Below are 56,276 nucleotides of genomic sequence, written 5' to 3'. Positions count from 1 at the left end.
ACGCGGTAGGCGTGCCTGTCGTCCTGCTGTTTGGGCCATGTTGTCACCACGAACAACGCCCGCTGGGTGAGACGTTGTTGATTGGCAATGATGACAATATCAGCTCATATGTGTTTGAGACTCGGTATTATTTTGATAAATCCCGAGAAGAGTTGTTCCGCCTCTCTGAGCAGGATGCGATCAATCTCTATCAGTTTATTGCCTCAAAGAATCAATCTAAAAATATTCTCATTTAAGGTTTTTATGGGCACGCTGACTAAACAGATTTACCGTTATACCCATAAGCGCAACATGCGTCACAATGAGAATCTTTGGCCCCATGTAAAAATTCGTCGTGCCGCATCAGGTGAAATCACAGCATTAAACTATCGCCATCATTCCATCCCACTGACGCGTTTATCTGAGTTGCATAATCAGTTTTCCGGAAGCCTGTTATTGACGGCGACAGGACCGTCAGTGAAAGATATTGATTTTAGCCAGCGTCCTGATGACATTACTACAGCAGGGGTAAATGGGGCATGGAATCTTAAATACTCGCTTGATTTCAAACTCTACTTTATTGTCGACATGACGTTTATCGATCATCACACTCAGATGATAAAAGAAATCTGTGCTTCAGAAGAGATTACCCTCTTTACGACAGTGATGGGGGTCATCAAGCTTATCGATGAATTCGGCCATGAAAACATTCAATGCAAGTTAGCCATTATTGAAGACATTTGTTATCAAACTTATAAGCCATCGGTAAAAAGAAACCACATCAATCATCATTTTTCAAATAGGGCAGATGTTGTTTTTTCAACCACGCATCCTGAAATTGCTTTCAGCACGGATATCTGCAAAGGCGTTTTTGATGCAGGCACGGTTGTTTATTGGGCGCTTCAGGTTATTGGTTACCTTGGTTTCACAAAAATTTATATCGCGGGCTTAGACCTAAACAATCTTTCTGCACCTCGATTCTACGAGAACGAAGGGAGCAAACGCCCTTCTTATCTGCATGACAAACTCAATGTAGTCGTTTTCCCGGCATTAAAATTAGCAAGCGAAGTATTAGCAAAGAAAGGCATCTCCATCATTAATCTTTCACCGCTGAGCTCCGTCCCCGAAAGCACTTTCCCCAAACAGGGTTTTTAATGATGTCATTGGTTAAATGGAAAAACATCTATTTATCATTCTTTATTTTCTTCATCCTGATGAGCACGATTTTTTGCGGTGTTTCCAGGGTTAATATTTCATTTCATGTCGCATTATCATTATTCCTGCTGACTCTGATTTTTTCTGCTCAGGCTCGTAATCAGTTTTTGCAGGACAAAACATATCTGTATGCTTTAGTAACCGTGGCGGCGTTTGTTATCTACTATTCGCTCTCCAATTTATGGTCCACTTCCCCCCATCTAAGTTCCTCGTTAACACACTCTTTTTATTTGCTGGTGTTAATGGCGCTTTACCGACAGGCTGAACTTGCGGGTTATAAAAAATATGTCATTACAGCCGCCTGGCTTGGCACTATTATTCTGGCGGTTCTCACTCTAGCCCTTGTTGATAAGAGCCATATCTTCCATTCGCGCCTCCGGGATGGCTTCCCCTGGTCACCTGACAATGTCATTGATCTTGGGGGCTATATGGCATTAGGTATTCTCTTCAGCGTACTGTTGGTGCGTGAGTTCAAATCGCTGTGGTTCCTGGTCCCCATCCCGCTGCTGTTACTTTGTCTGATATTGACTCAAAGTCGCGGCCCATTAATGGCACTTGTTGCCGCCAGTGTCGTGACTGCCGTTCTGCGCCCAAAATGGAATATCAAATTATTAGCAGCAATCTTATTGCTCATCATTGCGGCAGTGGGTTTGCTTTATGTTAGTGGATTTCTCGATACCTTTATCAACCGCATTGATTCCTCCTATCAGCAAAGCTTTATTCGCTTTGGGATTTGGGAGCATGCCTATGATGTTGCAATGCAAAAACCGATTTTCGGTTGGGGTTTCGAAAAGGAATTAGCGTTCGTTAACAGTATTGGGCAACACGTAACAACAACCCACAGTCTGTATTTTGCCGCATTGCTTAAAGGCGGTATCGTTGGATTCATCTTGTTTGTCTCGGTCATTGGACTGGCGCTTTGGCGGTGCAAAGAACATTTTGTACGCAACCAAAAAGCCGAAGTGGCAATTTGGCTGTTCTCACTCATTTTCTATGTAACCCAAGGGATGTTTATTATTAGTAACCCACGTGAGTATTGGGTTCTTTTCTGGTTACCGCTAATCATCGCCATGAGCACGCCAGTCTCCAAATCCGCGCAGCGATAAAGCAAAAACGCCGGTCACCCGGCGTTTTTTTTCACCTGATAAAACTCAGCCAACGTCATTCCCTGGGTTCGTTGTGCCAGCCAGGCGAAGAGCTTCTCGAGGTCCTGATACAACCCTTCAATCGCGGCCTCATCTTTAAAGGTCGGGCTGCCGCCGGGCATAAACTCGGATGAGTGGAGCATAAATTCGACATAGTCGTTGCCTTGAGCCAGGCATTTCTCCGCAACGTTGATCATCTCATCGGCATTCCCGCCAGCAGGACGTAACCAGTTAACGGAGGGAGAGCGGTATTTGCCGCGCAGGCGGTCGTAACCTTGCTTCACGCTATTCAGCCAGCCCGGATGTTTGTACTGAATACTCATTGGGACTTCCAGCAAGGGGCTGTTGCCTGGCCGATGAATTTCATTCTCATCGATAAAATAGGCATTTTCCGGGAAGTACTGATAATCCGTTCCGCCTGTACCCTGCGGTGCGCCTTTGGCGTTACGCCAGTTCACGCGCGGCGTTACTGAGCAATCGACCTGGTAGCCTAGCTCAATCAGCAATTTTGCATAACGGCTGTCGAACGCCCAGCGTCCGGCACGATGGCTGAGCATTTTAGTCTGGAAGGTGCTCTCCAGAAGCTCAGTCATGAACAGCACTTTTTCGCGTAAAACAGAATCCGGATATTCAATCAGATAGGGTTGCCAGCGCCAGTCATCACCGGTCAGGTCATGTTCAGGCGGACTGTTCCAGGCATGCAAATGCATGCCGACTTCCCCTTGCCCGCGCGCAATCACATCTTTAGCAAAGTCGATGTAAACCGGGTCAACCGCCATCTCGTAGTTCGTTAACCAGACCGGCTTGAAACCATATTTTTCACACAGAGTCTGGAAGCGCGGCAGGTATCGGGCGTTTTCCGTTTTAATTTCCCGATGGTTTTGCCAAAGGTTATCGCCTTCAGTATCGATGGTGATGATAAATGCTGGTTTCGTCATGGTTATCCCAGAGTCGATGAGGGTTAGGGCTATGTTACGCACTCTCCTCTCACCGAGTAAACAGTTGCCAGGAAAAACCTGACATTGCCGAGAAATGATGCAAGTCCTCATCATGTCTATTAGAATTGCAGGCAATACGACCCCAATAAGATGATGATGAATAACTCACTCAACGCACCCGGTTTACGCATTCTTTTGATCAAATTACGTCATCATGGCGACATGCTTCTGACTACCCCGGTGATCCACTCCCTGCGCCAGCGCTGGCCCGATGCGCAAATCGACGTTCTGTTATATGAAGAAACCCGGGATATGCTGGCCGCGCATCCTGACATTCATCAAATTTACGGCATCGATCGCAAGTGGAAAAAACTGGGCACACGCGGACACCTGCAAAAAGAGTGGCAGTTGCTGACGACGTTGCGTGACCAGCGTTATCAACTGGTTCTCAATCTTGCCGATCAGTGGCGAAGTGCCATCATCACGCGTTTTACCGGCGCGCCCGTGCGCATTGGGTTTGATTTTAATAAGCGCCGCGGCTGGTTTTGGCGTCACTGCCATACGGAACTTGCCTCCGTGAACGGGCATAAACAGATGCATACCGTTGAGCAAAATATCTCGATTCTTGCCCCGCTGGGTATTGCGCCGGTCAGTTCAGTCGCGATGAGCTATAGCCCGGAAGACTGGCAAGCCGTCTCAGATAAGCTGGCTGAAAAGGGCGTGCCAGAAAAGTTTATCGTTGTGCAGCCCACCTCTCGCTGGTTTTTCAAGTGCTGGGATGAAAGCAAAATGGCGCAAACCATCTCAGCACTGCAGCAAGAGGGCCACACGATTGTACTGACCTCCGGCCCGGACAAAAAAGAGCTGGCGATGGTCGACACCATTCTCGCCGCCTGCCCTCAGGAGCGTGTGGTGTCGTTAGCCGGACAATTAACGCTTCGTCAGTTAGGCGCATTGATAGGCCACGCCGCGCTGTTTATTGGCGTGGATTCTGTGCCTATGCATATGGCTGCGGCTTTGCAAACCCCGTGTGTCGCGCTTTTTGGCCCATCAAAACTCACGTTCTGGAGCCCATGGCAGGTGAACGGTGAAGTGATTTGGGCCGGGGAGTATGGCCCACTGCCTGACCCAGATGCGGTCGACACGAAGACCAAAGAACGCTATCTGGACGCTATCCCGGTTGAGCGCGTCGTTGCTGCTGCAAGGAATTGCCTGTCATGAAGAAACATCGCCTGGCCATCGTGCGCCAAAAATACCGTCCTGACGGCGGTGCCGAACGTTTTGTTTCTCGTGCCCTGAGCGCGCTTAGCAATCAGGATTTAGAGCTGAATGTCATCACTCGCCAGTGGCAAGGCGAAAAGCAGGATGACTGGCACATCCATATTTGCGATCCGCAGAAATGGGGGCGCATTAGCCGCGAACGCGGTTTCGCTCATGCAGCGCGTAGGCTCTGGCAAGCAGAGCAGTTTGATATCGTGCAAAGCCATGAGCGAATTCCTGGCTGCGATATTTATCGTGCAGGCGATGGTGTTCATCGCCGCTGGTTACTGCAACGCCAACGCATTCTGCCCGGCTGGCGTGGTCACATGCTGATGCTCGATCGCTATCACCGCTACGTAATGGGCGCTGAAAAGGCCATGTATCAGGCGCCGGAACTTAAAGCTGTGATTTGTAATGCGGAAATGGTGAAGCAAGAAATCATCGAAGATTTCGCCGTCGACGCAAAAAAAGTCCACGTGATTTATAATTCCATTGATTCCAGCCGCTTCGTTCCAGCAGAAAGCATGCAAAAATTCGTGCTGCGTGAGCAACTGGGCATTCCGGCGAATGCCGTGGTGTTCTGTTTTGTGGGATCAGGATTTGAACGTAAGGGGCTGGCGGCTGCGATTAAAGCCATTGCAGGCACCGACCGTTACCTGCTTGTCGTGGGTCAGGACAAGGCAGAAAAGCAGTATCATGCGTTGGCGCGCTCAGAAGGTTGCGCCGATCGCGTTCGTTTTTGTGGTATGCAAAAAGAAACATTGCCGTTCTATCAGGCGGCTGACGGCTTATTATTGCCAACCCTGTACGACCCGTTTCCCAATGTCATTCTGGAAGCGATGGCCTGCGGGTTGCCCGTCATTACCTCACACACCTGCGGTGGGGCTGAATTTATAGCGCAAGGAACCAACGGTTTTGTCTGCGATGCACTCGACATCTCACGCCTGCGAGAGGCGGTGATGGCAATACCGGCACAGGAAGACGATAACAGAATGGGCATGGCTGCTCGCCATAAAGTCATGGATGCAACACCGGAGCGGCTCTCAAGCCAGCTCATTACGCTTTATCAAACTTTATTGGATTAATGATGCGCATCCTTATGATTATTGATGGTTTACCCGGCGGGGGCGCCGAAAAAACGGTGCTGACGCTCTCGCGTGGGCTCGTGGAAATGGGTCATCAGGTATCCCTGTTCTCCTTGCGCAAAGTGTGTGACTACGCCATCCCGGAAGGCATCGATTATCAGGTTGTGCAGGACACTTGCAAAAAGCCCTGGCGAAAACTTACGGAGCTGTGTCGCCGAGCTCATTTACTGGACGAAGCCATTATAAAAGCGCAGGAAAAAGGGAACTTCGATATTGTGTTTTCCCACCTGCATAAAACGGATCGCATCGTTGCCCGTACACGCGCGATCAGCCGCGATAAAATCTGGTACTGCGTTCACGGCATGTTCTCGTTTTCTTACCTGCGCAATCGCCGTGCCCCATCACGCTGGTTTAAGCGGGCCAAAATTCGCCGGGTTTATGAAAATTCACAGGTTGTGGCGGTGTCTAATGCCGTGCTTCATGATCTGACCCAAAATCTGCGCATCACCCTCAGCCGGGATGCAGTTATCCATAACCCTTTTGATATCGCGAATATTCAGCAGCTTGCCACTGAGCCTTTCGAGCTGGAAGGTCAGGAGTACATTATTCATGTTGGCCGCTTCCATGAACACAAGCGCCATGATCGCCTGCTGCGCGCCTTCGCCAAAAGTGGAATTCCTGACCAACTGGTGATGATGGGTAATGGCAGTCAAAAACACATTGATCAGCTGAAAGCATTGGCAAAGACATTAGGCATTGCCGACAGAACGCAGTTCCGCAGCTTCGTACCGAATCCTTATCCGTGGATCAAAAACGCCAAACAACTGGTGTTAAGCTCTGATTGCGAAGGATTTGGCAACGTACTGGTTGAAGCGATTATTTGCCAGACGCCAGCAGTGAGTACACGCTGCCCAGGCGGACCGTCTGAAATTCTCACTGGCGAACTTGCTCGTGGTCTGAGTGAAATGAATGACGATGGGCTGGCAAATACCATGCAGGACATCTGGCAACATCCACCGGCTATCGACAACACCACCATTTCTGCCTACGGCATTGAGGCAATCTGCCGTCAATATATTGCGCTTGCGGGCACTAAACAGTAATCAGGTATTGTATGCAACACCCGACATCACCACTGCTTAGCGTGGTTGTCGCCGTCTACAACGGCGAAAAATTTTTAGATCAGTTCTTCTCCTGCCTCGTGGCGCAAAATATCGAGAGCATGGAAGTGATCATCGTCAATGACGGCTCCACCGACAGCTCACTGCAGATAGTGGAAAAGTGGCGTCAGCAGCTGCCGCAGATGCAGGTGCTCGAGCAGGAAAATCAGGGCGTTTCCGTAGCCCGCAACACTGGCCTGGCCGTTGCCACCGGCCAGTACTTGTCCTTCCCGGATATCGACGATTTCTTCAAACCGGGGATGTATCAGCATTTGCTGGATCTGGCACTCAAAAGCCAGCTTGATGTCGTGACCTGCAACGGGAACTACGTGTGGGAAAATGACAAAAAGCCGACCCGTCCTATTTTCCCACCGGATAAATTGCAGTCCACCGGTGTGCTGAGTGGCCCGGCGTGGTTGAAACAAGCTCTGGATTCACGCAAGTTTCTGCATGTGACCTGGCTGAATCTGTATCGCCATGATTTCATTCGCCAGCACAATTTCCACTTCGAGCCGGGCCTTCGTCATCAGGACATTCCCTGGACAACAGAAGTGCTGCTGGCTGCAGAACGAGTGCAGTACACCAGCGAACAGTACTACGATTACTACATCCACTCGGCTTCCGTCTCCCATACGCCGGATACCGACGAGACGCTCATCCGTTCTGCTCGTCACTACATGAAAATTCTGGAGATGCTGGATGCCATCAATCAGCGCTATCCAGAACAGGTGAAAAGCATCGCGGCTTGCCACTGGCAGATAGCGAAAGAAGGTCTGGGGATCATTCATACATTCGACAATATGAAAGATCCGCGTAAAAAGGCGATGATCGTGCGGGAATTCTTCGATCGCGGCATCTGGAAACTGATCTGGAAGAGTGCAAAAAGCCCGCGCCTGCGCTGGCGTTTAGGTCGTCGCTACTTCCGTTTGAAACGTTATCTGAGCGATTGAACGTCCAGATTGCCAAAGGGATAGCTTTAAGCCCGCTAAATGCTTAGAATTTGCCCGCCGAAGACAATAAAAACGGATAACACGCTTGGAATTTCTGTATACCATTTTGCTCTACCTGATTCAGCCACTGGTCTGGCTGCGGCTGCTGTTACGCAGCCGTAAAGCGCCTGCGTACCGTAAACGCTGGGCAGAACGCTACGGCTTCTGCAAAGGCAAGGTAGTGCCGGATGGCATACTGTTGCATTCCGTGTCCGTCGGCGAAACGCTGGCGGCTATCCCGCTGGTGCGTGCTCTGCGCCATCGCTATCCTTCGCTGCCCATCACCGTGACCACAATGACGCCAACGGGCTCAGAACGTGCGATGTCTGCCTTCGGGAAAGACGTTCAGCATGTGTATCTGCCTTACGATCTGCCAGGCGCGATGAACCGCTTCTTCAACACCGTGCGGCCAAAGCTGGTTATCGTGATGGAAACAGAGCTGTGGCCAAACATGGTGACGGCACTGCACAAGCGCCAGATTCCGCTGGTTATTGCTAATGCTCGTTTGTCTGAACGCTCCGCGAAAGGGTACGGCAAACTCGGTAATTTCATGCGTCGCCTGCTGAGCCGCATCACCTTAATAGCGGCTCAGAACGAAGAAGACGGCAACCGCTTCCTTTCTCTCGGCCTCAAACGCAATCAGCTTGCCATTACCGGCAGCCTCAAATTTGATATCTCCGTGACGCCAGAACTGGCGGCACGAGCCATTACGCTACGCCGTCAATGGGCCCCACGTCGTCAGGTGTGGATTGCGACCAGCACCCACGATGGCGAAGAAAAAATTATCCTCGATGCCCATCAAAAGCTGCTGGAAACTTTCCCTGACCTGCTGCTGATTCTGGTGCCGCGCCATCCAGAGCGCTTTGCCGATGCGCGTGAACTGGTGCAAAAAGCCGGAATGACATTCACCCTGCGCAGCACCGGAGAGATCCCTTCACCCACGACTCAGGTCGTCATTGGCGACACGATGGGTGAACTGATGCTGCTCTACGGCATTGCTGACCTGGCATTCGTTGGCGGAAGCCTGGTCGAGCGCGGCGGTCATAATCCGCTGGAGCCTGCGGCTCACGCCATTCCAGTGCTGATGGGGCCGCATATTTTCAATTTCAAAGACATCTGCGCCAAACTGCAGCAAGCGGAAGGGCTGATCACCGTGACGGATACCGATTCGCTGGTGAAAGAAGTCTCCACGCTGCTCACCGACGAAGATTATCGTCTGTGGTATGGCCGTCACGCTGTCGAAGTTCTTCATCAAAACCAGGGCGCACTCGTCCGTCTGCTAGAGTTACTGCAACCCTATCTGCCGCAGCGGAGTCATTAATGCCAACGCGCCTGTCGGTAGTCATGATCGCCAAAAATGCCGCTGAGCTGCTGCCAGAATGTCTGGCGTCAGTGCGCTGGGCTGACGAGATTATCGTTCTGGATTCCGGCAGCAGTGATAACACGGTAGAACTGGCTCGCAGCCTGGGCGCGCAAGTCCATGTGAACAACGACTGGCAAGGCTACGGCGTTCAACGCCAGCGTGCGCAAGCCCTGGCGACCGGCGATTATATTCTGATGATCGATACCGATGAGCGAGTCACACCTGAGTTAGAACACTCTTTGCGTCAGGTGCTCGCAGCGCCACAAGCAGGAGCGGTCTACAGCATCGCACGTCGCAACTATTTCCTCGGTCGTTTTATGCGCCATAGCGGCTGGTATCCTGACAGAGTCTTGCGCCTCTACGAACGTGAACGTTGGCAATACAATGGCAACCTGGTCCATGAATCCCTTGAGTGCCGCGATGCCACTATCATCGAACTTAAAGGCGACCTACGCCATCTGACGTGCCGCGATTTTGCTGACTTCCAGCAAAAACAGCTCGCCTACGCGACGGCCTGGGCTCAGGAACGTTATCAGAAGGGCAAAAAGGCGTCATTGGCGGGCATTTTCGGCCACACGCTCGGCGCATTCGTTAAAACGTTGCTGATACGTGGTGGCGTGCTGGATGGCGCACAGGGCTGGCTTCTGGCCGTGGTTAACGCACAATATACGTTTAACAAGTACACCGAGCTGTGGGCGCTAAACCGCGGCTTTAGCAAGAAGGCGTGAGTCATGAGCACAAAAGCCATCTATCCCGGCACATTTGATCCCATCACCAACGGTCACATTGATATCGTCACCCGCGCGAGCGCGATGTTCGATAAAGTGCTGCTGGCGATTGCCGCAAGCCCGAGCAAAAAGCCAATGTTCGATTTGGATGAACGAGTGGCCCTGGCTCAGCAGGCTATCTCACATATCCCGAATGTTGAAGTCGTGGGTTTCAGTGACCTGATGGCCAATTTTGCCCGCGCACAGCAGGCCAATATTTTGATTCGTGGCCTGCGCGCGGTCGCGGATTTTGAATACGAGATGCAGTTGGCGCACATGAACCGCCACCTGATGCCAGAACTGGAAAGCGTGTTTCTGATGCCGTCAAAAGAGTGGTCATTCATTTCATCCTCGCTGGTGAAAGAAGTGGCTCGCCACGACGGTGATGTGGCCCACTTCCTTCCCCCTGCCGTTCATCAGGCGCTGATGGATAAGCTGAAACCTTAACTGATTGCCCGGCGGCGGCTGACGCCTGGCCGGGCCTACGCGCTACTTCTGACAGCGGCGGCAGTAAAACGTCGCCCGTTGCGCGTGTTTCTTCGCAATGATCGGTGCCCCGCACACTCGACATGGCTCGTCTTTGCGGCCATACACCTGCAGCTCCTGCGCGAAATAGCCCGGTTTACCATCACTTTGCAGAAAGTCTTTCAGCGTCGTTCCACCTTGCTCAATAGAGCGCAGCAAAACCGCCTTAATCACACGCACCAGGAGTTCGCACTCTTGGGGCGAAAGCGATGACGCCAGGCGATCGGGGTGGATCCCGGCGGCAAAGAGCGATTCACTGGCGTAAATGTTGCCTACTCCCACCACCAGTTTGTTATCCATCAGCCAGGGCTTGATGGGGGTTTTCTTCTTCGCGCATTTTTCACGGAAGTAATCAGCGTTAAACGCCTCGCTGAGAGGCTCAGGCCCAAGATGTGCCAGCACGCTGTGCCCTTCAAGCTCTTTGGTCCACAGCCACGCACCGAAGCGGCGTGGATCGGTATAACGCAGCACCTTGCCATTGCTCATCACCAAATCGACATGGTCATGTTTTTCGGCCGGACGCTCCTCAGGCAAAATGCGCAAACTCCCGGACATGCCCAGATGAATGATTATCCAGCCATCCGGCAGTTCAAGAAGCAGATATTTGGCACGTCGCTGGACGCTGAGCACAGGTTTATCGCTGAGGCTGTGAATTTCAGCCGAGACTGGCCAGCGCAGACGGCCGTTACGAACAATAGCGTGCAGGATGGTTTCACCGACCAGATGTGGCTCAATGCCACGGCGGCTGGTTTCAACCTCGGGTAATTCAGGCATGACGTCTCCGAAAACCGTTCAGGATGCTCTCTATTATGGGGACGCGCAGAAAACAAAAAACCCCGCAAGAGCGGGGTTTTCGTACAAGGAGACTAAAATTATTTAATTTTAGCTTCTTTGTAAAGTACGTGCTGACGGACAACTGGATCGAACTTTTTCAGTTCCAGTTTTTCCGGCTTAGTACGCTTGTTCTTCGTGGTGGTGTAGAAGTGACCAGTACCAGCAGAAGAAACCAGCTTGATTTTCTCACGAATACCTTTAGCCATGATTTAATTCCTCTTAGTACTTAGTACTTTTCGCCACGGGCACGCAGTTCGGACAGAACTGTATCGATGCCTTTCTTGTCAATAACACGCATACCTTTAGCAGATACACGCAGGGTGACAAAGCGCTTCTCGCTCTCAACCCAGAAACGGTGAGAGTGCAGGTTCGGCAGGAAACGGCGCTTGGTCGCGTTCAGTGCGTGGGAACGGTTGTTACCGGTCACCGGACGCTTGCCAGTTACTTGGCAGACTCGGGACATGTCTATTCTCCAAAAATCAAATTAGCTCGAGCTTCGTATAGGGTATTGGCGCCTCGTCAGGCTGCTACAGCCCGGTTTGACGGTTCTTAGTGAACTCGTGCAGCCAGGCCCAAATGCCAAACCCGAGATTCTCAAAGGTGGCGTAGTATACGCTGACTCCGCGGTGTGCTCAAGTCCCGAACAGACAAAGATCCCAATGGATCGCTAAATCCAGCCCTGTTCAGCGAAGGAAATGATCTCTCCTTGCCCAACAACCATGTGGTCGAGAACACGTATATCCATGAAGTTGCAGCACTTTACCACTCTCTCGGTAATGATTCTATCTGCTTTACTCGGCGTCGCACTTCCGGAAGGATGATTGTGCGCCAGGATCAGCGCGGCGGCGTTATTTTTAATGGCCTCACGGACGATTTCTCTTGGGTGAACCTCCACGTGATTGAGGGTTCCCGTGAACATCCGGCTGTGCCTGATCACCCGATTTTGGCTGTCCATGAAGATCACCATAAAGATCTCACGCTCCTCCCAGGCCAGTTGGCTACGTAAGAAATCCCTTGTCGCATCCGGGCTGCGCAAGGGGTCTTCCAGCAGTAGCAGTTGCATGCTGAAGAAACGCCGGGCCAGTTCCGCAATCCCTTTAAGCTGCGCATATTTCGCAATGCCAATGCCCTCGGTGTCGAGCAGGGCATCCTCAGGCGCCGACAACAACCCATGCAACGAACCAAAGCGGCCGAGCAAATACTTCGCAAAGGCCAGCACGTCTCGACGCTGATTACCGGTGCGCAGAAACAGCGCCAACAGCTCGGTATCCGTTAGTGATTCAATGCCATCCACCTGCATTTTCTCGCGCGGCAGAATCGGCTCGTCCGTTTCCATAGACCTTCTCCTTCTGGACTTCGCCCATTCTGTCATGCGCTTTTGGGCCCTGGCGACAGGGAGATGTTATCTCTGCGTAACGCCTCGCAGACTGATTTTCCTTTGCAGCACGAGTGCAGAATGATTGTGATAAAATGGCAGGATTCCGATGTCCTCCACAGGAAAGAATCATGATGAGCCTGGCCGGTAAAAAAATCGTTCTCGGTGTCAGCGGTGGTATCGCTGCCTATAAAACCCCTGAACTGGTTCGCCGTTTGCGCGAGCGTGGTGCTGATGTTCGCGTCGCCATGACGGACGCAGCAAAAGCGTTCATTACCCCTTTGAGCCTGCAAGCCGTGTCAGGTTATCCGGTGTCTGACAGCCTGCTTGATCCCGCTGCTGAAGCCGCCATGGGCCATATTGAGCTGGGTAAATGGGCCGATTTGGTGATTCTGGCACCCGCAACCGCCGACCTCATTGCCCGCGTTGCCGCCGGTATGGCAAACGATCTGGTTTCAACGATTTGCCTGGCAACAGCCGCACCGATTGCAGTCGTGCCTGCAATGAATCAGCAGATGTATCGAGCCGCCGCGACCCAGCACAACCTTGAAACGCTGGCATCACGTGGGCTTCTGCTTTGGGGCCCGGACAGCGGTAGCCAGGCGTGTGGAGACATTGGCCCAGGGCGAATGCTCGACCCACTGACCATTGTGGACATGGCAGCGGCACATTTTGCGCCTGTCAAAGATCTGCAACATCTCAATATCATGATAACCGCTGGCCCGACTCGCGAGCCGTTGGACCCGGTGCGTTACATCACCAATCACAGCTCGGGCAAAATGGGTTTTGCGATTGCGGCAGCGGCAGCCAAACGGGGCGCAAACGTCACGCTGGTCAGCGGCCCTGTCTCTTTGCCAACACCACCGTTTGTACAACGCGTTGATGTGACGACCGCGCTGGAGATGGAAACTGCCGTTCAGGCCAACGCCACAAAGCAGCATATTTTCATCGGCTGCGCGGCGGTGGCGGATTACAGAGCACAGGCCATTGCAGATGAGAAAATCAAAAAGCAAGGCGATGAATTAACACTGAAAATGGTCAAAAACCCGGATATCGTTGCAGGTGTTGCCGCTCTGAAAAGCGCTCGTCCTTATGTCGTAGGGTTTGCCGCAGAAACGAATAATGTGGAAGAATACGCACGGCAAAAACGTGCCCGCAAAAACCTTGATCTGATATGTGCTAACGACGTATCACAAGATAATCAAGGATTTAACAGCGATAATAATGCGCTGCACCTCTTTTGGCAGGATGGCGACAAAGTCTTACCACTTGCACGAAAGGAACTCCTGGGCCAACTACTACTGGACGAGATCGTTACCCGTTATGATGAAAAAAATCGACGTTAAGATTCTGGACCCGCGCGTGGGTGAGCAATTTCCGTTGCCAACCTACGCCACCTCTGGCTCTGCCGGACTTGACCTGCGAGCCTGTCTGGATGACGCCGTAGAACTGGCTCCCGGTGAAACCACCTTGCTGCCAACAGGCCTTGCTATTCATATCGCTGACTCGTCCCTGGCTGCCGTTATCCTGCCTCGTTCTGGTTTGGGCCATAAACACGGCGTGGTGCTCGGCAACCTGGTTGGTCTTATCGATTCTGATTATCAGGGTCAGTTGATGGTTTCTGTTTGGAACCGTGGGCAGAAGAGCTTTACTATCGAGCCGGGCGAACGCATTGCTCAAATGGTGTTTGTTCCTGTCGTGCAGGCGGAATTTAATCTGGTGGAAGAATTTGACGCCACCGACCGTGGCGAAGGCGGCTTCGGCCATTCAGGACGTAAATAAGCGTCCTGACGCAGCATCCAGCAGCGAAATAATGCAATAACACCAACGCAAGCAATGGCTTGCGGTCGCGGTATGGATGCGCGCCTGACAAGTGTTAATTTTCAGGGGTATTTTACAACATGGCAGAAAAACAAACCGCGAAAAGGAATCGTCGCGAAGAAATACTTCAATCTCTGGCACTTATGCTTGAATCCAGCGATGGCAGTCAGCGAATCACCACCGCGAAACTGGCGGCGTCAGTGGGCGTGTCTGAAGCCGCACTGTACCGTCATTTCCCAAGCAAAACTCGCATGTTCGACAGCCTCATCGAGTTTATTGAAGACAGTCTGATTACCCGTATTAATCTAATCCTGAAAGATGAAAAAGATACCGGTGCGCGTCTGCGTTTGATTGTTTTGCTGATTCTCGGCTTTGGCGAGCGAAATCCAGGCCTCACCCGCATTCTGACAGGCCATGCGCTGATGTTTGAACAGGACAGGCTTCAGGGTCGCATCAACCAGCTTTTCGAGCGTATTGAAGCGCAAATCCGTCAGGTACTGCGCGAAAAGAAGATGCGTGAAGGCGAAGGCTACAGCGTGGATGAGTCTTTGCTGGCAAGCCAGTTGCTGTCGTTCTGTGAAGGGATGTTGTCCCGCTTCGTGCGTAGTGAGTTTAAGTACCGTCCAACCGATGATTTTGATGCGCGTTGGCCTTTGGTATACGCTCAACTGCAGTAAGAAAAACCGGGCAAACATGCCCGGTTTTTTGTTTTATACGCCAAACTCTTCGCGATAAGCACGAACTGCCGCCAGGCTATCCGCCATTTCAGGCTTCTCTTCCAGGTACGCAATCAGGTCTTTCAGGGTGATGATAGAAATCACCTCACAGCCGTAATCGCGCTCCACTTCCTGAATCGCAGAAATTTCACCACGGCCGCGTTCTTGACGGTCAAGCGAGATAAGTACCCCCGCAAGCGTTGCTCCGTTAGCCTGGATAATCTCCATAGATTCACGGATAGCGGTCCCGGCGGTAATCACATCATCCACCAGCATCACACGCCCTTCGAGCGCGCTGCCCACCAGGTTGCCACCTTCACCATGGTCTTTGGCTTCTTTGCGGTTGAAGCAGTACGGCACATCGCGCTCGTGATGCTCAGCCAGCGCTACTGCGGTGGTGGTGGCAATCGGGATCCCTTTGTAGGCCGGGCCAAACAGCAGATCAAAATCAATCCCCGAATCCACCAGAGCTTCGGCATAGAAGCGGCCTAACAGTGCCAAATCGCGCCCGGTATTAAACAGCCCGGCATTAAAGAAATAGGGGCTTTTGCGCCCGGATTTCAGCGTAAACTCGCCGAACTTCAGTACCTGCTTGTTAAGCGCAAATTCAATAAACTGGCGCTGATAGGGTTTCATGGATTCGCTCCTCATCTTACTTTCTGTGCTTTTCTTTGGACAAAAAAAAGGGCGACCACGTCGCCCTTAAAATCAGTTTTCTAACGCCGCTTTCTGCGTCGTTACAATGGATTCGATTCCCCCTCGGGCCAACGCCAGCAAGGTAAGAAGCTCTTCGTGGGTGAATGGCTCACCCTCAGCAGTGCCCTGCACTTCGATGATGCGACCGTCTTCGGTCATCACCACGTTCATGTCTGTTTCCGCGGCGGAGTCTTCAACGTACTCCAGATCGCACAGCGCTTCGCCGTTGACGATGCCCACGGAAACCGCAGCCACCATGCCTTTCATTGGGTTGGTTTTGAGTTTGCCCGCGGCAACCAGATTGTTCAGCGCATCGGCCAGTGCAACACAGGCACCGGTGATAGAAGCGGTACGGGTGCCGCCATCTGCCTGAATCACGTCGCAATCAAGCGTGATGGTAAACTCGCCCAGAGTCTTGAGATCGACCGCTGCACGCAGTGCACGAGCAATCAGACGCTGGATTTCCATGGTGCGGCCACCCTGCTTACCTTTTGCCGCTTCACGAGCGTTACGGGTATGCGTGGAACGTGGCAGCATGCCGTATTCGGCGGTGATCCAGCCCTGGCCCTGGCCTTTCAGAAAGCGCGGTACGCCTTCATCAATGGACGCGGTGCAGAGGACTTTAGTATCACCGAATTCGACCAGCACAGAGCCTTCAGCGTGTTTGGTGTAGTTACGGGTCAGGGTTACGGGACGCACCTGATGAGCGCTACGGCCTGCTGGACGCATGATAAATCTCCGGCTTTAAACGAATGTGGCTGCGCATTATACGGATTAAACGCGCTTATTCCTATCATGAGAAAGCCCCGCTAGCTATAATCCCCCCATCTCTCCTTTAAAAACAGGAACGTCTATGATCCGCAGTATGACCGCCTACGCCCGCCGTGAAATTAAGGGCTCCTGGGGCAGCGCCGCCTGGGAACTGCGCTCGGTAAACCAGCGTTATCTCGAAACCTACTTCCGCATGCCGGAACAATTTCGAAGCCTGGAGCCGGTGGTGCGTGAACGCATCCGCTCACGCCTGACTCGCGGCAAAGTAGAATGTACGCTGCGTTTTGAACAGGACCCAAGCGCTCAGGGTGAACTCATCCTGAATGAAAACCTGGCGCGCCAGTTAGTCAACGCGGCTAACTGGGTGAAGATGCAAAGTGACGAAGGCGAAATTAACCCGGTCGATATTCTCCGCTGGCCGGGCGTCATGGCGGCCCAGGAACAAGATCTGGACGCTATCACGGCTGAAATCCTGACGGCCCTCGATGGCGCGCTGGATGATTTCATTCTGGCCCGTGAAACCGAAGGCAAAGCGCTGAAATCCCTGATTGAGCAACGCCTGGACGGCGTGAGCGCTGAAGTGACGAAAGTCCGCGCACATATGCCGGAAATCCTTCAGTGGCAGCGCGAGCGTCTTGTCGCGAAGCTCGAAGAAGCCCAGGTTCAGCTGGAGAACAACCGTCTTGAGCAAGAGCTGGTGATGATGGCCCAGCGTATCGATGTTGCTGAAGAGCTTGATCGCCTCGAAGCCCATGTAAAAGAGACCTGGAACATCCTGAATAAGAAAGAAGCCGTTGGCCGTCGTCTCGACTTCATGATGCAGGAGTTCAACCGTGAGTCGAACACTCTCGGGTCGAAATCCATCAATGCTGAAGTCACCGCCTCCGCCATCGAGCTGAAAGTGCTGATTGAGCAGATGCGCGAGCAAATCCAGAATATCGAGTAATCGCCTAAGGCCCGTTTTAACGGGCCTTGAGACTGATGACAAACCTCTAACGAATACCGTTTTGTCATGGGTCGCAGAACAAAAAATAAGGAAAATCAATTCATTGATTTTCGGCTGATAACCACAAAGAAGGAAAAACCACGCTTTTTCCTTCTTTGTCAGCAATCTGAAGGCCCTTTTTAACGGGCCTTTTTCTTTTACGATAATGCCAACAACTGCTCGGCGGTGATAAGCCCCATCTTTTCCAGCTGTATAGCTACAGCTCTGATTGAACGTTCAAACTTCACGCTCAATACTTCGATGGTTTCGTCCGCCTTAAAGCGTTCTTCAAGCAAGCCTTTCTCTAACTCTGTCCACGGAAAATAAGATTTTGCCGGGCGGCCTTCGGCGATGTTCTTCTGCTGGCGTTCTTCCGCCGTCAGCTTGCCCTTTTTCTGCTTTTCAGGCTCGTCTGCCATTTCGTCAGAAAGTGTGAATAACAATCGAATTGCATCAGGCTGATTCACTATTGATGCAGCACTCATAAACTCGCCCGTCTCCGGATTGACCCCGTTCGCCAGCGCTTTTAACATTGCAGAAATGTTCATCGTCTCCCGCTCCTTCAACTTTTGATAAACGTAATAATTTTTCTAATCGATAAATAAACTCGCCTAATCATCCAGCGCCAACTAATAAGCAATTGTTGATTAGAAAAACTAATCCTTTTTGCTTTGCCTTAGAAATTTTCAATCGTGATCTATCGCACAAATCGCTACTCTCCCGCCATCATCGACGGGGGCGAACATGCTGCTACACATTCTTTATCTGATTGGGATCACCGCGGAAGCGATGACGGGCGCATTGGCCGCCGGTCGACGTCGCATGGATACCTTTGGTGTCATCATCATCGCGACAGCCACTGCACTTGGCGGCGGGTCCGTACGCGACATTCTGCTCGGGCACTACCCACTCGGTTGGGTGAGGCATCCTGAGTATGTGATCATCGTTGCTACCGCCGCCGTGTTAACCACTATTGTGGCCCCGGTAATGCCACACCTGCGCCGCCTGTTTCTGGTCCTTGATGCGTTGGGCCTCGTGGTGTTCTCTATCATTGGCGCTCAAATCGCTCTCGATATGGGTGAAGGCCCGGTGATCGCTTCTATTGCCGCTGTCGTGACCGGCGTATTTGGCGGCGTTCTGCGTGATATGTTCTGTAAGCGCATCCCTTTGGTCTTCCAGAAAGAGCTGTATGCAGGTGTCTCCTTTGCGTCTGCCGTGCTTTATATTGCCCTTCAGCACTATGTCAGCAGCCACGATGTGGTGGTGATCGCCACACTGCTGTTCGGCTTTACCCTGCGCCTGTTGGCACTTCGCCTGAAACTCGGCCTGCCCGTTTTTCACTACAAGCACAGCGCTCACTGAGGCTTAAAACCCGCAATCCCTTGCTCACCTAACCAAAGCGCAAGCGATTTCACCTGCGGTTCTGCCAGCCAGCGCACCATCTGGCTGGCTTTTTGCGTGCCAATCCATGAGATTTTTTTCCATTCAGACTCCTGTAATTCCACCAGTTGCTGCCAGCTTCGGCCCTCAATATTCAGCAAGGCCTTTTGGTTAAGTGGGATCCCCATCGCCAGAAGCCATTTTGAAAACGGCTGCTGCCGGGTCAGATTGAACTGATGCCAAAGCTGCCGGGCACGATGAGGGGAAACGCCAGGCGTCTGCTCTAACTGCGCTTCACTCAACGTCAGCCACGAGAAAAGATGCTCAAAATGGTGTGTTTCGCTGAGTTGCCGCCATAACACGCCACCCACGCTATCCACGGCCAGCTGCTTCCCGGCCCAAATCATCCTCGCCAGAAACTGCGGCTGGCACTCATCAGATACCCAGTAGCATGTCGATGAGGTCAGTGAGGAAAGCGGCGGGCTCGGCTTGTGCCGCTCAGTGGCTCGCCAGGCAACACCATCGATTCTGGGTATCCCCTGCCCCGCCAGGCTGATGTTCAGGCGATCGCCGGCCACAATATCCAGTTCATTCCAACGTCTGAGCGAACCCACGTTGACTCGCTGAACCTGCTTATCATCAAGCTGGACGGCTTCAAGCAAAGCCACCACCGAGACCTTTCCCGTTCGCCCAACGTTGAATTCGATAGCTTTTACCTCGGCAATTTGCGTCACAGGCGCATATTTCCAGGCCGCTACCCAACTCCCTTCGCCAGGAAGCCATAACCGGCCAGGCGGTTCTTTTGCCGAACGCACCACGACACCATCAGTGACAAAAGGCAGAGGCGTAGAAAACCAGGCTTGACGCTGAGCCTCTACCTCTGAAACCCGCTTCACCGGCCGTGAATACTCCAGGACATAGGGAAACCCAGCTTCATTGAGCAACATCAGGCGCTCTGACATCTGTGCGGGCCCATCTGGCCAGGCCCAGACAAAAACGGAGAGATCGTTAAGCAGAGCACTGTTGGTCTTGCTCAACAAAGCCCCGGCCACTTTTGCCCTGGCGTTCAGTCCCCCCATCGCTTGCTGAATATGGCCTTCACGACGCAGAAACAGCTCTCCCTGCAAAACGCTGTTTGCCAGTTCACCGCGCACAATTTTAGGCACTAACGGCATCTGTTTTACTTTTGCCGTCCAGTCTTCCCCTGCCAGCCCGTTACCGCGGCTGACGGCCTGAAGCAACTTTCCGTTGCGATAAACAAGCGTGACCGCTACGCCGTCAACTTTTGGCTGAACCCAGAGATCAGTTTTGTCAGCCATCCATTGCGCCATTGATATCGGGTCTTTCAGCTTACGCACGCCAGTGTGCGCCACGGAATGAGCCGTACTCCCCTTCAGACGCGGTAATGCAGGTTCTTCTGACACGGTGCCGAAACAGCCTTGCCACTGCCTTAATTGAGCACTGAGCTGATCATACTGGTCATCACTCACGTCACTTCTCCCTAATTGCCAGTAGGCGGCATCCCATTGTGATAATTGATTTTCCAGCCTCGCCATCTCTTGCGTCGCCTGGGCTTCTGACCATTTGGGGCAAGCTGACTGGGCTTCACAGCCTGTCAGCGCTACCGCCAGCACAATCATTCTTCGCGTTATCCCTTTCATTTCGTTTCTCCTGCCTGATTGCGGCAGGTTGTAACGCGATAAAAAAAGCGTTTCGAGTGCGACTTTCGTGGAATGCGTGACGGCTTCAGAGAAATCAGCGTTGTTGCAGGAATAAACAAAGAAATCAGGAAAACAGTACGCAAAATGGAAGAAACTGAGGCAAAAAGTGTGACGGGGGCTACGTCACTCAGCGCCGACGTGTATAATAGGCTCGTATGTAGACTTTCTTTCGACTCACATACACAAGACTCTCATGGCTCAAGGCACGCTTTATATTGTTTCTGCCCCTAGTGGCGCGGGTAAATCCAGCCTGATTCAGGCATTACTGAAAACCCAACCGTTGTACGACACCCAGGTTTCTGTTTCGCACACCACGCGCGCGCCGCGTCCTGGTGAAGTGCACGGCGAACACTATTTCTTTGTGAATCACGACGAATTCAAAGAAATGATCGGCAGAGAGGCGTTTCTTGAGCACGCAGAAGTGTTTGGCAATTACTACGGCACCTCGCGTGAAACCATCGAGCAAGTGCTGAAAAGCGGCGTTGATGTGTTTCTCGATATCGACTGGCAAGGCGCGCAGCAAATTCGCAAAGCGATGCCAGAATCACGCAGTATCTTTATTCTGCCGCCGTCGAAAGACGAATTAGACCGCCGTCTGCGGGGTCGTGGTCAGGATAGCGAAGAAGTCATTGCCAAACGCATGGCGCAGGCGGTTGCAGAAATGAGCCACTACGCTGAGTATAATTACCTGATTGTGAACGATGATTTTGATACCGCCCTCGGCGATTTGAAAACCATCATTCGTGCTGAACGTCTGCGCATGAGCCGCCAAAAGCAGCGTCATGACGCTTTAATCAGCAAACTATTGGCAGACTGAACCCACATTCAGTATCATGCCCAGTCATTTCTTCACCTGTGGAGCTTTAATTATATGGCACGCGTAACTGTTCAGGACGCTGTAGAGAAAATTGGTAACCGTTTTGACTTAGTACTGGTCGCCGCGCGTCGCGCTCGTCAGATGCAGGTGGGCGGTAAAGATCCGCTGGTTGCGGAAGAAAACGATAAAACTACCGTTATCGCGCTGCGCGAAATCGAAGAAGGTCTGATCAACAACCAGATCCTCGACGTGCGTGAGCGCCAGGAGCAGCAAGAGCAGGAAGCCGCAGAACTGCAGGCCGTCACCGCCATTGCTGAAGGTCGTCGTTAATTAACCCTGCGGGTCGCCCTTGTATCTGTTTGAGAGCCTGAATCAACTGATTCAAACTTACCTGCCCGAAGACCAAATCAAACGTCTTCAGCAGGCTTATCTCGTTGCACGTGATGCTCACGAGGGACAAACACGCTCAAGCGGTGAACCCTACATCACGCACCCGGTAGCCGTTGCCTGCATTCTGGCCGAGATGAAACTCGACTATGAAACGCTGATGGCCGCCCTGCTGCATGATGTGATTGAAGATACCCCCGCCACCTACCAGGACATGGAGCAGCTTTTTGGTAAAAGCGTTGCTGAACTGGTAGAAGGGGTGTCGAAACTTGATAAGCTCAAGTTCCGCGACAAGAAAGAGGCGCAAGCCGAAAACTTCCGCAAGATGATTATGGCGATGGTGCAAGATATCCGCGTCATCCTCATCAAACTCGCCGACCGTACCCACAACATGCGCACGCTGGGCTCTCTTCGCCCGGACAAACGTCGCCGCATCGCCCGTGAAACGCTGGAAATTTACAGCCCACTGGCCCACCGTTTAGGTATTCATCACATTAAAACTGAGCTCGAAGAGCTGGGTTTTGAAGCGCTGTACCCGAACCGCTATCGGGTCATCAAAGAAGTGGTGAAAGCCGCGCGTGGCAACCGTAAAGAGATGATTCAAAAAATCCTCTCTGAAATTGACGGGCGTTTGCAGGAAGCGGGCATTCCGTGTCGCGTCAGCGGTCGTGAAAAGCATCTCTACTCTATCTATTGCAAAATGGTGCTCAAAGAGCAGCGTTTTCACTCGATCATGGATATCTACGCTTTCCGCGTGATCGTTCATGACGTTGATACCTGTTATCGCGTATTGGGGCAGATGCACAGCCTGTATAAGCCACGTCCTGGCCGTGTGAAAGACTACATTGCCATTCCAAAAGCGAACGGCTATCAATCTTTGCACACCTCCATGATCGGGCCTCATGGCGTACCCGTCGAAGTGCAAATTCGCACCGAAGACATGGACGTGATGGCAGAGATGGGTGTTGCCGCACACTGGGCTTATAAAGAGAACGGCGAGAGCAGTACTACCGCACAAATCCGCGCCCAGCGCTGGATGCAAAGCCTGCTGGAGCTGCAGCAGAGCGCGGGCAGCTCATTTGAATTCATTGAGAGCGTAAAATCTGATCTCTTCCCGGATGAGATTTATGTTTTCACCCCGGAAGGTCGCATTGTCGAACTTCCCGCTGGCGCAACTCCGGTCGATTTCGCCTATGCAGTGCACACCGATATCGGTCACGCCTGCGTGGGCGCACGTGTCGACAGGCAGCCTTATCCGCTGTCTCAGCCGCTCAGCAGCGGTCAGACCGTGGAAATCATCACCGCACCTGGCGCTCGCCCGAATGCCGCGTGGCTGAACTTTGTCGTCAGCTCCAAAGCGCGTGCCAGAATTCGTCAGTTGCTGAAAAACCTCAAGCGTGATGATTCCGTGAGCCTCGGCCGCCGTCTGCTTAACCATGCGTTGGGTGGCAGCCGTAAACTGGCTGAAATTCCTCAGGAAAACATCCATCGCGAGCTGGTGCGTATGAAGCTTGCGACGCTGGACGATCTGCTGGCTGAAATCGGCCTTGGCAACGCCATGAGCGTCGTGGTGGCGAAAAACCTTCAGCAGGGCGAAGCCAGCGCAGCGCAACCAACGCCTGCCGGTCACGGTCATCTGCCGATTAAAGGCGCGGACGGTGTGCTTATAACCTTTGCTAAGTGCTGCCGCCCTATTCCAGGCGATCCGATTATCGCCCACGTCAGCCCAGGCAAAGGGTTGGTTATCCACCACGAGTCCTGTCGAAATATTCGCGGCTACCAAAAAGAGCCGGAAAAATTCATGGCTGTGGAATGGGATAAAGAGACCGAACAGGAATTTATCACCGAAATTAAGGTGGATATGTTCAACCATCAGGGTGCGCTGGCGAATCTTACCGCCGCGATTAACACCGCCTCATCGAACATTCAGAGCCTGAATACCGAAGAGAAAGATGGTCGCGTCTATAGCGCCTTTATTCGTCTGACGGCACGCGATCGCGTCCATCTGGCTAACATCATGCGTAAAATTCGCGTCATGCCGGATGTGATTAAAGTCACCCGTAACCGAAACTAGTGTTATGAATCCACAGCGTTATGCGCGTATCTGTGAGATGCTCGCCAGGCGTCAGCCTGATCTGACGGTCTGCATGGAGCAGGTCCATAAACCCCATAACGTCTCGGCGATTGTTCGCACTGCCGATGCCGTCGGCGTCCATGAAGTGCACGCCGTCTGGCCGGGCAGCCGCATGCGTACCATGGTGTCTGCCGCCGCAGGCAGCAACAGTTGGGTGCAGGTGAAAACCCATCCGACCATTGGTGAAGCCGTTAGCACCTTGAAAGGTCGCGGGATGCAAATTCTTGCCACGCACCTGTCAGATAAAGCCGTCGATTTCCGCGAAATAGATTACACCCGCCCGACCTGTATTCTGATGGGTCAGGAAAAAACCGGCATTAGCCAGGAAGCGCTGGACCTTGCGGATCAGGACATTATTATCCCGATGACGGGCATGGTGCAGTCTCTCAACGTTTCCGTGGCTTCCGCCCTGATCCTCTACGAAGCGCAGCGCCAGCGACAAAACGCAGGCATGTACAAACGTGCCAACAGTATGCTGCCTGATGAGGAACAACAGCGCCTGCTGTTCGAAGGCGGCTACCCGGTGCTGGCACATGTGGCGAAGCGCAAGAAGCTGCCTTATCCGCATGTGAATACCCAGGGCGAAATCGAGGCCGACGAAGCCTGGTGGTCCACCCTACAGGCGGCGAAATAAGCCATGAAAGGCCGCCTGCTGGATGCCGTGCCGCTGAGCGCACTCACTGGCGTTGGCGCTGCGCAGACAAGCAAACTGGCGAAAATCGGCCTGCATAACGTGCAGGATTTGCTGCTTCACCTGCCACTGCGCTACGAAGACCGCACCCATCTTTACCCTATCAACGACCTGCTGCCGGGCATTTACGCCACGGTAGAAGGTGAAGTGCTCAACAGCAACATCACCTTCGGCGGCCGCAGAATGATGACCTGCCAGATAAGCGATGGCACCGGCATCCTCACCATGCGCTTCTTCAACTTCAATGCGGCGATGAAAAACAGCCTCGCCACTGGCCGCCGCGTGCTGGCCTACGGCGAAGCGAAGCGTGGAAAATACGGCGCAGAGATGATCCACCCTGAATACCGCATTCAGGGCGATTTGAGCGAGCCGGAGTTACAGGAAACGCTGACACCGGTTTATCCCACAACAGAAGGTGTACGCCAGGCAACGTTGAGGAAACTAACCGATCAGGCGCTGGATTTGCTCGATACCTGCGCCATCGCCGAACTGCTGCCGCCGGAACTTGCGCAAGGGTTGATGAGCCTTCCTGAAGCGTTGCGCACCCTCCATCGCCCCCCGCCGTCATTGCAGTTAACCGATCTGGAAAGCGGGCAACATCCCGCCCAGCGCCGCCTGATTATGGAAGAGCTGCTGGCGCATAACCTCAGCATGCTTGCTCTGCGTGCTGGCGCGCAGCGTTATCATGCCGAGCCGCTCAGTGCCAAAGACGACCTGAAAAACGGCTTGCTGGCAGCGTTACCGTTCAAACCCACTGGCGCACAGGCGCGAGTGGTGGCCGAAATTGAAAAAGACATGGCGCAGGATATCCCGATGATGCGCCTGGTTCAGGGCGACGTCGGTTCGGGTAAAACGCTGGTCGCAGCTCTCGCCGCGTTAAGAGCTATTGCTCACGGCAAGCAGGTTGGACTGATGGCCCCGACAGAATTGCTGGCAGAACAGCATGCCAACAACTTCCGTAACTGGTTTGCGCCGCTCGGCATTGAAGTGGGCTGGCTGGCAGGCAAACAGAAAGGGAAAGCGCGTCTGGCACAGCAGGAAGCCATTGCCAGTGGTCAGGTGCAGATGGTTGTTGGCACACATGCCATTTTCCAGGAACAGGTGCAATTTAACGGTCTGGCGTTGGTTATCATCGACGAACAGCATCGCTTTGGCGTGCATCAGCGTCTGGCGCTGTGGGAAAAAGGTCAGCAACAGGGATTCCATCCTCACCAGTTGATCATGACCGCAACGCCCATCCCACGCACCCTGGCGATGACAGCCTATGCCGACCTGGATACGTCGGTCATCGACGAACTCCCGCCAGGACGCACACCTGTCACAACGGTTGCCATTGCCGATACGCGTCGCAACGAGATTATTGACCGGGTACGTAACGCCTGCACACACGAAGGCCGCCAGGCTTACTGGGTTTGCACCCTGATTGAAGAGTCCGATTTACTGGAAGCACAGGCGGCTGAAGCCACCTGGGAAGAGCTGAAAATCGCTCTGCCAGAACTGAATATCGGCCTTGTTCATGGGCGCATGAAGCCCGCGGAAAAACAGGCGGTGATGCAGGCCTTCAAACAAGGCGAGCTGCACTTGCTGATTGCCACCACGGTGATTGAAGTCGGCGTGGATGTGCCTAACGCCAGCCTGATGATTATCGAAAACCCGGAACGCCTGGGGCTTGCGCAGCTGCACCAGCTTCGCGGGCGCGTCGGGCGTGGCGCGGTCGCTTCTCACTGTGTACTACTCTATAAAGCGCCGCTGTCGAAAACAGCGCAAAAGCGTCTGCAGGTCTTACGCGACAGCAATGACGGTTTTGTCATTGCGCAGAAGGACCTGGAAATCCGCGGTCCGGGTGAACTGCTGGGCACGCGTCAGACCGGGAACGCTGAATTCAAAGTCGCTGACTTGTTGCGTGATCAAGCCATCATCCCCGATGTTCAGCGCATCGCACGCCATATTCACGACAAATACCCGCAGCAGGCTTTGGCGTTGATTGAGCGCTGGATGCCGGAAACCGAACGTTATTCCAACGCGTAGCCCTTCGCGGCTGCGTGCCATTTTAGCTTTCACAATGAGTACGTTATGAGACGAGAACTTGCCATCGAATTTTCGCGTGTGACTGAGGCTGCCGCCCTGGCGGGCTACAAGTGGCTGGGCCGCGGTGACAAAAACACCGCAGATGGCGCAGCGGTTAACGCGATGCGCATCATGCTCAATAAGGTCAACATCGACGGCACCATCGTGATTGGCGAAGGTGAGATTGATGAAGCGCCGATGTTGTTTATCGGCGAGCAGGTTGGTACGGGCAATGGCGATGCCGTGGATATCGCCGTAGACCCGATTGAAGGCACCCGCATGACGGCAATGGGTCAGGCCAACGCGCTGGCGGTGCTGGCGGTGGGCGATAAAGGCTGCTTCCTGAACGCGCCAGATATGTACATGGAAAAGTTGATTGTCGGCCCTGGCGCGAAAGGTGTTATCGACCTCAACCTGCCGCTGGAAACGAACCTGCGCAATGTTGCCATTGCACTCGATAAGCCCCTCGAAGAACTGACTGTCACCATTCTGGCGAAACCCCGTCACGATAAAGTGATTGCCGAGATGCAGAAACTTGGCGTGCGTGTCTTTGCTATTCCGGATGGCGACGTTGCGGCCTCCATTCTGACCTGCATGCCAGACAGTGAAGTGGATGTGCTTTACGGCATTGGCGGCGCGCCAGAAGGCGTGGTGTCTGCGGCAGTGATCCGCGCGCTGGATGGCGATATGCACGGTCGCCTGTTGGCTCGTCATGACGTCAAAGGCGATTCTGAAGAAAACCGCCGTATTGGCGAGACTGAGCTGGAACGCTGCGCGGCAATGGGCATTGAAGCGGGTAAAGTGCTGCGTCTGGAAGAGATGGCGAAGAGCGATAACGTGATCTTCTCCGCCACCGGGATCACCAAAGGCGACCTGCTGGAAGGGATCACCCGCAAAGGCAATATCGCCACCACGGAAACGCTGCTTATCCGTGGCAAATCGCGCACCATCCGCCGTATTCAGTCCATTCACTATCTGGACCGCAAAGACCCGGAAATCCAGCTGCACATCCTGTAAATCATTTGTCCGCAAGAGCTTTCCAGCCTGTTAAGGGCTGGAAATCTTCTTCTCACCTGGCGAAGATAGAACTATCAACGCAACGAGGAGAAAATCATGGCGGATTGGGTTACCGGAAAAGTCACCAAAGTCGAGAACTGGACAGACGCTCTGTTCAGCCTCACCGTTCATGCCCCCGTTCACCCCTTTACGGCCGGACAATTCACCAAGCTTGGGCTGGAAATTGACGGCGAGCGCGTTCAGCGCGCTTACTCCTATGTCAACGCACCCAATAATCCCGATCTTGAGTTCTATCTGGTCACTGTGCCGGAAGGCAAGCTTAGCCCTCGACTGGCGGCGCTGAAGCCCGGGGATGAAGTTCAGTTGGTGAGTGAAGCCGCGGGGTTCTTCGTGCTGGATGAAGTGCCAGACTGCGACACATTGTGGATGCTGGCGACTGGCACTGCGCTCGGGCCGTATCTGTCGATTTTGCAGGAAGGCAAAGATCTTGAGCGTTTCAACAATCTGGTGCTGGTACATGCGGTGCGCTTCGCCGCAGATTTAAGCTATCTGCCGCTGATGCTGGAGCTTCAGCAACGCTACGAAGGGAAACTGCGGATTCAAACCGTGGTGAGCCGTGAGAGCGTTTCTGGCTCATTGACCGGACGCGTTCCGGCGCTGATAGAAAACGGCTCGTTAGAAGAGGCGGTTGGCCTGACGATGACGGCTGAAAACAGCCACGTGATGCTTTGTGGCAACCCGCAGATGGTGCGAGATACGCAGCAGTTGCTGAAAGAGTCCCGGCAGATGACCAAACATCTGCGCCGTCGACCGGGCCACATGACCGCTGAACACTACTGGTGATCAGCGGTATTTCACATCCTGAGTTTCTTTGCCGTATTTATTTTCGCCCTGGGTGCCCACAAACGCACCCAGATCGATAAGCATCATCACAATAATGAGCGTGGGGACAAACCGCCCAACACCCCATTGCCAGACGCCCGGCAGCACGGCCCAGTTACCGGCCAGCAGCATCCAGGCCAGCACCATCAACAATGCCCAGATGCCTGATTTGCCTCGGTCATGCAGACGTTTTACCGTCACGGCGGCTGTCGGCCACAACAGGCACACCAGCGCGAAGGCGGCGGTTTGCAGATTCAGCCAGCCGCCACCGGCCAGCGTGAAGAGGACAATCATCGCCAGCACCCAGATGCCCATCCAAATCCAGAAGTCACGGCGCCCGATGCGCCCTTTAATCGAAAATAGCCACTGCTGTAGGGTCATGGAAGATTCCTGATTTTCATAATGCCGCGTAGTTTACCCTGAAGTGGTCTCTTTTTGACAAGCGGGGCCGTTTACCGTTTTAATCGTCAGCATGAAAATGCTCAGGTGGTATCAATGACGAAATGGCTGACTCTGTGTTTTATCGGGCTTGCAACGCTGGTTGCCGGGCCGTACGCGCTATCTGCTGAATCCGCCGATACCACCACTGCGCCTTACTTACTGCCCGGTTCACCGACGTTTGACCTCTCCATTAGTCAATTCCGGGAGAGGTTTAATGCTGAGAATCCAACCCTGGCGTTAAACGAGTTTCGATCCATCACCACCAGCCGCGATCAGCTTGCCCTGACCCGCGCGGCCAGCAAAATTAACGAAAATTTGTATGCCTCGACCGCGCTTGAGCGCGGCACGCTGAAGATTAAGTCGATGCAGATAACCTGGCTGCCGATTCAGGGCCCGGAACAGAAAGCCGCCAAAGCGAAGGCTTACGAGTACATGAGCGCCATGATTCGCGTGTTCACCCCTTCAATCACCAAAGCGCAAAGCCTGCAGAAACTGCAAAAATTGTTCGCAGCCGGAAAAAGTAAACGCTATTACAGTACCAGTGAAGGTGCCATTCGCTATGTTGTCGCGGACAACGGCGAAAAAGGGCTAACCTTCGCCATTGAACCGATTAAGCTGGCGCTATCTGAGTCACTGCAAGGCAACAATAAATGACAAAAAGCAAAGCCTTTCCCGCGCCGGATCTCTATACTGTTTCACAGACCATGCTGCCCTGACGGGCGGCCATCTTCCTTAATTCGCTTAAGTAGCGTGGAGAATTCAAATGCGACATCCTTTAGTGATGGGTAACTGGAAACTGAACGGCAGCCGCCACATGGTAAACGAGCTGGTGACTAACCTGCGTAAAGAGCTGAGCGGCGTGACCGGTTGTGACGTAGCCATCGCTCCACCAGAAATGTACCTCGATCTGGCTAAACAGGCCGCTGGCGGCAGCCACATCAATCTGGGCGCGCAGAACGTTGACCTGAACCTGTCTGGCGCATTCACCGGTGAAACCTCCGCGGAAATGCTGAAAGATATCGGTGCTCAGTACATCATTATCGGTCACTCAGAGCGTCGTACTTATCACAAAGAATCTGACGAGCTGATCGCCAAGAAATTCGCTGTGCTGAAAGCGCAGGGTCTGACTCCGGTTCTGTGCATCGGTGAAACCGAAGCAGAAAACGAAGCGGGCAAAACTGAAGAAGTTTGTGCACGTCAGATTGACGCCGTGCTGAAAACTCAGGGCGCAGCCGCTTTCGAAGGTGTTGTTATCGCTTACGAACCAGTATGGGCAATCGGTACTGGCAAATCTGCTACTCCAGCTCAGGCTCAGGCCGTTCACAAATTCATCCGTGACCACATTGCTAAAGCAGACGCGAAAGTGGCTGAGCAAGTGATCATCCAGTACGGCGGTTCCGTGAACGCGGCAAACGCAGCAGAACTGTTCACCCAGCCAGACATCGACGGCGCGCTGGTTGGCGGTGCTTCCCTGAAAGCAGACGCTTTCGCGGTCATCGTTAAAGCAGCAGAAGCCGCTAAACAGGCTTAATCGCTGTTTGCGAACCCGAAGGCCCGGTCATCGCGACCGGGCTTTTTTTATAGCTTGCCGAGTAGCTGATACCACGCATAGTCCAGCGGTAACAACAGCAGATAACTCGCCAACGCCAGCATCAGGCAAAGCATCATCCCGGCCTTTGCAGGCACTTTTCCTAGCGCCATCGCCACCACAATCGGCGAAGCCTGATACGGCAGCAGCGGCGTCGAATACCCCAACACCTGAATCATTATCACGCTGAGCAGCGGAAAACCTGTCGCGTCAGCGAAGCTTTGCGCAAAGGTCGTATACAGCGCCGGAACGCCGTTGGCGGTCATGATAAAGTTCAGGGCGGTGGTGATCCCGGTCAGCGCCAGGAAGCTGGTGAAGGGGCGCTCAGGGTCGAGCGGCATCAGCTGCAATAACATTTGCCCGACAGCTTCGCCAATGCCGGTTTGCGTCACCGTGATCGCCAGCCCCAAAATGCCTGCCACGTAAATACAGGTGCGGATATTTACCCCTGTCGCAAACTCTTCGCCGCTGATAAAGCCCACCCGTGGCAGCAGCGTGACAAAGGCCGCCGCCAGCCCCGTCCACGCTGGGCCTATGCCATGCCAGCTTTCGGTCACCCAAAGGGTTAACACTATCGCCAGCAACCACGCCAGGCGCTTCTCATCGCGGCTCATGGGTGTTGGGGCGATAACATCACTCGCCCGTTGCGGCTTGCCCGGGAATAACCAGCAAATCAGCGCAATCAGCAACCCCCCTTTCAGCCAGCCTAACACTGGCGTGTGCAGCAGCAGATAAGGGAGATAGTTCAGATGAATGCCGTAAGACCCTTCCGCCGCGCCACTCATCACCAGATTCGGGACGTTAGCAGGCAGAATGGTGGCGGAAAGCTGGAACGTGCCAAACCCTACCGCAAGCGCCAGACCATACCAGGCGCGAGTGCCTTCATGAATACCCGCCCGGGCCGCCGTCGCCGCCACAATGGGCATCAGCAGTGCAATTCGCCCCATGTTTGAGGGCATCACAAAAGCCAGCGCGTAGCTGAGTAAGACGACGCTTGCGACCATCAGCGGCCACGAGTCGGTCAGTCTCGCGGACAATGCCCGAGCGGCCCTGTCTGCCAGACCGGTTTTACGAATGGCTATCCCCAGCACAAACCCGCTGAAGACCAGCCAAAAGGCCGAAGAAGCAAAGCCGCCAAAGATAACGTCCGGCGGGGCGATTTTGGTCGCCATGGCCAGGGTAAAAAACAGCAGCGCGGTGATAAATTCCGGCAACAGCGAGGTGGCCCAAAGCACAATGGTCAGGCCGACAATCAGTGAGGGTAAAAACAGAGGATGTGAAAGCCAGAGCGACATACCTGTCTCCTGTCGTTTTTTTCAGCAAGTCTACGACGACAGGAGAAACAGGTAAACGCCAGAACGGGTAGGCTTATTTCAGGATATCGCAGCGGTGATCCTGGATTTCCTCGGCGGAAGCCAGGTTCAACGTCAGCAGATTGCGCTCGGTAGCAAGCAACACAAACGTGCCATCATTTTGCTGCACCATAGCCAGCGCAAAGCGTCCCATGTGCTCACGCGCTTCTGGCACTTCTTCAGCCAACATCAGGAAGGGGCTTTTTTGCGCCAGCTCTGTTTCCGTTACCCGACGGGCAAGATACTTATGCCCGCGCAGGCCATCCGGCAAAGGTAACCAGCGGCTGCTGATGATGTCACTGCTGGCATTAAGCTGTTCACGCACATCAGAACGCAAGCAGGAAATATGAATATGGAAATGATTCTGCGTGCGTCCGGTGCGCGAATTGATAGTCAACGACACCGCTGAATCTGGCACTGGCGAACCGTGGAGAGCACTCATCACCTGGCGGCTTTGCCAGGCTTGCCAGAAGAAGTTTGGTGTATGCGGATCCAACAGCAGCGGGCTTTCCGTGCCGTTAATGCGATAAGTCGGCATCAGCAGATACTGCAGCGGCCCGTTGCGATCTTTGAACAGCACGTAGCCGCCCTTCAGGTTCACCGAAGCACAAGGTGCAGGAGACTGATGTTGCTGTTGATTCGGCACGCACTGGTCGATAACAAAATGGCGCAACGCATTAGGATTCCCTTTCGGGTACAGCCACACGCCAGCGCCCACCAGCAGTAAGATGACAATCAACAAACCGACAAGACGGCGCTTTTGCTTAGACATGTGATTTTCCTGAGTGATGAAGTAACCTCAGATATAACATACCTTTATGAATTTTTGTCGCATCAACCCTACCAGTAGCCCAGCCAGTGCCACCATACCGAGCCTGTCACGCCCCAGATAACCAGGTTCACCACGCTCATCACCAGCCCGGTTTTCCACCATTCGCCAAGCGTAGCGTAGCCTGAGCCAAAGATGATCGGTGCCGTGCCGGTGCCGTAATGCGTGAGTGACATCATCAGCGATGAAGAAAAACCGAGCATCAGCCCCAGCAAAGCAGGAGGTGCGCCCAACGCCAGCCCAGCGGCAAAAAAGGCAGCGAACATGGCGGTGATATGCGCTGTCGTGCTGGCAAAAAAGTAGTGCGAATAGACATAAAGTAGAACTAACAACAGCGTCGCCACGCTCCAGTGCAGGCCCAGACCATCGATGGTTGTGCCGATACTGGTCGCCAGCCAGCTCACCAGGCCGAGCTTGCTGAGAAACTCCGCCATCATGACCAGAGCAGCAAACCAGACAATGGTGTCCCAGGCGCCCCGGCATTTGAGGATATCGTCCCAGTGCAGCACGCCAGTTAGCAGCAGAATCGACAGCCCAATTAGCGCTGCGCTGGTCGGGTTGACCGTCCAACTGCTGCCCATCACAAACGCGGGAACACCTGCCCACAGACACAACAGCAGCGCAAACACGCCGAGGGTGATTTTCTCTGCCATAGACAACGGCCCGAGTTCATTGAGCTTCGCGCGGGCAAACTGCGGCGCATCAGGTGTTTTCGTGATGGCTGGCGGATAAAGCCACCAGATGACCATCGGCATCACCAGCAGCGACACTGCCGCAGGCAGTAAGGCGGCAATAGCCCACATGCCCCACGTCATCTCCAGCACGCCATCAGTGCCTTTCATCATCAGATTAACAATCAGCGGGTTAGGTGCTGTCGCGGTGATAAACATCGCCGAACTTATCGGGTTGATATTGTAGTTAACCAGCGCCAGATAGCGGCCCGTCGAGCCGTTTTCACTGTTACCAGGTTGGGAGCCGAGGCTGTCAGCAATGGCGCGCATCACGGGATGAATGATGCCGCCACCGCGCGCGGTGTTGCTTGGCGTGACTGGCGCAATGAGCGTTTCAGCCAGCGTCAGCGCCCAGGCAATGCCCAGCGTTCGTTTGCCAAATAAGGCAATGAAGCCGTAGCCAATACGCGCGCCAAGGCCGGTTTTCAGCAAACTTTGCGACAGCATTATCGACAGGCCAATCAGCCAGATGAGCGAATTCGAAAACCCGCTTAACGCATCATTCAGCGCGGCAGCAGGCTTGCCAGGGTTGGTGACTCCCGTCATCGCCACCAGCATGATGGCGATAATCGCAATCGCCCCGATCGGCATCGCTTTGCCGATAATGGCCGCAATAGTGCCGATAAAAAGCGCCAGCAAATGCCAGGCTTGCGGCGTGACGCCATGGGGTACAGGGATGATAAACCAGATGACAAAAGTGATAGCGACCGCGATGAGCGCGGGCCAGGGGCGAACCGGCGTTAATCTGTCCATGCCTCATTCCTTGATTGTCCTCCACGCTTCTGCGTGTCAGGCCATTAACCGCTGTTCATGGCTGAAAAACAATCAGGGAAATCAATAATTCGTAAGACAGGCCGGGTAAGCAACAGCGCCACCCGGCACTATGATGAGAGTTAGCGCTGGCTAATCTGGTCGAAGGTGCCGCCGTTAGAGAAGTGCTCTTTCTGCGCTTTCGCCCAGCCGCCGAACTCCTGATCGATGGTGAACAACTTCAGTTTCGGGAATTCGCTTTCGTACTTTTTCGCCACGTCAGCATCGCGAGGACGGTAGTAGTTTTTCGCGACAATGTCCTGTCCTTCTGGCGAGTAGAGGTATTTCAGATAAGCATCGGCAACTTCGCGGGTGCCTTTCTTATCCACCACTTTGTCGACAACAGACACCGTTGGTTCAGCCAGAATCGACTCACTAGGGGTCACGATTTCAAACTTGTCTTTGCCCAGTTCTTTGGTCGCCAGCAGCGCTTCGTTTTCCCAGGCGATCAACACATCACCAATGCCACGCTCAACGAAGGTGTTGGTTGAGCCGCGAGCGCCGGAATCCAGCACTTCCACGTTCTTATACAGCGCCTTCACGAAATCCTGAGCTTTGGCCTGATCGTTGTTGTTGTGATGCAACGCGTAGCCCCAGGCCGCCAGATAATTCCAGCGTGCGCCGCCGGAGCTTTTCGGGTTCGGGGTAATCACGGAAACGCCCGGTTTAACCAGATCGTTCCAGTCATGAATCTGTTTCGGGTTGCCTTTGCGCACCAGGAACACGATGGTCGAGGTGTAAGGTGCAGAGTTGTCCGGCAGGCGTTTGAGCCAGTTTTTGTCGATGCGCCCACGTTCAGCAATGGCATCCACATCGTAAGCCAGCGCCAGCGTGACCACATCGGCCTCGATACCGTTGATAACAGAGGTGGCTTGCTTACCGGAACCGCCGTGCGACTGACGGATAACGACGTCATCACCGGTCTTCTGTTTCCAGTAGGTGCTGAAAGCTTTGTTGTAGTTGTCGTACAGTTCACGCGTCGGATCGTACGACACGTTCAATAACTGAATGTCTTTTGCCAGAACGCCGGCAGATGCCAGCAGAAGCGTTAACCCCAGGCCTAACTTGTTCATCGACCGCTCTCTTATGTGATGTTGTGATGAGCGTAGCCTGCCAGAAACGAACCAGATGATTAAAGAATAAAAAAAGATTGGCTATAACGTGAGGATATAAAGAGGGGAAAGCAAAACACCCTTCCGAGGAAGGGCGTTGGGGGACGTTACACTTCTTCCATGCGGCCCAACAGCGCCTGCAGACGTTCCTGCCAGCCGTGTTGCTGTTCTTTCAGCTGGCTGTTTTCGCGCTCCAGATCTTCACGACCGTGCTGTGCGTTCTGCACTTCCTGAGCCAGGGAATTGTTCTTCTCTTTCAGCTCTTCGATTTCCATCTGCAGCAGAGTGATGGTATCAATCGCCTGCTGTACTTTAGATTCCAGTTTCTCAAACACTTCTAATGACATCGTCATACCTCTCCTGAATTTGCAAGGCGTTGAACTCGTCCCGGAACCCCGGCGACGCCTTAACGAAAATAAGCGCACTGCTCTGCTTGCGATTGTATGGAGCGCCGCCCTCCCTGTCCAGCGCCGGGGCGCGCAGATCGTGGTTTGCAACACTTTTCGGTCTATACCTGGAGCGTTCGGCGCAACTCCCTCTTAATTGTTAAACCATTCGTTAAATGAATGGTTCGAAGATCACCTTTTCCACGGTCAATATACGCGCTTCATCGCGCGAAAACGCTCATTTTATTGACGAGGCACACAGATTTTGATTTCGATATTTCTCGTTTTTGCTCGTTAACGATAAATTAACACTATGCCTACATGGCAGCATGGTCGTCTTCGACCTCCATGTTCACAATAATCATTCATCTGTCTTCAGGATCCGATCATGAGTCAAACATCAACCTTAAAAGGCCAGTGCATTGCCGAGTTTCTGGGTACCGGGTTGTTGATCTTCTTCGGTGTTGGATGCGTAGCGGCGCTAAAAGTTGCAGGCGCGAGCTTCGGTCAGTGGGAAATCAGTATCATCTGGGGTCTGGGCGTGGCGATGGCCATTTACCTGACTGCAGGGGTTTCCGGCGCACATCTGAACCCGGCAGTAACGATTGCACTCTGGCTGTTTGCCTGTTTCGATGGGCGCAAAGTTGTTCCCTACATCCTTTCTCAATTTGCCGGCGCGTTTTGCGCAGCGGCGTTGGTTTACGGGCTTTACTACAATCTTTTCATCGACTTCGAACACACGCACAATATGGTGCGCGGCAGCGTCGAAAGTCTTGATCTGGCAGGTATCTTCTCTACTTATCCGAACCCACATATCAATTTTGTGCAGGCCTTCGCGGTAGAAATGGTCATTACCGCTATCCTGATGGGCGTTATCCTTGCGCTGACGGATGACGGCAACGGCGTGCCTCGTGGCCCAATGGCGCCACTGCTGATTGGCTTGCTGATTGCGGTAATTGGCGCATCAATGGGGCCGCTGACCGGCTTTGCGATGAACCCGGCTCGTGACCTGGGTCCGAAAACGTTCGCCTGGCTTGCGGGTTGGGGCAACGTTGCCTTTACCGGCGGCAAAGATATCCCTTATTTCCTGGTGCCGCTGCTCGCGCCAATTGTTGGCGCGTCGCTCGGAGCCTTCGGCTATCGCAGGCTGATTGGCCGCAATTTACCGTGCGATGTCTGCGTGGTGGAAGAGAAAGACACCACCAGCAACACCTCACAACAAAAAGCTTCGCTGTAATCTGACTACGGGACTTAAGCATATGACCGACAAAAAATATATCGTTGCGCTGGACCAGGGGACAACCAGCTCCCGCGCCGTCGTCATGGATCACGACGCCAATATCGTCAGCGTTTCACAGCGCGAATTCGAACAAATTTATCCTAAGCCAGGCTGGGTCGAGCACGACCCAATGGAAATCTGGGCTTCCCAGAGCTCCACGCTGATTGAAGTGCTGGCGAAAGCCGATATCAATTCCGACGAAGTGGCGGCCATCGGCATCACCAACCAGCGTGAAACGGCGATCGTCTGGGATAAAGAAACCGGTAAGCCAATTTATAACGCCATCGTCTGGCAGTGCCGTCGCACCGCAGAAATCTGCGAGCAGCTCAAACGCGATGGCATGGAAGAGTACGTCCGCAAAGCAACCGGTCTGGTTATCGACCCGTACTTCTCCGGCACCAAAGTGAAGTGGATTCTGGATCACGTGGAAGGCGCGCGTGAGCGAGCGAAAAAGGGTGAACTGCTGTTCGGGACCGTTGATACCTGGCTCATCTGGCGTATGACGCAGGGCCGCGTGCACGTCACCGACTACACCAACGCCTCGCGTACGATGCTGTTTAACATCCACGAGCTGGACTGGGATGACAAAATGCTCGACGCGCTGGACATCCCACGCGCGATGCTGCCGGAAGTGCGCAAGTCTTCCGAAGTGTACGGCCAGACCAACATCGGTGGTAAAGGCGGTACGCGTATTCCTATCGCCGGTATCGCGGGTGACCAGCAGGCGGCGCTGTTCGGCCAGCTGTGCGTGAAGGAAGGGATGGCGAAGAACACTTATGGTACAGGCTGCTTTATGCTGATGAACACCGGGGAAACTGCGGTGAAATCTGAGCATGGCCTGCTGACCACCATCGCCTGCGGCCCGAAAGGCGAAGTGAACTACGCTCTGGAAGGCGCGGTGTTCATGGCGGGCGCGTCCATTCAGTGGCTGCGTGACGAAATGAAGCTGATCAACGACGCTTTCGATTCCGAATACTTCGCCACCAAAGTGAACGACACCAACGGCGTCTATGTGGTGCCAGCGTTCACAGGCCTGGGCGCGCCATACTGGGACCCGTATGCTCGCGGTGCCATTTTCGGCCTGACTCGCGGCGTGAACTCGAACCACATTATCCGTGCCACCCTGGAATCCATCGCCTATCAAACACGCGATGTACTGGAAGCGATGCAGGCAGACTCCGGCATTCGTTTACACGCCCTGCGTGTGGACGGTGGCGCAGTTGCCAACAACTTCCTGATGCAGTTCCAGTCCGACATTCTCGGCACCCGTGTAGAGCGTCCGGAAGTGCGTGAAGTGACAGCCCTGGGCGCGGCGTATCTGGCGGGCCTGGCGGTTGGCTTCTGGCAGAATCTGGATGAGCTGCAGGAAAAAGCGGTGATTGAGCGTGAGTTCCGCCCAGGGATTGAAACCACCGAACGTAACTACCGTTACAGCGGCTGGAAGAAAGCGGTGAAACGCGCGCTGGCGTGGGAAGATCACGAGTAAGCGTGTGAGACGAAAATGCCCGGTGGCGCTTCGCTTACCGGGCCTACAAATCGGGATGGACCCCCATCAAAACTGTAGGCCCGGTAAGGCGTAGCCGCCACCGGGCATTTTTTTAGCCAAACATTGGCAGCAGCAGATACAACTTAATCACCAGCGCGTTGACGATATCGATAAAGAACGCACCGACCATCGGCACCACCAGGAATGCCATGTGTGAAGGACCAAAACGTTCGGTGATGGCCTGCATATTGGCAATCGCCGTTGGCGTTGCACCCAGGCCAAACCCGCAATGCCCAGCCGCCAGCACCGCTGCGTCGTAGTTTTTACCCATGATGCGGTAAGTCACGAAAATCGCATACAGCGCCATCGCCACAGTCTGCACCGCCAGAATAGCCACCATCGGCAGCGCCAGCGAGGCCAGTTCCCACAGCTTCAGACTCATCAGCGCCATCGCCAGGAACAGAGATAACGAAACGTTGCCCAAAATCGAGACCGCACGCTCGAACACGCGATAGAAGCCCAGCAGCGCCAGACCGTTACTCAGAATTACACCTATAAACAGCACGCAAACGAACGTTGGCAGTTCAAGCACTGTGCCCACCAGCAATTGCGCAACGATTTTACCCAGCGTGATACAGATAGCGATCATCGCGATGGTTTCAATCATCACCAGCGAGGTGATCATGCGGCCCACGTCCGGCTTTTCAAACGCGGTCGGCACGGCCTGATCTTCTGGCGTACCGTCAGGCGTAGAAGAGTGTTTAACCAGATAACGGGCAACCGGGCCGCCAATCAAGCCCCCCAGCACCAGGCCGAAGGTGGCGCAAGCCATGGCCACTTCTGTCGCATTGGCGAAGCCGTAGCGCTCAGTAAACAGTTTGCTCCATGCTGCCCCGGTTCCGTGACCGCCAGACAGCGTAATAGACCCGGCCAGCAGGCCCATCAGCGGGTCGAGGCCCAGTATTTTCGCCATCCCGATACCGATGGCGTTCTGCATTAACAGCAGCCCGACAACCACAATCAGGAATGACCCCAGCACTTTCCCGCCAGAACGCAAGCTCGCGAGGTTGGCGTTCAGGCCAATGGTCGCGAAGAAAGCCAGCATCAGCGGGTCTTTCAGGCTCATATCGAAGTCGATTTCCCAGCCCATGCTTTTTTTGAGCACCAGCAGAGCGACAGCAACCAACAGGCCACCGGCAACCGGTTCGGGGATAGTGTATTTTTTGAAAAAGGGAACGGTGTGGACCAGTTTGCGTCCTAACAGCAACACCAGCGTTGCGGCAACAAGCGTCGATAGGGTATCGAGATGAAACATAAAAGCTCCTTGTTTGCGCATGATCCAATGACACGCGACGTCTCTTCCTGTAGCGAAAAGTTCTCTTTGTTTAGAATCAGGAGCCGAATTCTACGCAAAAGGCAGCTAAAATTAACAGAAAAAGTTATCGCACTTGGTGAATTTTGCGACAAAACAAGCATAAACAGCATAAAAAACTGGTCGCTTATTCATCCTTAATATATTAGCCGCAACCGTTTGCTTTTGCCTGGCAGTCCGTTAAAATCCCCCTTTTTCCACCACGGATCGCCTCTGAACATGTCAGTGAACACCCTCGAAGCTGAAAATGCGCAACCGATTGCGCAGTCACAAAACAGCGAGCTTATCTATCGTCTTGAAGACCGCCCGCCTCTGCCGCAAACCTTATTCGCTGCTTTTCAGCATCTACTGGCGATGTTTGTCGCGGTCATCACGCCGTCCCTGCTGATTTGCCAGGCGCTCGGCTTACCGGCGCAGGATACGCAGCACATCATCAGTATGTCGCTGTTCGCTTCAGGTGTGGCTTCCATTATTCAGATTAAAGCCTGGGGGCCTGTCGGTTCTGGTTTGCTCTCGATTCAGGGAACGAGCTTCAACTTTGTCGCGCCGCTGATCATGGGCGGTACCGCATTGAAAACCGGCGGCGCAGATGTGCCGACAATGATGGCGGCGCTGTTTGGCACGCTGATGCTGGCGAGCGTGACGGAAATGGCGCTTTCCCGCGTCCTGCATCTGGCGCGCCGCATTATTACCCCGCTGGTTTCCGGCGTGGTGGTGATGATCATCGGCCTGTCGCTGATTCAGGTTGGCCTGACGTCCATTGGCGGGGGTTATGCAGCCATGGCCGATCACACCTTCGGCGCACCGAAAAACCTGCTGTTGGCGGGCGTGGTGCTGGCGCTGATTATCCTGCTTAACCGCCAGCGCAACCCGTATCTGCGTATAGCTTCTCTGGTGATTGCGATGGCGGCGGGTTACCTCGTGGCGTGGGCGATGGACATGCTGCCGCAGAATACCGCCCCGACGAATCAGGCGCTGATTACTGTGCCAACGCCGCTTTATTATGGCCTGGGCATTGACTGGAACCTGCTGCTGCCGCTGATGCTGGTGTTTATGATCACCTCGCTGGAAACCATCGGCGACATCACTGCCACCTCTGACGTTTCTGAACAGCCAGTTTCCGGCCCGCTGTATATGAAACGCCTTAAAGGCGGTGTGCTGGCGAATGGCCTGAACTCCTTTGTGTCAGCGGTGTTCAACACCTTCCCGAACTCCTGCTTTGGTCAGAACAACGGCGTTATTCAGCTGACCGGCGTGGCCAGCCGCTACGTGGGCTTTGTGGTGGCGCTGATGCTGATTGTCCTCGGCCTGTTCCCGGCGGTAAGTGGTTTTGTGCAGCACATTCCTGAGCCCGTTCTGGGTGGCGCAACGCTGGTGATGTTCGGCACCATCGCAGCTTCTGGCGTACGTATCGTTTCGCGTGAGCCGCTGAACCGCCGCGCAATTATGATTATTGCGCTCTCGCTGGCTGTCGGCATGGGCGTTTCTCAGCAGCCGCTGATCCTGCAGTTCGCGCCTGACTGGCTGAAAAACCTGCTCTCCTCCGGTATCGCTGCTGGCGGTATTACCGCGATTGTTCTGAATCTGGTTTTCCCGCCAGAAAAGAACTGATCTCACTCACGGCGGCGCTTTCAGGCGTCGCCGTGACATTTAATTACACGAATCCTTCCTTGAGGATTGCGCACAAATCGTGCATAACTCCTTTATGTGCCCTTCACTGGATGGAAGACGATGAAATTTATCGGGAAGCTGATTCTCTGGCTGTTGATCGCCGTGCTGCTGGTTGCGCTGGCGTTCTACTTTTTACTGCAAACCCGCTGGGGTGCGCGCCAGGTCAGCGGCTGGATTTCAACCCACACCGATTACCACATTGTCTTTGATGCGATGGATCATCGCTTCTCCTCGCCTTCACATATTCTGTTGAAAAATGTCACCTTTGGCCGCGATGGCAAACCCGCCACGCTGGTTGCCAAAACGGTCGATATTGGTCTGAGCAGCCGCCAGCTCACCGATCCGCTGCATGCCGACACCATCACCTTGCAGGACGGGACGCTAAACCTGATGTCCTCAACCGCGCCTTTCCCGTTTGAAGCCGACACCCTGCAACTCAGCAATATGGCCTTTAACAGCCCGGAAACCGGCTGGGATCTCAGTGCACAACGTGTGACGGGTGGCGTCTCGCCGTGGGTGCCAGAAGCCGGAAATGTGCTGGGCAAACAGGCTCAAATCCAGATGAGCGCAGGTTCAATGACGCTCAACGGTATCGAAGCCAATAACGTGCTGGTACAAGGCAGCATCGATAACGGCGTGGTGACGCTGGGCACCATTGGCGCAGACATCGCGCGTGGCTCTCTCACCGGGAATGCCAAACGTAACGCCGACGGCAGCTGGCTGGTCGACAGCCTGCGCCTGACGGACATCCGTTACCAAAGCGACAAATCACTACAGGATTTCTTCGCCCCGCTCACCACCTTGCCGTCGTTAGCTATCGGCAGCCTGGAAGTGACCGATGCTCGCTTACAAGGCCCGGACTGGGCGATTGCCGATCTTGATTTGAGCTTGCGCGACCTGACGCTCAGCAAAGGCGACTGGAGCAGCGACGGCGGCCGCCTGTCGATGAATGCCGATGAATTCATCTACGGCTCGCTGCATTTTATCGATCCCATTCTGAACACCGAGTTCTCGCCACAAGGTATCGCACTGCGCCAGTTCACCTCCCGCTGGGAAGGCGGTATGGTGCGCACGTCGGGCAACTGGTTACGCAATGGCAAAGCGCTGGTGCTGGATGACGCCGCCGTGGCCGGGCTGGAATACACGCTGCCGAAAAACTGGAAACAGCTGTGGGCAGATCAGCTCCCGGAATGGCTGCAAAGCGTCACCCTGAGCAAATTCACCGCCAGCCGAAACCTGGTTATCGACATCGACCCGAACTTCCCGTGGCAGCTCACTTCCCTTGACGGCTACGGCGATAATCTGCAACTGGCGAAAAACGGCAACTGGGGCATCTGGCGCGGCAATGCTGCATTGAATGCCGCTGCAGCAACGTTTAATCGTGTGGATGTGCGCCGTCCGTCGCTAAAACTGGTGGCGAATGATTCCGTGGTGAACATCAACGAGCTGAGCGCCTTTACCGAGAAAGGCATTCTGGAAGCCACAGCCGCCGTCTCGCAGCAGCCGCAGCGCGAAGTCGCCATTAGCCTGAACGGTCGCGGTGTGCCGCTGGATATCCTGCAACAATGGGGCTGGCCAGTGCTGCCGATTACCGGCGATGGCAACCTGCAACTAAAAGCCCACGGCAATGTGCAGGCCAGTGCGCCGCTTAAACCAACGGTCAGCGGGCAACTGCACGCCATCAATATGAACAAGCAGGAAGTGACGCAGACGATGACTAATGGCGAAGTGAGTACCCCGCAACCTGTGGTGCCAGCGCCCACTGGGGGTGTGCCTGCTGCGGAACCTGCTCCAGCTCAACCCGTGCAGTAACTTCTTCATCGCAGTTCCCCCTCTCCCCTGCCCTCTCCCTCAGGGAGAGGGAGAAAAGCGAGCCAGCTCCGTTCCAATCCCCTCACCCCGACCCTCTCCCCAAAGGGGCGAGGGAGAAAAGCGAGCCAGCTCCGTTCCAATCCCCTCTCCCTTGGGGAGAGGGCCAGGGAGAGGGGGAAAACCCATTACATTACTCACCGCTCATCTCCTTTCACATCCGACCGAAACCAGTGCACATTTTGTGGCTGTTTGTACCTATTTCCCGCAACCTGTTCCGCTTCCTCCTGCCACTTGTTATAACTTTCTCACTGGAAGTCCAAACCAATAATTAAAACGCCCTACAAGAAAGGAACAGCCATTATGTCTGGAATACGTCAACGTATTCTGGAGAATATGCAAACGTTCTCCAGAGCAATGATCGGCGCAGTTCTGTTTTTACCGGTAATCGGTTTAATTCTGGCATTAAGTTCAGTATTAACCAATCCTACCCTTATTCCCGAAACCAGTTTTTTGCATAATCTCGGGCAGCTTTTAGGGGATACTTTCTGGCTATTATTTGGCAACCTCGGTTTATTATTCTGTATTGGCATCAGTTACGGTCTGGCGAAAGATCGTAAAACTGAAGTCGCACTGGTTTCGGTGATGTGCTTTATTATGTTTTTAGGCGCGAACCATTCGTGGCTGGAATTCACCCATCGTATTGCTGAAAAAATTAACGGCGAATATTACGGCACCGGACAAACCCAATTATTAGGTTTCGTGGTTGTCGATATGGGTGTTTTCCTCGGGATAATTCTCGGTTGCACTATCGCCTGGGTTCACAATAAAGTCTCCAGCGTGGAACTGCCGGGTGCACTGTCGATGTACGGCGGTGCCAAGCTGACGCTGATTGCCATGACACCCGTCGTCATCTTTTACGCCATCGCCTTTACGTGGATCTGGCCGTTTATGACTCACGGCATCACTGCGCTCACCGGCTTTATGAAAAACGCCGGTGTAGCGGGCGTGTTCGTCTACGGCTTCTTTGAAAAATTCCTGATCCCAACCGGGCTGCATCACTTCGTCTGGTCGCCGTTCCAGCTGACGCAAATTGGCGGCACGCTGAGCGTGGACGGGCAAACTGTGTCGGGCACCCAGGCGATTTTCCTCGCCTACATGCGTCACCCGGATTTAACCCCGGTGATGAACGAATCGCTGCGGTTCTCTCAGCAAGGCATGACGACAATTTTCGGTCTGGCAGGTGCATCGCTGGCGTTCTATCACACCGCGAAGCCTGAGAAGAAAATGCTGGCAAAAGCCATCCTGCTGCCCGCCATCATCACCTCAATGCTGACCGGGATAACCGAGCCGATTGAGTTTACTTTCCTGTTCATCTCGCCGCTGCTGTGGGTTATTCACGCTACGCTGACAGCCGCGTCACAGGCCATTTGCGACATCTTTACCGTGCGCCCGTGGGGAGCTGCCGGGCTGATTGAGTTTCTGATTTACAACCTGCCTCTGCCGGTCGGCCTGACTCGCTGGCCGCTATATATCGTCATCGGCATTGGGCAGTTCGGTGCTTATTACGTGATATTCCGTACGCTGGTTGTGAAGTTAAATCTGAAAACACCCGGCCGTGAAGATGACGATGAGGTCAAACTTTATAACAAAGCGGATTACCGCGAGAAAATCAAAAATAAAACCCACGCCAGCAACGCCGTCACCGACGACATTATTAAAGGCCTGGGTGGCAAAGAAAATATTATTTCCGTCGACAACTGCTTCACCCGTTTACGGGTCGCCATTCACGATATGAGTCTGGTCGACGACACGATATTAAAAAGCACCGGCGCTAATGGCGTGGTGCGTAACCGAAATGAAGTTCAGGTTATTTATGGCGTTAAAGTCGGGCAAGTCCGCACTCACGTTGATACCTGGCTGGCAACGCATTAATCAGGAGGAATCATGAAATTAACCGTATTAGGGGGCGGCGGGGTTCGCTCGGCCTTTCTGGCAAAATCACTGGCCTATAACGCGCATCGCATCGGCCTGAAAGAAGTGGTTTTCCTCGACAGTTCTGCAGAAAATCTGGCGGTATTTGGCGAAATAGCCCGTTATGTGTTCAACACTATTCGCCCGGATATTCACTTCAGCCTGACGACCGATCCGGTCGAAGCGCTAAAAGGGGCTGGTTTCGTCATCACCACTCTGCGTGTGGGAGGCGATGAAAGCCGTATTCACGACGAACGGGTCGCACTGGAACACAATACGCTAGGTCAGGAGACAACGGGGGCTGGTGGCTTCGCGATGGCGATGCGCTCCATTCCGGCCATTCTCAACTACTGTCGTCTGATTGAAGAGCATGCTGCCCCGGATGCCATTTTGTTCAACTTCACCAACCCGTCGGGGCTGGTCACCGAAGCGATCATTAAGTCGGGCTTTAAGCGTCGGGTGTATGGCATTTGCGATGCGCCTTCAGAATTGATTCGCGAGCTGCCGTCAATTCTTGGCTGCGATGAGCGAGATTTGCAGGTTGAGTGCTACGGCCTGAATCACTTCTCGTGGTTCACCAACTTTACCGTGCGCGGCGAAGATGTGACGGAGAAGCTGATTAACAGCCCTGCGCTTTACAGCCACACCTGCATGCAATATTTCGAGCCGGAGCTGGTGAAGCAGTGCGACAACCAGTTGCTCAACGAATATCTCTATTACTACTACTATCGGGAAGAAGCACTGAAAGCGATTCAGAACGCTCAGGAAACCCGCGGTGAGCAGATTGCCCGCATCAACCGGGATATGCGCAAAGAGCTGGCGACGCTCGACGTGAAAGCCAACCCGGCAGCGGCATTTGATATCTGGATGAAGCACTACCTGAAGCGTGAAAACAGCTACATGCAAAGTGAATCGCAACAGGAAAAATTCAACACCCGCGAACCGTTAACGTTGCAGCAGTTTATTGAAGAGCCAGATACCGGCGGCTATGCCGGCGTGGCGCTGGATATTCTGGAAGCGGTGAACAGCGATACCACCAAACGTATCGTGGTGTCACTTTCCAATAACGGTACGCTGGATTTCCTGCAGCCGGACGATGTGATTGAAATCAGCTGCGATCTCAGCAAATCCGGGCTGAAACCAGTGACGCCGCGCCATGTGCCAGTTGCGCAGAAGAACATGATCTCCTGCGTGAAAGAGTACGAGCGCCTGGCCGTGGCCGCCATACTCAACAAAGATCGTGCGCTGGCGGTACGAGCCCTGATGGCACATCCGCTTGTCGCCTCGTGGTCGCTGGCGAACAAGCTTGTTGATGCTTACCTGAGCGACGCGCACTGCGAGGGCTGGTAATCACTCCTCGGGGGCATCGGCAGGTGCCCCCACACCAGTTTGCTGAAACCAGAGTTTCAGCAAATGCTCAAAACCCAGAATGCAGTAACCGAAGAACGGATTGCTCCAGTAAATATCATCATCGTACTTTTGCGGGTCGTGAATGATAAACGCCGTATCGGCCGCCTGGGCCAGAGGGCTTTGATAATCACCGGTAAAGCAAATCAGATCCGTGGCTTTGCCCTCCAGTGCTTTGACCCAGTTTAACGCTGAGCTGCTGCGGCCCGATTTGGAAATAATCCAGATAGCATCAAATTTGGTGGCATTCTTTTGTTCCAGAATTTCATAGTCCGGCCACAGGGCCAGGCTGGCATTCACGCCAATCACCAGGAATTTATTATAAATATATTGGGCAATAAGCTGTGAAAACCCGCTGCCATGAATCAATATCCGCTGATGTTGCAGACCATTAAGGACATCAGCCAGCCGTTCCGGTGGCTGTGTTTTCATAAAATCCACATCATTTGTCACATCGAGTTTCGGCATCGTGATATTAAATTTGATAAAATAGACCAACTCCAGCCAGCCACTAAACTTTAATTTCTTTGCCAGGCGAACAATGGAGGAAGGGTTGCTGTAACAGCGTTCTGCCACGGCTCGAATGCCCTCGCGAAGGCATTGTTCGGGGTCACTCTGAATACAGCGCAAGACGGTAATCTCGGTCTTGCTTAACTTGACGTCACGAAAGATATTTTCCAGTTCCATATATCACCCTCAATGTATTACAAGGACGGTATCAGATATGGCAAAAGTAGACTGTGTTGTTACTCACTCATTCATGACAATGATAAAAGGAAGACATGAATGAACAGAAAATTTGTTCTGCTGGCGCTGGTCTTTTTCCTGTGGGGAAATATCACCTCCATTAACAGCGTTATTATTTTGTTCTTCTACCACTATTTCCAGATTAGCTGGCAGCAGGCCATGTTAGTCACGGTGCTGTTTTACCTTGCGCCGTTTGTCAGCTGTATTCCCTGTTCTGCGCTTATCACTCGCTATGGTTACCGCAGAATGCTGGAGGGGTCGCTGCTGCTAAGCGTCACCGGATGCACACTCATCGCCGCGACCATTCACGAAAGCTCCTTTATCGGCGCACTGATTGGCGTGTTCATTTCGGCCGTCGGCGTGGCTGCGATGCAGGTTGTGGCTAACCCTTATCTGGCGTTGCTCAGCTCGCCGGAAAGACGAGTGAGCAATCTCAGCCTGGCGTCAGCAGTCAATTCACTGGGTACAACGCTGGCCCCGATTTGTATCGCCACCCTGCTGAAAGTCTATCCCGCGCTACCCGAACTGGGACAAGAACCGATGAGCGGAATGTGGCTGGCGCTGGCGTTATTTTCGCTGGTTCTGTTGTGTGGCATCAAGCTTCTGCACCTGCCGGATGTGAATGCCCCTACGGCAACAGTCCAACCCAATCGCACGAGCCTGTGGAAGCAACCGCAAGTCATCTTCTGTATTGCCGCCATTTTTATTTATGTGGGTGTTGAAGTTGCACTGGCCACCAGCTTGCTCAAATACCTGACGCTCAGTGCCGGATGGTCGGCAGAAATAGCGATGTCTCTCATTACGCTGTACTGGGGCGGCGCGCTCGCTGGGCGTTTGCTGTTTGGTTTATTCGGCAATCAAACTCATAGCGCCAGTGTGTTCAAATACGCGACGCTGTTTTGCCTGCTGCTGGTTTCCCTGGCCATCGCGCTGAATAACACCGTGGGCGGTTGGCTCCTCTTGTTGGCAGGTGTAGGCAATTCGGTTATGTACCCGGTCATTTTCGCTCACGCCATTGGTCAGCAGCCGCAAAGAGCCAACGTGCTGGCAGGTGCAATGGTGATGGCGGGCATCGGTGGCGCGATCCTGCCGTGGGTGCAGGCACTGATGATTGATACGCTGAGTTTACGGGTGAGTTTTTTACTGCCGCTGGGATTGTATGCGCTGCTTGCTTTATGGGGAGTGGGCTTTTTGCGCCAGCGAGAATGGGTGTCGCCCCCTCTCCCCGGCCCTCTCCCAAAGGGAGAGGGAGAATAAAAACCAGCTCCGGTCTGTTCCCTCTCCCTGCGGGAGAGGGTTAGGGAGAGGGGGAAATCTCACACCGCAGCCAAAAGAAAAGCCGGGAAGAGTTCTCTCCGCCCGGCTTGTCTGTACTTGTAGGCCTTTACAACGTAATCACCATCTCATTTCCCTGAGCCGCAACCACCACGCCCCATTCGCTGCCAGACTGTGAGCCGCCCTGCACACCAGCAACCTGCTGCACGTTACGCAGGCACAGCGTCCAGTTGCTTGCGTTGCCACTACCCTTCACGGTAATGGCGTTGCCCTGGCGTTTCGCGGTCAGCGTAAAGACGGTAGAACCATCCGCAGCCGGAACCTGGCACACAGCTTCACGTCCGTCTTCCAGATGGAACAGCTGGAACGCGGTGCCTTCATGCCACGCGTAATCAGGCTTCTGTGTATTGTTCCCCAGCGCCAGCAGCGTGTTGTCACGCACGTATACCGGCAGGCTCAGTGCGTCGTGCTGCTGTTTGTGCCAGCGACTTCCCTGTGCTTCGTCGTTATGCCACAGATGCGTCCAGCGGCCTTCCGGCAGATAAACCTGCACGTCGCCTGCTTCAGAGAACACCGGTGCAACCAGGATTGAATCCCCAAGCATGTACTGACGGTCGAGGTAATCGCACGTCGGATCTTCCGGGAACTCCAGCATCATTGAGCGCAGCATCGGCGTGCCCGTTTCATGGGCAATCGCTGCCTGACGATAGAGATACGGCATCATCCGGCATTTCAGCTCGGTGAAGTGACGCACCACATCGCAGGATTCATCGTCGTACGCCCACGGCACACGGTAGGATTTGCTGCCGTGCAGGCGGCTGTGGCTGGAAAGCAGCCCGAACGCACACCAGCGTTTGTAGACATGTGCCGGGGCGGTGTTTTCGAAGCCGCCGATATCGTGGCTCCAGAAACCAAACCCGGACATGCCGATCGACAGGCCGCCGCGCAGGCTTTCAGCCATGGATTCATAGTTGGCGTAGCAGTCGCCACCCCAGTGCACCGGGAATTGTTGCGCGCCCACGGAAGCTGAACGGGCAAACAGCACCGCTTCCTGCTCGCCAACCGTCTCTTTCAGCACGTTCCACACCAGTTCGTTGTAGGCGAACGCATAATGGTTGTGCATTTTCTGCGGGTCAGAGCCGTCATGCCAGACCACGTCTGTCGGGATGCGCTCGCCGAAATCAGTTTTGAAGCAGTCCACGCCGATATCCACCAGGCCTTTCAGCTTGTCGGCATACCACTGACAGGCTTCCGGATTGGTGAAGTCATAAATCGCCAGACCCGGCTGCCATTTATCCCACTGCCACACCGACCCATCCGGACGTTTCAGCAAATAGCCTTTCTCTTTCAGCTCTTTAAATACCGGGGATTTCTGCCCGATGTACGGGTTGATCCACACGCAGACCTTCAGCCCTTTGTCCTTCAGACGGCGGATCATCCCTTCCGGATCCGGGAACGTCACCGGGTCCCATTCGAAATCGCACCACTGGAAGGCCTTCATCCAGAAGCAGTCAAAATGGAACACGTGCAGCGGCAGATTGCGCTCGGCCATGCCGTCGATAAAGCTGTTCACCGTCGCTTCGTCGTAGTTGGTGGTAAATGAAGTGGTGAGCCACAGGCCAAACGACCAGGCCGGTGGCAGAGCAGGACGCCCGGTGAACTGCGTATAGCGGTTCAGCACGTCTTTCGGCGTCGGACCATCAATCACGAAATACTCAAGATATTCGCCCTCGACGCTGAACTGCACCTTCGACACTTTCTCCGAGCCGATTTCAAACGACACGTTTTCCGGGTGATTCACCAGCACGCCGTAGCCACGGTTAGTGATGTAGAACGGGATATTTTTGTACGATTGCTCGGTGCTGGTACCGCCATCACGGTTCCAGGTTTCCACCGTCTGGCCGTTGCGCACCAGCGCGGTAAAGCGCTCGCCCAGGCCGTATACCGTTTCGCCCACACCCAAATCCAGACGTTCGAACATGTAGTTGCGATCGGTATTCGCGTCCTGCACATAGCCGTTGTTTTTGACCTGGCTGCCGGTGATACGCACGCCGTTACGCAGGAAATCGAGCGACCAGAGCTCACCTTTGCCAACCCGCACGCTCAGGTTGCCGCTTTTCAGCTCAGCAAACTCGGCGGTGTTCTGCATCTCCACTTTCACGTCTTTCAGCACGTTAAGCGGATAGTGCGGCCCTTTGTCCTCCACGCCCTGGAAATGCTCGATGCGAACGCCAATCACGCCTTCCTGCGGCGAGAAAAAGCGCAGCGTAAACAACGGAGTATCCAGTTGCCAGGTACGCTCACGCACATCGCGCGGCGCGGCGTACACCACCATTTCGTTGCCCTGCTGCTCGACGTCGAACACCTGCAACGGGTGGATAAGATTCAGTCCAGGTTGAATAAGCCAGTTTCCATCACTGATTTTCATGCCTTTTTCCTCTTAGTTCGCGAATTCTTTGCTGACGGGAGCCTTGTCAAACTCCTGCTGATTGCGGCGTGCGCCCTGCGCGATATCCGCCATGATTTTTCTCAGCATTGGGGTTTTCAGCGTGTAATAACGTTTGGCGATCACGGCGCTCAACAGGTAGCAAGCCGCCGGGACCAGGGTAAACAGAGCGATAATGATGTTGATAGTGTCGGCATTCTGGGTTTTCGCCCCGGCATCGTAACCGCCTGCCGCGAGCATCCAGCCAATCATTGCACCACCCAGCGCCAGGCCGAGTTTCAGCACGAACAAGGTGCCCGCGAAGCTGATGCCGGTCAGGCGTTTGCCGTTGCACCATTCGCCGTAGTCGACGGTGTCGGACATCATGACCCACTGAATCGGCGTCACCAATTGGTGCAGCACGCCAATCACGAAGATGAAGACAAACATCACGATGTTGGCCTGAATCGGCACAAAGAACATCGCCACGCTTAGTACCGTCAGCGCGGCGTTAGTCCACCAGAACACGCTGACCTTGCATTTCCAGTCAGTGAGTGGTTTCGCCAGCGCAGAGCCAATCAGGTTGCCGACGCAGTAAGTGCAGAGGAACGCGGTGAACAGCCCGGTGGAACCCATAATCCAGGTGGTGTAATACATCATCGCGCCGCCACGCACGCACACCGCGAGGATGTTGAGGATGGTCAGCAAGCCGACAATGCGCCACTGGTCGTTCTGCCAAATGTCGCGCAGGTCTTCACGCATCGAAGAGGTGCTCGGCGGCACCTGGATGCGCTCTTTGGTGGTAAAGAAGCAGAACGCCAGCATCAGGAACGCCACTACAGACAGCACCGCGATCCCGCCCTGGAAACCAAAGGCTTTATCGTCGCCGCCAATCAGGTTCACCAGCGGCATCATCAGCACGGTGGAGAGCATGCCGCCCGCCGTCGCCAGCACGAAGCGCCAGGACTGCAACGAGATGCGCTGCGTTGGGTCGTCGGTGATCACCCCGCCCAGCGCGCAATAAGGAATGTTGACCACGGTATACAGCAGCGTGAGCAGGGTGTACGTCACTGCCGCGTAAATCAGTTTGCCGTTGTGCGAGAGGTCCGGCGAGCTATAAGCCAGTACGCAAACCAGGCCAAACGGGATAGCGCCGAACAAAATCCACGGGCGGAACTTGCCCCAGCGGCTGCGGGTACGGTCGGCCAGCAGGCCCATGCACGGGTCGGAAATGGCATCCAGCGCGCGGGCGAGCAGGAACATGGTGCCGACGAAGCCTGCGGGAATACCAAAGATATCGGTATAAAAAAACATCATGTACAACATGACGTTATCAAAAATGATATGACTGGCAGCATCTCCCATGCCGTAGCCAATCTTCTCCTTTACGGACAACACTTCATGACGCATTTTTCTCATCCTTCGCAAGGTCATCAGACACCAGTAACCGGTTCCAGAGTTGTAACCCATAGGCCGTGCCGATGACATTCCGATATCTCGTTAGCGGATTATGTTTCTTGTTTTCTGTGATCGCGGTTCGGGAGAAGAATGTGTAAAAATGTAACTTGCGGATTTTCTGAGAGTTTATGACAGAAGTGATGATTTGCTACACACTCAGGAGAAATAATTACATCAAAGAGTGGGGTAACTGCCTGAAAGTAGCTATAATGCGCCCCGCCTCCATGTAGCAATCGAGGCGCGGAAGGTCGTCGTCTCCGGTGAGGCGGCTGGACTTCAACTCCAGTTGGGACCGCCAGCGGCCCCGGGCAGGTTCGACTCCTGTGACTTTCCGCCAATTTATCCTCTATGAATAATTCTCTATATAGCTTTATACTACTTTTATTATAGACTTATGCCTCTTACTTTTAGCAGATCGAAAGTAACTATTTATCTAGCTTAGACCATCAGCACGAGTATTAAATCTTGCTAGATTTAATTTGGTATACTTTAAACATTATTTATATCGTATTTCACTGGTGAGGAAAAATCATGATCCACGAATCAGGTTACTGGAAAGATGATCTTCTTAAGACAGCTGATAGGTTAGAATTAAGATTAGTTCAAACCAGGTGGGGTGAAAAAAACCTATATACTATAGAAAAAGAAGTGTTTATTGGTTTTTATTCTGTCAGGAAATTAATTGAATCAAAAAAGATATCAGATTCTATAAAAACAAAGCTATACAATGTTAAAGAATTCCCATACAACGGAAACATTAATACTATTGCAACATGGTTTAAAGCTGAAGACTATTCATTTGATCAAGCAATACCTTCAAAAATAAACATCGTATCATTGTGCAACCAATTTATTCATAGCCATCACTTTCTCCCATTCTTACCTAATGGAAAAAACTTAATCGGTTTCTTCTTTTGCTCAGACCTAAAACGCACATCAGGATTGTACTTCATCACTCTATTTGATGTTGTCGACATATTTAGGACTATTGGTAGAAATTACCCATCCTCTATGCAAATGACTCGAACTCAAAGTGGTAAGGTTCATATAAAGATAAAATAATAATGCAGCAACGCATTACCAAATAAAATTATTTAGATTTTAATCTAATTTTACAAGCCTCTTTCACCCACTTACTGAAATTCCCCTTTCCAGCCGCTTTCTCAATCTGTTCTAAAAGCTCGTCCTCAAAGCGGATGTTCTTCATGGTGCTTTTTTTACGGTCGATGCCTGGCAGTGCGCGAACACTCTCAGGCATCTCACCGCACCAACTATCAAGGAGTTGATTATGGCTGGAAAACATTCTACCTCAGACCGTTCTGTAATCGGAACCTCGCGTCGGTTCATTGTGGGATATCGTCCACGAAGTAAAGATCGTACGACCCCGAATCTGGTGATTTGTGGCAAGTGGATGAATGAGGCCGGGTTTACTATCGGGCATCATATTGCAGCCAAAGTGATGGACGGGTGCATCGTTCTGGTGGCGGATAGCCCGAAAGAGAAAGGGCTGATTGAGGAACTGCGCGAGGCGAAAAAGGCTCTGGCGGAAATCCAGGATTCGCTGACTGCGCTTCAGAAATTGCCGTTACTGTAATTATCAGATAGGCCTCACCGAAAGCCCATCTCCCGGTGAGGCGCATCCCGCCTAGCAAGCCTCGCCAAACCCCGCAGCAAATGCCGACTTCAGCTCCGTCATAAATGCCAGTTCGTCCTGGCCGTCGCAGATCAGATCGATCATCGAATTGCCCTTCACCCCCGCACCTAAAATGCTCATCATTCCTTTGATCGGGACTTCTTTGCCGTTGTTCACCAGCGTCAGAGTGGCGTCGTATTTTTTAACGATTTTCGCCAGCGTCGCCGCCGGCCGGGCGTGCAGGCCGGTGCTGTTCACCACCTTAACGGATTGTTTGATCATGGCTCCTCCTTAAGATGCCTGGCGAAATGCCGGATGGGCTCTGTTCATCATCAGAATTTTGGCATAAACATCCTCTTCCACCGCGTGTTTGGCGCTCGCCATTACCCGCGCGAGGTTCGCTTCATTGTTGTTACGCATCCACGCCTGACCGACGGCGGTGATAAACGCTTTGCGCAGGTCGCTGGCGATGTTCACCTTCACCACGTTGTAATTGACGAAGCTACGCAGAATGTCTGCGTCGATGCCGGAGCCGCCGTGGATAACCAGCGGCACCGGGGAAAGTTCGGCGATGCGCTTGAGCAGTGGGATGTCGATACGTGGGATGTCTTCCAGGCCGTGCACGTTGCCGACGGAAACGGCGAGAATATCGCAGCCCGTTTCTTCCACGAAGCGCCGTACTTTCTCCGGCTCGGTTTTGCAGTCCGCTTCGCTGACGTGATCGTCTTCTTTGCCCAGAATCGCCCCCAGCTCGGCTTCCACCGGCACGCCGAAGGATTTACAGAAATCCACCGCTTCGCGAGTGAAGGCGATATTCTCTTCGAAGGGTAACTCTGCACCGTCGATCATTACTGAGGTAAACCCGGCGCGTACCGCCTGTTTCACGTCGTCCAGCGTTTTGCCGTGGTCGAGATGCAGGCTCACCGGCACGTCCATTTTGTCGGCGTGGCGCTTCACGATTTCATAGATGTAGTCGTAGCCAGAAAGCTGTGCGTTGGTCGGCGCTATCTGAATGAAATTCGGTAATCCTGAGCGTTCAATGGCATTCAGAATCGAAATTGTTGTTTCCAGATTGGTGGTATTAAACGCCCCCGCAAGAACGCGTTTTTCCCGGATCCGGTCGAGCAGGATCCTACCGTTGACTAATGGCATGTGAACTCCTCATCTCTTCTTTTAAAACGATTATGTGTTGGCGATTATTCGCAGGTCGTAATACCTTCCTGCTGCAATTTAAAGTGGTAGAACGCCTGCCACTGTGTTTGATATTCCTTTAATTGCCACGCCCGGTTCGGGTTCGGCAAATAACGCCCGGCGATGTCTATTTTCGGCGGTGCTAATTCCGGGCAGGCCATCATTAACGCCCCCATGGAAACCGCTTCATCAAACGCGGCCGCCTCTACCGGGCATTGCAGGGTGTCGGCTTTTAGCTGCAGCCAGAACGGGTTATTCACCGCCGGGCCAATCACCTTAAGCGTCTGCTCCGCAGGCAGGCTGAAGCAGGCCGAGCAGTTGGCGTACTCCATCGCCAGCCCCAGAAACACGCTTTCGAGCAGCGTTTCGGTACTCAGATCGTCGCCAAGTCCGTACAGCAGCCCGCGCGTGCTGCGGTTTTTATTCGGCGAGCCCGAGCCGCGCAAATGCGGGATAAACACCGGCACTGCGTCCGGAGACCAGCTCGCCCGCTGGTAGCGTTGCCAGATGTTCTCCAGCGCGGCGTCCGTCTCTTCCCTGGTGAGGCGAAACGTTTTTTGCAGCCACTCCAGCGCATAGC

The 56,276-nt window shown here is 53.6% G+C and carries 56 protein-coding genes and 1 tRNA gene (2 of these 57 running past the window's edge); 34 read left to right on the top strand and 23 right to left on the bottom strand.

Annotated features, from left to right (window positions below; all coding sequences use genetic code 11):
- The 3 genes in view from ACI2I2_RS03135 to ACI2I2_RS03125 are tightly spaced (at most 7 nt apart) and all read left to right on the top strand, a layout consistent with a single transcriptional unit that may run on beyond the window.
- Positions 1-236 carry the final stretch of a glycosyltransferase family 9 protein gene (locus ACI2I2_RS03135; protein ID WP_404656577.1) on the top strand. 853 nt of this gene lie to the left of the window's left edge, so 236 of the gene's 1,089 nt are visible here — the last part of the coding sequence; its start codon lies off the left edge, out of view; it ends in the stop codon at positions 234-236.
- 7 nt (positions 237-243) lie between these two features.
- A complete protein-coding gene (locus tag ACI2I2_RS03130; protein WP_404656576.1) occupies positions 244-1,134 on the top strand; it encodes a sugar glycosyltransferase in 891 nt (296 codons plus the stop codon).
- A complete protein-coding gene (locus tag ACI2I2_RS03125) occupies positions 1,134-2,300 on the top strand; it encodes an O-antigen ligase family protein (RefSeq protein WP_404656575.1) in 1,167 nt (388 codons plus the stop codon). Before ACI2I2_RS03130 ends, ACI2I2_RS03125 begins: the two co-directional genes overlap by 1 nt.
- A gap of 14 nt (positions 2,301-2,314) precedes the next feature.
- Here ACI2I2_RS03125 and ACI2I2_RS03120 read toward each other — a convergent pair whose 3' ends face one another.
- A complete protein-coding gene (locus ACI2I2_RS03120; RefSeq protein ID WP_404656574.1) occupies positions 2,315-3,277 on the bottom strand; it encodes a polysaccharide deacetylase family protein in 963 nt (320 codons plus the stop codon).
- Between the two features lie 150 nt (positions 3,278-3,427).
- Between ACI2I2_RS03120 and rfaQ the strand changes: the two genes are divergently transcribed.
- From rfaQ to coaD, 7 genes are all read left to right on the top strand, one after another.
- Positions 3,428-4,498 carry a putative lipopolysaccharide heptosyltransferase III gene (gene rfaQ / locus ACI2I2_RS03115; protein ID WP_404656573.1) on the top strand — a complete coding sequence of 357 codons (1,071 nt, stop codon included), beginning with the start codon at positions 3,428-3,430 and terminating at the stop codon, positions 4,496-4,498.
- Complete coding sequence (locus ACI2I2_RS03110) at positions 4,495-5,622, top strand: glycosyltransferase family 4 protein (protein WP_404656572.1); 1,128 nt, start codon at positions 4,495-4,497, stop codon at positions 5,620-5,622. Before rfaQ ends, ACI2I2_RS03110 begins: the two co-directional genes overlap by 4 nt.
- A gap of 2 nt (positions 5,623-5,624) precedes the next feature.
- Positions 5,625-6,725 (top strand): glycosyltransferase, encoded by a 1,101-nt coding sequence (locus tag ACI2I2_RS03105; protein WP_404656728.1) that lies wholly within the window; start codon positions 5,625-5,627, stop codon positions 6,723-6,725.
- Between the two features lie 11 nt (positions 6,726-6,736).
- Positions 6,737-7,732 carry a glycosyltransferase gene (locus ACI2I2_RS03100; protein WP_404656571.1) on the top strand — a complete coding sequence of 332 codons (996 nt, stop codon included), beginning with the start codon at positions 6,737-6,739 and terminating at the stop codon, positions 7,730-7,732.
- Positions 7,733-7,817: 85 nt separating this feature from the next.
- Positions 7,818-9,092, top strand: a complete 1,275-nt coding sequence (gene waaA, locus ACI2I2_RS03095; protein WP_404656570.1) for a lipid IV(A) 3-deoxy-D-manno-octulosonic acid transferase — start codon at positions 7,818-7,820, stop codon at positions 9,090-9,092.
- Complete coding sequence (locus ACI2I2_RS03090; protein WP_404656569.1) at positions 9,092-9,862, top strand: glycosyltransferase family 2 protein; 771 nt, start codon at positions 9,092-9,094, stop codon at positions 9,860-9,862. The genes waaA and ACI2I2_RS03090 overlap by 1 nt, the downstream gene beginning before the upstream one ends.
- A gap of 3 nt (positions 9,863-9,865) precedes the next feature.
- A complete protein-coding gene (gene coaD / locus ACI2I2_RS03085; protein ID WP_404656568.1) occupies positions 9,866-10,348 on the top strand; it encodes a pantetheine-phosphate adenylyltransferase in 483 nt (160 codons plus the stop codon).
- A gap of 42 nt (positions 10,349-10,390) precedes the next feature.
- Here coaD and mutM read toward each other — a convergent pair whose 3' ends face one another.
- The 4 genes from mutM to radC form a co-directional block, all read right to left on the bottom strand.
- Positions 10,391-11,200 carry a bifunctional DNA-formamidopyrimidine glycosylase/DNA-(apurinic or apyrimidinic site) lyase gene (gene mutM / locus ACI2I2_RS03080; RefSeq protein WP_404656567.1) on the bottom strand — a complete coding sequence of 270 codons (810 nt, stop codon included), beginning with the start codon at positions 11,198-11,200 and terminating at the stop codon, positions 10,391-10,393.
- Positions 11,201-11,298: 98 nt separating this feature from the next.
- Entirely contained in the window at positions 11,299-11,466 is a 168-nt protein-coding gene (gene rpmG, locus ACI2I2_RS03075; protein WP_003024094.1) for a 50S ribosomal protein L33, read from the bottom strand.
- A gap of 20 nt (positions 11,467-11,486) precedes the next feature.
- Positions 11,487-11,723, bottom strand: coding sequence for a 50S ribosomal protein L28 (gene rpmB, locus ACI2I2_RS03070; protein WP_002436699.1), 237 nt, complete (start codon positions 11,721-11,723; stop codon positions 11,487-11,489).
- Positions 11,724-11,927: 204 nt separating this feature from the next.
- A complete protein-coding gene (gene radC / locus ACI2I2_RS03065) occupies positions 11,928-12,596 on the bottom strand; it encodes a DNA repair protein RadC (protein ID WP_404656566.1) in 669 nt (222 codons plus the stop codon).
- A gap of 173 nt (positions 12,597-12,769) precedes the next feature.
- Here radC and coaBC point away from each other — a divergent pair, with 173 nt between their 5' ends.
- From coaBC to slmA, 3 genes are all read left to right on the top strand, one after another.
- A complete protein-coding gene (coaBC, locus tag ACI2I2_RS03060) occupies positions 12,770-13,981 on the top strand; it encodes a bifunctional phosphopantothenoylcysteine decarboxylase/phosphopantothenate--cysteine ligase CoaBC (protein ID WP_404656727.1) in 1,212 nt (403 codons plus the stop codon).
- Complete coding sequence (dut, locus tag ACI2I2_RS03055) at positions 13,959-14,417, top strand: dUTP diphosphatase (RefSeq protein ID WP_404656565.1); 459 nt, start codon at positions 13,959-13,961, stop codon at positions 14,415-14,417. Before coaBC ends, dut begins: the two co-directional genes overlap by 23 nt.
- 119 nt (positions 14,418-14,536) lie before the next feature.
- Positions 14,537-15,133 (top strand): nucleoid occlusion factor SlmA, encoded by a 597-nt coding sequence (slmA, locus tag ACI2I2_RS03050; RefSeq protein WP_330984698.1) that lies wholly within the window; start codon positions 14,537-14,539, stop codon positions 15,131-15,133.
- A 33-nt stretch (positions 15,134-15,166) separates the two neighbouring features.
- Here slmA and pyrE read toward each other — a convergent pair whose 3' ends face one another.
- Positions 15,167-15,808, bottom strand: a complete 642-nt coding sequence (gene pyrE, locus ACI2I2_RS03045) for an orotate phosphoribosyltransferase (RefSeq protein WP_404656564.1) — start codon at positions 15,806-15,808, stop codon at positions 15,167-15,169.
- A 72-nt stretch (positions 15,809-15,880) separates the two neighbouring features.
- A complete protein-coding gene (gene rph, locus ACI2I2_RS03040) occupies positions 15,881-16,597 on the bottom strand; it encodes a ribonuclease PH (protein WP_330984696.1) in 717 nt (238 codons plus the stop codon).
- Between the two features lie 124 nt (positions 16,598-16,721).
- On the opposite strand from rph, the gene ACI2I2_RS03035 reads away from it, so the two are divergent.
- Complete coding sequence (locus ACI2I2_RS03035) at positions 16,722-17,585, top strand: YicC/YloC family endoribonuclease (RefSeq protein ID WP_404656563.1); 864 nt, start codon at positions 16,722-16,724, stop codon at positions 17,583-17,585.
- Between the two features lie 197 nt (positions 17,586-17,782).
- On the opposite strand, the gene ACI2I2_RS03030 is transcribed toward ACI2I2_RS03035, so the two are convergent.
- Positions 17,783-18,172, bottom strand: coding sequence for a hypothetical protein (locus tag ACI2I2_RS03030; protein ID WP_404656562.1), 390 nt, complete (start codon positions 18,170-18,172; stop codon positions 17,783-17,785).
- A gap of 196 nt (positions 18,173-18,368) precedes the next feature.
- Here ACI2I2_RS03030 and ACI2I2_RS03025 point away from each other — a divergent pair, with 196 nt between their 5' ends.
- Complete coding sequence (locus ACI2I2_RS03025) at positions 18,369-18,986, top strand: trimeric intracellular cation channel family protein (RefSeq protein WP_404656561.1); 618 nt, start codon at positions 18,369-18,371, stop codon at positions 18,984-18,986.
- Here the strand turns inward: ACI2I2_RS03025 and ligB are convergent.
- Entirely contained in the window at positions 18,980-20,665 is a 1,686-nt protein-coding gene (gene ligB / locus ACI2I2_RS03020) for an NAD-dependent DNA ligase LigB (protein WP_404656560.1), read from the bottom strand. The two genes, ACI2I2_RS03025 and ligB, sit on opposite strands and share 7 nt — an antisense overlap.
- A gap of 253 nt (positions 20,666-20,918) precedes the next feature.
- Between ligB and gmk the strand changes: the two genes are divergently transcribed.
- The 7 genes from gmk (at position 20,919) to fpr (ending at position 28,681) form a co-directional block, all read left to right on the top strand.
- Complete coding sequence (gmk, locus tag ACI2I2_RS03015; protein ID WP_404656559.1) at positions 20,919-21,542, top strand: guanylate kinase; 624 nt, start codon at positions 20,919-20,921, stop codon at positions 21,540-21,542.
- A gap of 54 nt (positions 21,543-21,596) precedes the next feature.
- Positions 21,597-21,872 carry a DNA-directed RNA polymerase subunit omega gene (gene rpoZ / locus ACI2I2_RS03010; protein WP_031523238.1) on the top strand — a complete coding sequence of 92 codons (276 nt, stop codon included), beginning with the start codon at positions 21,597-21,599 and terminating at the stop codon, positions 21,870-21,872.
- 19 nt (positions 21,873-21,891) lie between these two features.
- Positions 21,892-24,003 (top strand): bifunctional GTP diphosphokinase/guanosine-3',5'-bis pyrophosphate 3'-pyrophosphohydrolase, encoded by a 2,112-nt coding sequence (spoT, locus tag ACI2I2_RS03005; protein ID WP_330984687.1) that lies wholly within the window; start codon positions 21,892-21,894, stop codon positions 24,001-24,003.
- 4 nt (positions 24,004-24,007) lie between these two features.
- Entirely contained in the window at positions 24,008-24,697 is a 690-nt protein-coding gene (trmH, locus tag ACI2I2_RS03000) for a tRNA (guanosine(18)-2'-O)-methyltransferase TrmH (protein WP_404656558.1), read from the top strand.
- A gap of 3 nt (positions 24,698-24,700) precedes the next feature.
- Positions 24,701-26,782, top strand: coding sequence for an ATP-dependent DNA helicase RecG (gene recG / locus ACI2I2_RS02995; protein WP_404656557.1), 2,082 nt, complete (start codon positions 24,701-24,703; stop codon positions 26,780-26,782).
- Positions 26,783-26,827: 45 nt separating this feature from the next.
- Complete coding sequence (gene glpX / locus ACI2I2_RS02990; RefSeq protein ID WP_404656556.1) at positions 26,828-27,838, top strand: class II fructose-bisphosphatase; 1,011 nt, start codon at positions 26,828-26,830, stop codon at positions 27,836-27,838.
- 96 nt (positions 27,839-27,934) lie between these two features.
- A complete protein-coding gene (fpr, locus tag ACI2I2_RS02985; protein WP_404656555.1) occupies positions 27,935-28,681 on the top strand; it encodes a ferredoxin--NADP(+) reductase in 747 nt (248 codons plus the stop codon).
- On the opposite strand, the gene ACI2I2_RS02980 is transcribed toward fpr, so the two are convergent.
- On the bottom strand, positions 28,682-29,101 hold the full coding sequence (locus ACI2I2_RS02980; protein WP_404656554.1) for a DUF805 domain-containing protein: 420 nt from the start codon (positions 29,099-29,101) through the stop codon (positions 28,682-28,684).
- Positions 29,102-29,215: 114 nt separating this feature from the next.
- On the opposite strand from ACI2I2_RS02980, the gene ACI2I2_RS02975 reads away from it, so the two are divergent.
- Together ACI2I2_RS02975 and tpiA are read left to right on the top strand one after the other, a co-directional pair.
- Positions 29,216-29,815, top strand: coding sequence for a DUF1454 family protein (locus ACI2I2_RS02975; protein WP_404656553.1), 600 nt, complete (start codon positions 29,216-29,218; stop codon positions 29,813-29,815).
- A gap of 109 nt (positions 29,816-29,924) precedes the next feature.
- Positions 29,925-30,692, top strand: coding sequence for a triose-phosphate isomerase (gene tpiA / locus ACI2I2_RS02970; protein WP_404656552.1), 768 nt, complete (start codon positions 29,925-29,927; stop codon positions 30,690-30,692).
- A gap of 47 nt (positions 30,693-30,739) precedes the next feature.
- Here tpiA and ACI2I2_RS02965 read toward each other — a convergent pair whose 3' ends face one another.
- The 5 genes from ACI2I2_RS02965 to zapB all read right to left on the bottom strand — a co-directional run bounded on the left by ACI2I2_RS02965 (position 30,740) and on the right by zapB (position 35,936).
- Positions 30,740-32,044, bottom strand: coding sequence for an SLC13 family permease (locus tag ACI2I2_RS02965; protein ID WP_404656551.1), 1,305 nt, complete (start codon positions 32,042-32,044; stop codon positions 30,740-30,742).
- 73 nt (positions 32,045-32,117) lie between these two features.
- Positions 32,118-32,873 carry a CDP-diacylglycerol diphosphatase gene (locus ACI2I2_RS02960; RefSeq protein WP_404656550.1) on the bottom strand — a complete coding sequence of 252 codons (756 nt, stop codon included), beginning with the start codon at positions 32,871-32,873 and terminating at the stop codon, positions 32,118-32,120.
- A gap of 68 nt (positions 32,874-32,941) precedes the next feature.
- Positions 32,942-34,414 carry a DASS family sodium-coupled anion symporter gene (locus ACI2I2_RS02955; protein WP_404656549.1) on the bottom strand — a complete coding sequence of 491 codons (1,473 nt, stop codon included), beginning with the start codon at positions 34,412-34,414 and terminating at the stop codon, positions 32,942-32,944.
- A 140-nt stretch (positions 34,415-34,554) separates the two neighbouring features.
- A complete protein-coding gene (locus ACI2I2_RS02950) occupies positions 34,555-35,544 on the bottom strand; it encodes a sulfate ABC transporter substrate-binding protein (protein ID WP_404656548.1) in 990 nt (329 codons plus the stop codon).
- Positions 35,545-35,690: 146 nt separating this feature from the next.
- Positions 35,691-35,936: a septal ring assembly protein ZapB gene (zapB, locus tag ACI2I2_RS02945; RefSeq protein WP_330984677.1), complete on the bottom strand. Its 246-nt coding sequence runs from the start codon at positions 35,934-35,936 to the stop codon at positions 35,691-35,693.
- 421 nt (positions 35,937-36,357) lie between these two features.
- Here zapB and ACI2I2_RS02940 point away from each other — a divergent pair, with 421 nt between their 5' ends.
- Positions 36,358-37,206 carry an MIP/aquaporin family protein gene (locus ACI2I2_RS02940; RefSeq protein ID WP_404656547.1) on the top strand — a complete coding sequence of 283 codons (849 nt, stop codon included), beginning with the start codon at positions 36,358-36,360 and terminating at the stop codon, positions 37,204-37,206.
- Positions 37,207-37,228: 22 nt separating this feature from the next.
- Positions 37,229-38,734 (top strand): glycerol kinase GlpK, encoded by a 1,506-nt coding sequence (glpK, locus tag ACI2I2_RS02935; RefSeq protein WP_404656546.1) that lies wholly within the window; start codon positions 37,229-37,231, stop codon positions 38,732-38,734.
- A 112-nt stretch (positions 38,735-38,846) separates the two neighbouring features.
- Here the strand turns inward: glpK and gltS are convergent, their stop codons facing one another.
- Positions 38,847-40,049 carry a sodium/glutamate symporter gene (gene gltS / locus ACI2I2_RS02930; RefSeq protein WP_404656545.1) on the bottom strand — a complete coding sequence of 401 codons (1,203 nt, stop codon included), beginning with the start codon at positions 40,047-40,049 and terminating at the stop codon, positions 38,847-38,849.
- 276 nt (positions 40,050-40,325) lie between these two features.
- Here gltS and ACI2I2_RS02925 point away from each other — a divergent pair, with 276 nt between their 5' ends.
- The 4 genes from ACI2I2_RS02925 (at position 40,326) to ACI2I2_RS02910 (ending at position 46,910) form a co-directional block, all read left to right on the top strand.
- On the top strand, positions 40,326-41,717 hold the full coding sequence (locus ACI2I2_RS02925; RefSeq protein ID WP_404656544.1) for an NCS2 family protein: 1,392 nt from the start codon (positions 40,326-40,328) through the stop codon (positions 41,715-41,717).
- A 120-nt stretch (positions 41,718-41,837) separates the two neighbouring features.
- Entirely contained in the window at positions 41,838-43,589 is a 1,752-nt protein-coding gene (locus ACI2I2_RS02920; protein WP_404656543.1) for an AsmA family protein, read from the top strand.
- Between the two features lie 360 nt (positions 43,590-43,949).
- Positions 43,950-45,521 (top strand): PTS transporter subunit EIIC, encoded by a 1,572-nt coding sequence (locus ACI2I2_RS02915; protein WP_404656542.1) that lies wholly within the window; start codon positions 43,950-43,952, stop codon positions 45,519-45,521.
- Positions 45,522-45,533: 12 nt separating this feature from the next.
- Positions 45,534-46,910 (top strand): glycoside hydrolase, encoded by a 1,377-nt coding sequence (locus tag ACI2I2_RS02910; protein ID WP_404656541.1) that lies wholly within the window; start codon positions 45,534-45,536, stop codon positions 46,908-46,910.
- Here the strand turns inward: ACI2I2_RS02910 and ACI2I2_RS02905 are convergent, their stop codons facing one another.
- A complete protein-coding gene (locus ACI2I2_RS02905; RefSeq protein ID WP_404656540.1) occupies positions 46,911-47,654 on the bottom strand; it encodes a MurR/RpiR family transcriptional regulator in 744 nt (247 codons plus the stop codon).
- 99 nt (positions 47,655-47,753) lie between these two features.
- On the opposite strand from ACI2I2_RS02905, the gene ACI2I2_RS02900 reads away from it, so the two are divergent.
- Entirely contained in the window at positions 47,754-48,971 is a 1,218-nt protein-coding gene (locus ACI2I2_RS02900; protein WP_404656539.1) for an MFS transporter, read from the top strand.
- A gap of 127 nt (positions 48,972-49,098) precedes the next feature.
- Here ACI2I2_RS02900 and yicI read toward each other — a convergent pair whose 3' ends face one another.
- Together yicI and ACI2I2_RS02890 are read right to left on the bottom strand one after the other, a co-directional pair.
- Complete coding sequence (gene yicI / locus ACI2I2_RS02895; protein ID WP_404656538.1) at positions 49,099-51,417, bottom strand: alpha-xylosidase; 2,319 nt, start codon at positions 51,415-51,417, stop codon at positions 49,099-49,101.
- 12 nt (positions 51,418-51,429) lie between these two features.
- A complete protein-coding gene (locus ACI2I2_RS02890) occupies positions 51,430-52,824 on the bottom strand; it encodes a glycoside-pentoside-hexuronide family transporter (protein ID WP_404656537.1) in 1,395 nt (464 codons plus the stop codon).
- A gap of 290 nt (positions 52,825-53,114) precedes the next feature.
- Here ACI2I2_RS02890 and ACI2I2_RS02885 point away from each other — a divergent pair.
- Both ACI2I2_RS02885 and ACI2I2_RS02880 read left to right on the top strand, forming a co-directional pair.
- Positions 53,115-53,209 (top strand) — tRNA-Sec (locus ACI2I2_RS02885).
- A gap of 194 nt (positions 53,210-53,403) precedes the next feature.
- The gene (locus ACI2I2_RS02880) at positions 53,404-53,934 is read left to right on the top strand and encodes a hypothetical protein (RefSeq protein WP_404656536.1); all 531 of its coding nucleotides are present in this window, start codon (positions 53,404-53,406) and stop codon (positions 53,932-53,934) included.
- A gap of 28 nt (positions 53,935-53,962) precedes the next feature.
- On the opposite strand, the gene ACI2I2_RS02875 is transcribed toward ACI2I2_RS02880, so the two are convergent.
- On the bottom strand, positions 53,963-54,130 hold the full coding sequence (locus tag ACI2I2_RS02875; RefSeq protein WP_404656726.1) for a YlcI/YnfO family protein: 168 nt from the start codon (positions 54,128-54,130) through the stop codon (positions 53,963-53,965).
- Positions 54,131-54,160: 30 nt separating this feature from the next.
- Between ACI2I2_RS02875 and ACI2I2_RS02870 the strand changes: the two genes are divergently transcribed.
- The gene (locus ACI2I2_RS02870) at positions 54,161-54,466 is read left to right on the top strand and encodes a SymE family type I addiction module toxin (RefSeq protein ID WP_404656535.1); all 306 of its coding nucleotides are present in this window, start codon (positions 54,161-54,163) and stop codon (positions 54,464-54,466) included.
- Between the two features lie 51 nt (positions 54,467-54,517).
- Here ACI2I2_RS02870 and ACI2I2_RS02865 read toward each other — a convergent pair whose 3' ends face one another.
- The 3 genes in view from ACI2I2_RS02865 to ACI2I2_RS02855 are tightly spaced (at most 44 nt apart) and all read right to left on the bottom strand, a layout consistent with a single transcriptional unit that may run on beyond the window.
- Positions 54,518-54,787 carry an HPr family phosphocarrier protein gene (locus ACI2I2_RS02865; protein WP_404656534.1) on the bottom strand — a complete coding sequence of 90 codons (270 nt, stop codon included), beginning with the start codon at positions 54,785-54,787 and terminating at the stop codon, positions 54,518-54,520.
- Between the two features lie 9 nt (positions 54,788-54,796).
- A complete protein-coding gene (locus tag ACI2I2_RS02860) occupies positions 54,797-55,657 on the bottom strand; it encodes a class II aldolase (protein WP_404656533.1) in 861 nt (286 codons plus the stop codon).
- Positions 55,658-55,701: 44 nt separating this feature from the next.
- Positions 55,702-56,276, bottom strand: the 3' end of a protein-coding gene (locus ACI2I2_RS02855) for an L-fuculokinase (protein ID WP_404656532.1). It continues 910 nt past the right edge of the window; only the last 575 of its 1,485 coding nucleotides appear in the window; its start codon lies off the right edge, out of view; the stop codon is at positions 55,702-55,704.

Origin of the sequence: Scandinavium sp. NPDC088450 (genome assembly GCF_044900545.1) — a bacterium.
In the GTDB taxonomy this organism is placed as follows: domain Bacteria; phylum Pseudomonadota; class Gammaproteobacteria; order Enterobacterales; family Enterobacteriaceae; genus Scandinavium.
Note: the sequence above shows the minus strand (reverse complement) of the source record. Positions and strands in the feature narration are given on the sequence as shown.

Bases quoted from the DNA above. Each gene is read 5' to 3' on its own strand.
- ACI2I2_RS03030 (WP_404656562.1), bottom strand. From the start codon at position 18,172: ATGAACATTTCTGCAATGTTAAAAGCGCTGGCGAACGGGGTCAATCCG.
- fpr (WP_404656555.1), top strand. From the start codon at position 27,935: ATGGCGGATTGGGTTACCGGAAAAGTCACCAAAGTCGAGAACTGGACA.
- ACI2I2_RS02910 (WP_404656541.1), top strand. From the start codon at position 45,534: ATGAAATTAACCGTATTAGGGGGCGGCGGGGTTCGCTCGGCCTTTCTG.
- ACI2I2_RS02920 (WP_404656543.1), top strand. From the start codon at position 41,838: ATGAAATTTATCGGGAAGCTGATTCTCTGGCTGTTGATCGCCGTGCTG.
- trmH (WP_404656558.1), top strand. From the start codon at position 24,008: ATGAATCCACAGCGTTATGCGCGTATCTGTGAGATGCTCGCCAGGCGT.
- ACI2I2_RS02955 (WP_404656549.1), bottom strand. From the start codon at position 34,414: ATGGACAGATTAACGCCGGTTCGCCCCTGGCCCGCGCTCATCGCGGTC.
- ACI2I2_RS02950 (WP_404656548.1), bottom strand. From the start codon at position 35,544: ATGAACAAGTTAGGCCTGGGGTTAACGCTTCTGCTGGCATCTGCCGGC.
- yicI (WP_404656538.1), bottom strand. From the start codon at position 51,417: ATGAAAATCAGTGATGGAAACTGGCTTATTCAACCTGGACTGAATCTT.
- ACI2I2_RS02965 (WP_404656551.1), bottom strand. From the start codon at position 32,044: ATGTCGCTCTGGCTTTCACATCCTCTGTTTTTACCCTCACTGATTGTC.
- ACI2I2_RS03035 (WP_404656563.1), top strand. From the start codon at position 16,722: ATGATCCGCAGTATGACCGCCTACGCCCGCCGTGAAATTAAGGGCTCC.
- rph (WP_330984696.1), bottom strand. From the start codon at position 16,597: ATGCGTCCAGCAGGCCGTAGCGCTCATCAGGTGCGTCCCGTAACCCTG.
- ACI2I2_RS02980 (WP_404656554.1), bottom strand. From the start codon at position 29,101: ATGACCCTACAGCAGTGGCTATTTTCGATTAAAGGGCGCATCGGGCGC.
- ACI2I2_RS03125 (WP_404656575.1), top strand. From the start codon at position 1,134: ATGATGTCATTGGTTAAATGGAAAAACATCTATTTATCATTCTTTATT.
- ACI2I2_RS02865 (WP_404656534.1), bottom strand. From the start codon at position 54,787: ATGATCAAACAATCCGTTAAGGTGGTGAACAGCACCGGCCTGCACGCC.
- ACI2I2_RS02880 (WP_404656536.1), top strand. From the start codon at position 53,404: ATGATCCACGAATCAGGTTACTGGAAAGATGATCTTCTTAAGACAGCT.
- ACI2I2_RS02860 (WP_404656533.1), bottom strand. From the start codon at position 55,657: ATGCCATTAGTCAACGGTAGGATCCTGCTCGACCGGATCCGGGAAAAA.
- gltS (WP_404656545.1), bottom strand. From the start codon at position 40,049: ATGTTTCATCTCGATACCCTATCGACGCTTGTTGCCGCAACGCTGGTG.
- ACI2I2_RS02875 (WP_404656726.1), bottom strand. From the start codon at position 54,130: ATGCCTGAGAGTGTTCGCGCACTGCCAGGCATCGACCGTAAAAAAAGC.
- radC (WP_404656566.1), bottom strand. From the start codon at position 12,596: ATGGAAACGGACGAGCCGATTCTGCCGCGCGAGAAAATGCAGGTGGAT.
- slmA (WP_330984698.1), top strand. From the start codon at position 14,537: ATGGCAGAAAAACAAACCGCGAAAAGGAATCGTCGCGAAGAAATACTT.
- ACI2I2_RS02960 (WP_404656550.1), bottom strand. From the start codon at position 32,873: ATGTCTAAGCAAAAGCGCCGTCTTGTCGGTTTGTTGATTGTCATCTTA.
- ACI2I2_RS03090 (WP_404656569.1), top strand. From the start codon at position 9,092: ATGCCAACGCGCCTGTCGGTAGTCATGATCGCCAAAAATGCCGCTGAG.
- gmk (WP_404656559.1), top strand. From the start codon at position 20,919: ATGGCTCAAGGCACGCTTTATATTGTTTCTGCCCCTAGTGGCGCGGGT.
- ACI2I2_RS02890 (WP_404656537.1), bottom strand. From the start codon at position 52,824: ATGCGTCATGAAGTGTTGTCCGTAAAGGAGAAGATTGGCTACGGCATG.
- pyrE (WP_404656564.1), bottom strand. From the start codon at position 15,808: ATGAAACCCTATCAGCGCCAGTTTATTGAATTTGCGCTTAACAAGCAG.
- ACI2I2_RS02975 (WP_404656553.1), top strand. From the start codon at position 29,216: ATGACGAAATGGCTGACTCTGTGTTTTATCGGGCTTGCAACGCTGGTT.
- ACI2I2_RS03110 (WP_404656572.1), top strand. From the start codon at position 4,495: ATGAAGAAACATCGCCTGGCCATCGTGCGCCAAAAATACCGTCCTGAC.
- rfaQ (WP_404656573.1), top strand. From the start codon at position 3,428: ATGATGATGAATAACTCACTCAACGCACCCGGTTTACGCATTCTTTTG.
- recG (WP_404656557.1), top strand. From the start codon at position 24,701: ATGAAAGGCCGCCTGCTGGATGCCGTGCCGCTGAGCGCACTCACTGGC.
- ACI2I2_RS03130 (WP_404656576.1), top strand. From the start codon at position 244: ATGGGCACGCTGACTAAACAGATTTACCGTTATACCCATAAGCGCAAC.
- dut (WP_404656565.1), top strand. From the start codon at position 13,959: ATGATGAAAAAAATCGACGTTAAGATTCTGGACCCGCGCGTGGGTGAG.
- tpiA (WP_404656552.1), top strand. From the start codon at position 29,925: ATGCGACATCCTTTAGTGATGGGTAACTGGAAACTGAACGGCAGCCGC.
- ACI2I2_RS02900 (WP_404656539.1), top strand. From the start codon at position 47,754: ATGAACAGAAAATTTGTTCTGCTGGCGCTGGTCTTTTTCCTGTGGGGA.
- zapB (WP_330984677.1), bottom strand. From the start codon at position 35,936: ATGACGATGTCATTAGAAGTGTTTGAGAAACTGGAATCTAAAGTACAG.
- ACI2I2_RS02940 (WP_404656547.1), top strand. From the start codon at position 36,358: ATGAGTCAAACATCAACCTTAAAAGGCCAGTGCATTGCCGAGTTTCTG.
- mutM (WP_404656567.1), bottom strand. From the start codon at position 11,200: ATGCCTGAATTACCCGAGGTTGAAACCAGCCGCCGTGGCATTGAGCCA.
- glpK (WP_404656546.1), top strand. From the start codon at position 37,229: ATGACCGACAAAAAATATATCGTTGCGCTGGACCAGGGGACAACCAGC.
- ACI2I2_RS02870 (WP_404656535.1), top strand. From the start codon at position 54,161: ATGGCTGGAAAACATTCTACCTCAGACCGTTCTGTAATCGGAACCTCG.
- ACI2I2_RS02915 (WP_404656542.1), top strand. From the start codon at position 43,950: ATGTCTGGAATACGTCAACGTATTCTGGAGAATATGCAAACGTTCTCC.
- coaBC (WP_404656727.1), top strand. From the start codon at position 12,770: ATGAGCCTGGCCGGTAAAAAAATCGTTCTCGGTGTCAGCGGTGGTATC.
- ACI2I2_RS03025 (WP_404656561.1), top strand. From the start codon at position 18,369: ATGCTGCTACACATTCTTTATCTGATTGGGATCACCGCGGAAGCGATG.
- ACI2I2_RS03100 (WP_404656571.1), top strand. From the start codon at position 6,737: ATGCAACACCCGACATCACCACTGCTTAGCGTGGTTGTCGCCGTCTAC.
- ACI2I2_RS02905 (WP_404656540.1), bottom strand. From the start codon at position 47,654: ATGGAACTGGAAAATATCTTTCGTGACGTCAAGTTAAGCAAGACCGAG.
- ligB (WP_404656560.1), bottom strand. From the start codon at position 20,665: ATGAAAGGGATAACGCGAAGAATGATTGTGCTGGCGGTAGCGCTGACA.
- rpoZ (WP_031523238.1), top strand. From the start codon at position 21,597: ATGGCACGCGTAACTGTTCAGGACGCTGTAGAGAAAATTGGTAACCGT.
- ACI2I2_RS02925 (WP_404656544.1), top strand. From the start codon at position 40,326: ATGTCAGTGAACACCCTCGAAGCTGAAAATGCGCAACCGATTGCGCAG.
- ACI2I2_RS03120 (WP_404656574.1), bottom strand. From the start codon at position 3,277: ATGACGAAACCAGCATTTATCATCACCATCGATACTGAAGGCGATAAC.
- ACI2I2_RS03105 (WP_404656728.1), top strand. From the start codon at position 5,625: ATGCGCATCCTTATGATTATTGATGGTTTACCCGGCGGGGGCGCCGAA.
- coaD (WP_404656568.1), top strand. From the start codon at position 9,866: ATGAGCACAAAAGCCATCTATCCCGGCACATTTGATCCCATCACCAAC.
- rpmB (WP_002436699.1), bottom strand. From the start codon at position 11,723: ATGTCCCGAGTCTGCCAAGTAACTGGCAAGCGTCCGGTGACCGGTAAC.
- rpmG (WP_003024094.1), bottom strand. From the start codon at position 11,466: ATGGCTAAAGGTATTCGTGAGAAAATCAAGCTGGTTTCTTCTGCTGGT.
- glpX (WP_404656556.1), top strand. From the start codon at position 26,828: ATGAGACGAGAACTTGCCATCGAATTTTCGCGTGTGACTGAGGCTGCC.